This is a genomic window from Acetobacter farinalis (assembly GCF_011516935.1).
Lineage (GTDB): Bacteria > Pseudomonadota > Alphaproteobacteria > Acetobacterales > Acetobacteraceae > Acetobacter > Acetobacter farinalis.
The window spans coordinates 1-49,448 of sequence record NZ_WOTF01000018.1; the positions used below are offsets into that span (position 1 = coordinate 1).

Annotated in this window: 40 protein-coding genes and 1 pseudogene; 21 read left to right on the plus strand and 20 right to left on the minus strand. The window is 60.0% G+C overall.

Features of this window, described 5'->3' with window-relative positions:
• The 4 genes from GOB82_RS10870 to GOB82_RS10885 all read left to right on the plus strand — a co-directional run.
• Positions 1 to 494, plus strand: a 494-nt coding sequence (locus tag GOB82_RS10870) for a GIY-YIG nuclease family protein (protein ID WP_206752400.1), incomplete at its 5' end; no start/stop codon positions are given.
• A gap of 355 nt (positions 495 to 849) precedes the next feature.
• On the plus strand, positions 850 to 1,815 hold the full coding sequence (locus GOB82_RS10875) for a thiamine pyrophosphate-dependent dehydrogenase E1 component subunit alpha (protein ID WP_166122977.1): 966 nt from the start codon (positions 850 to 852) through the stop codon (positions 1,813 to 1,815).
• A 194-nt stretch (positions 1,816 to 2,009) separates the two neighbouring features.
• Positions 2,010 to 3,038 carry an alpha-ketoacid dehydrogenase subunit beta gene (locus GOB82_RS10880; protein WP_166122979.1) on the plus strand — a complete coding sequence of 343 codons (1,029 nt, stop codon included), beginning with the start codon at positions 2,010 to 2,012 and terminating at the stop codon, positions 3,036 to 3,038.
• 3 nt (positions 3,039 to 3,041) lie between these two features.
• On the plus strand, positions 3,042 to 4,172 hold the full coding sequence (locus tag GOB82_RS10885; RefSeq protein WP_166122981.1) for an acetoin dehydrogenase dihydrolipoyllysine-residue acetyltransferase subunit: 1,131 nt from the start codon (positions 3,042 to 3,044) through the stop codon (positions 4,170 to 4,172).
• A gap of 152 nt (positions 4,173 to 4,324) precedes the next feature.
• On the opposite strand, the gene GOB82_RS10890 is transcribed toward GOB82_RS10885, so the two are convergent.
• Together GOB82_RS10890 and zigA are read right to left on the minus strand one after the other, a co-directional pair.
• Positions 4,325 to 4,672: a DUF6525 family protein gene (locus GOB82_RS10890; RefSeq protein WP_242007361.1), complete on the minus strand. Its 348-nt coding sequence runs from the start codon at positions 4,670 to 4,672 to the stop codon at positions 4,325 to 4,327.
• A complete protein-coding gene (gene zigA / locus GOB82_RS10895; protein WP_166122983.1) occupies positions 4,659 to 5,900 on the minus strand; it encodes a zinc metallochaperone GTPase ZigA in 1,242 nt (413 codons plus the stop codon). Before zigA ends, GOB82_RS10890 begins: the two co-directional genes overlap by 14 nt.
• 83 nt (positions 5,901 to 5,983) lie before the next feature.
• On the opposite strand from zigA, the gene GOB82_RS10900 reads away from it, so the two are divergent.
• Positions 5,984 to 6,610, plus strand: a complete 627-nt coding sequence (locus GOB82_RS10900; RefSeq protein ID WP_242007362.1) for a DUF1826 domain-containing protein — start codon at positions 5,984 to 5,986, stop codon at positions 6,608 to 6,610.
• A gap of 43 nt (positions 6,611 to 6,653) precedes the next feature.
• Here the strand turns inward: GOB82_RS10900 and GOB82_RS10905 are convergent, their stop codons facing one another.
• Entirely contained in the window at positions 6,654 to 7,571 is a 918-nt protein-coding gene (locus GOB82_RS10905) for a hypothetical protein (protein ID WP_166122987.1), read from the minus strand.
• Between the two features lie 128 nt (positions 7,572 to 7,699).
• Between GOB82_RS10905 and GOB82_RS10910 the strand changes: the two genes are divergently transcribed.
• Positions 7,700 to 7,900 carry a hypothetical protein gene (locus tag GOB82_RS10910; RefSeq protein ID WP_198911972.1) on the plus strand — a complete coding sequence of 67 codons (201 nt, stop codon included), beginning with the start codon at positions 7,700 to 7,702 and terminating at the stop codon, positions 7,898 to 7,900.
• A gap of 41 nt (positions 7,901 to 7,941) precedes the next feature.
• Here the strand turns inward: GOB82_RS10910 and GOB82_RS10915 are convergent, their stop codons facing one another.
• A complete protein-coding gene (locus GOB82_RS10915) occupies positions 7,942 to 8,721 on the minus strand; it encodes a MerR family transcriptional regulator (protein WP_166122991.1) in 780 nt (259 codons plus the stop codon).
• A gap of 203 nt (positions 8,722 to 8,924) precedes the next feature.
• On the opposite strand from GOB82_RS10915, the gene GOB82_RS10920 reads away from it, so the two are divergent.
• On the plus strand, positions 8,925 to 9,131 hold the full coding sequence (locus tag GOB82_RS10920; RefSeq protein WP_166122993.1) for a hypothetical protein: 207 nt from the start codon (positions 8,925 to 8,927) through the stop codon (positions 9,129 to 9,131).
• 265 nt (positions 9,132 to 9,396) lie between these two features.
• Here the strand turns inward: GOB82_RS10920 and GOB82_RS10925 are convergent, their stop codons facing one another.
• From GOB82_RS10925 to GOB82_RS10935, 3 genes are all read right to left on the minus strand, one after another.
• The gene (locus GOB82_RS10925) at positions 9,397 to 10,683 is read right to left on the minus strand and encodes an NAD(P)/FAD-dependent oxidoreductase (protein WP_166122995.1); all 1,287 of its coding nucleotides are present in this window, start codon (positions 10,681 to 10,683) and stop codon (positions 9,397 to 9,399) included.
• Positions 10,684 to 10,794: 111 nt separating this feature from the next.
• Complete coding sequence (locus GOB82_RS10930; RefSeq protein WP_166122997.1) at positions 10,795 to 11,847, minus strand: WD40 repeat domain-containing protein; 1,053 nt, start codon at positions 11,845 to 11,847, stop codon at positions 10,795 to 10,797.
• The gene (locus GOB82_RS10935; protein ID WP_166122999.1) at positions 11,844 to 12,836 is read right to left on the minus strand and encodes a CobW family GTP-binding protein; all 993 of its coding nucleotides are present in this window, start codon (positions 12,834 to 12,836) and stop codon (positions 11,844 to 11,846) included. The genes GOB82_RS10930 and GOB82_RS10935 overlap by 4 nt, the downstream gene beginning before the upstream one ends.
• Positions 12,837 to 13,409: 573 nt before the next feature.
• Between GOB82_RS10935 and GOB82_RS10940 the strand changes: the two genes are divergently transcribed.
• Both GOB82_RS10940 and GOB82_RS10945 read left to right on the plus strand, forming a co-directional pair.
• Positions 13,410 to 15,326 (plus strand): Hint domain-containing protein, encoded by a 1,917-nt coding sequence (locus GOB82_RS10940; RefSeq protein WP_166123001.1) that lies wholly within the window; start codon positions 13,410 to 13,412, stop codon positions 15,324 to 15,326.
• Positions 15,327 to 15,491: 165 nt separating this feature from the next.
• The gene (locus GOB82_RS10945) at positions 15,492 to 17,354 is read left to right on the plus strand and encodes a Hint domain-containing protein (RefSeq protein ID WP_166123003.1); all 1,863 of its coding nucleotides are present in this window, start codon (positions 15,492 to 15,494) and stop codon (positions 17,352 to 17,354) included.
• A gap of 57 nt (positions 17,355 to 17,411) precedes the next feature.
• On the opposite strand, the gene GOB82_RS10950 is transcribed toward GOB82_RS10945, so the two are convergent.
• The 3 genes from GOB82_RS10950 to GOB82_RS10960 form a co-directional block, all read right to left on the minus strand.
• Entirely contained in the window at positions 17,412 to 18,791 is a 1,380-nt protein-coding gene (locus GOB82_RS10950) for a chloride channel protein (RefSeq protein WP_166123004.1), read from the minus strand.
• Between the two features lie 140 nt (positions 18,792 to 18,931).
• Complete coding sequence (locus GOB82_RS10955) at positions 18,932 to 19,924, minus strand: cation diffusion facilitator family transporter (RefSeq protein ID WP_166123006.1); 993 nt, start codon at positions 19,922 to 19,924, stop codon at positions 18,932 to 18,934.
• 122 nt (positions 19,925 to 20,046) lie between these two features.
• A complete protein-coding gene (locus tag GOB82_RS10960) occupies positions 20,047 to 21,189 on the minus strand; it encodes a cation diffusion facilitator family transporter (protein WP_166123008.1) in 1,143 nt (380 codons plus the stop codon).
• Between the two features lie 103 nt (positions 21,190 to 21,292).
• Between GOB82_RS10960 and GOB82_RS10965 the strand changes: the two genes are divergently transcribed.
• The 4 genes from GOB82_RS10965 (at position 21,293) to GOB82_RS10980 (ending at position 27,185) form a co-directional block, all read left to right on the plus strand.
• Positions 21,293 to 22,951, plus strand: a complete 1,659-nt coding sequence (locus tag GOB82_RS10965) for an NAD(P)/FAD-dependent oxidoreductase (RefSeq protein WP_166123010.1) — start codon at positions 21,293 to 21,295, stop codon at positions 22,949 to 22,951.
• 175 nt (positions 22,952 to 23,126) lie between these two features.
• Positions 23,127 to 25,316: a TonB-dependent siderophore receptor gene (locus tag GOB82_RS10970; RefSeq protein ID WP_166123012.1), complete on the plus strand. Its 2,190-nt coding sequence runs from the start codon at positions 23,127 to 23,129 to the stop codon at positions 25,314 to 25,316.
• A complete protein-coding gene (locus GOB82_RS10975; RefSeq protein ID WP_265794582.1) occupies positions 25,310 to 26,929 on the plus strand; it encodes a PepSY-associated TM helix domain-containing protein in 1,620 nt (539 codons plus the stop codon). The genes GOB82_RS10970 and GOB82_RS10975 overlap by 7 nt, the downstream gene beginning before the upstream one ends.
• The gene (locus GOB82_RS10980) at positions 26,916 to 27,185 is read left to right on the plus strand and encodes a hypothetical protein (protein WP_166123014.1); all 270 of its coding nucleotides are present in this window, start codon (positions 26,916 to 26,918) and stop codon (positions 27,183 to 27,185) included. Before GOB82_RS10975 ends, GOB82_RS10980 begins: the two co-directional genes overlap by 14 nt.
• Before the next feature lie 35 nt (positions 27,186 to 27,220).
• Here GOB82_RS10980 and GOB82_RS10985 read toward each other — a convergent pair whose 3' ends face one another.
• Entirely contained in the window at positions 27,221 to 28,006 is a 786-nt protein-coding gene (locus GOB82_RS10985; RefSeq protein WP_166123048.1) for an alpha/beta fold hydrolase, read from the minus strand.
• A 259-nt stretch (positions 28,007 to 28,265) separates the two neighbouring features.
• Between GOB82_RS10985 and GOB82_RS10990 the strand changes: the two genes are divergently transcribed.
• Together GOB82_RS10990 and GOB82_RS10995 are read left to right on the plus strand one after the other, a co-directional pair.
• Entirely contained in the window at positions 28,266 to 29,081 is an 816-nt protein-coding gene (locus GOB82_RS10990) for a universal stress protein (RefSeq protein ID WP_166123016.1), read from the plus strand.
• 90 nt (positions 29,082 to 29,171) lie between these two features.
• A complete protein-coding gene (locus GOB82_RS10995) occupies positions 29,172 to 31,520 on the plus strand; it encodes a YfhO family protein (protein ID WP_166123018.1) in 2,349 nt (782 codons plus the stop codon).
• A 71-nt stretch (positions 31,521 to 31,591) separates the two neighbouring features.
• On the opposite strand, the gene GOB82_RS11000 is transcribed toward GOB82_RS10995, so the two are convergent.
• The 6 genes from GOB82_RS11000 to GOB82_RS11025 all read right to left on the minus strand — a co-directional run bounded on the left by GOB82_RS11000 (position 31,592) and on the right by GOB82_RS11025 (position 40,933).
• Positions 31,592 to 33,529 carry a glycosyltransferase family 39 protein gene (locus tag GOB82_RS11000; RefSeq protein WP_166123020.1) on the minus strand — a complete coding sequence of 646 codons (1,938 nt, stop codon included), beginning with the start codon at positions 33,527 to 33,529 and terminating at the stop codon, positions 31,592 to 31,594.
• 2 nt (positions 33,530 to 33,531) lie between these two features.
• Positions 33,532 to 34,530, minus strand: a complete 999-nt coding sequence (locus GOB82_RS11005) for a glycosyltransferase (protein ID WP_166123022.1) — start codon at positions 34,528 to 34,530, stop codon at positions 33,532 to 33,534.
• A 113-nt stretch (positions 34,531 to 34,643) separates the two neighbouring features.
• Complete coding sequence (locus GOB82_RS11010; RefSeq protein ID WP_166123024.1) at positions 34,644 to 35,666, minus strand: glycosyltransferase family 2 protein; 1,023 nt, start codon at positions 35,664 to 35,666, stop codon at positions 34,644 to 34,646.
• A gap of 140 nt (positions 35,667 to 35,806) precedes the next feature.
• The gene (locus GOB82_RS11015; RefSeq protein WP_166123026.1) at positions 35,807 to 37,807 is read right to left on the minus strand and encodes an OPT family oligopeptide transporter; all 2,001 of its coding nucleotides are present in this window, start codon (positions 37,805 to 37,807) and stop codon (positions 35,807 to 35,809) included.
• A 158-nt stretch (positions 37,808 to 37,965) separates the two neighbouring features.
• Positions 37,966 to 39,825 (minus strand): alginate export family protein, encoded by a 1,860-nt coding sequence (locus GOB82_RS11020; protein WP_166123028.1) that lies wholly within the window; start codon positions 39,823 to 39,825, stop codon positions 37,966 to 37,968.
• A gap of 346 nt (positions 39,826 to 40,171) precedes the next feature.
• Entirely contained in the window at positions 40,172 to 40,933 is a 762-nt protein-coding gene (locus tag GOB82_RS11025; RefSeq protein WP_166123030.1) for a hypothetical protein, read from the minus strand.
• A 241-nt stretch (positions 40,934 to 41,174) separates the two neighbouring features.
• On the opposite strand from GOB82_RS11025, the gene GOB82_RS11030 reads away from it, so the two are divergent.
• On the plus strand, positions 41,175 to 41,408 hold the full coding sequence (locus GOB82_RS11030) for a DUF3126 family protein (RefSeq protein ID WP_166123032.1): 234 nt from the start codon (positions 41,175 to 41,177) through the stop codon (positions 41,406 to 41,408).
• A 153-nt stretch (positions 41,409 to 41,561) separates the two neighbouring features.
• Here GOB82_RS11030 and GOB82_RS11035 read toward each other — a convergent pair whose 3' ends face one another.
• Positions 41,562 to 42,173, minus strand: a complete 612-nt coding sequence (locus GOB82_RS11035) for a DUF2939 domain-containing protein (protein ID WP_166123034.1) — start codon at positions 42,171 to 42,173, stop codon at positions 41,562 to 41,564.
• Between the two features lie 269 nt (positions 42,174 to 42,442).
• Here GOB82_RS11035 and GOB82_RS11040 point away from each other — a divergent pair, with 269 nt between their 5' ends.
• The 5 genes from GOB82_RS11040 to GOB82_RS11060 all read left to right on the plus strand — a co-directional run bounded on the left by GOB82_RS11040 (position 42,443) and on the right by GOB82_RS11060 (position 47,634).
• Positions 42,443 to 43,225 carry a HesA/MoeB/ThiF family protein gene (locus tag GOB82_RS11040; protein ID WP_166123035.1) on the plus strand — a complete coding sequence of 261 codons (783 nt, stop codon included), beginning with the start codon at positions 42,443 to 42,445 and terminating at the stop codon, positions 43,223 to 43,225.
• Complete coding sequence (locus tag GOB82_RS11045) at positions 43,218 to 43,754, plus strand: DsrE family protein (protein WP_166123037.1); 537 nt, start codon at positions 43,218 to 43,220, stop codon at positions 43,752 to 43,754. Before GOB82_RS11040 ends, GOB82_RS11045 begins: the two co-directional genes overlap by 8 nt.
• 43 nt (positions 43,755 to 43,797) lie before the next feature.
• The gene (locus GOB82_RS11050) at positions 43,798 to 44,784 is read left to right on the plus strand and encodes an SH3 domain-containing protein (RefSeq protein WP_166123039.1); all 987 of its coding nucleotides are present in this window, start codon (positions 43,798 to 43,800) and stop codon (positions 44,782 to 44,784) included.
• Between the two features lie 35 nt (positions 44,785 to 44,819).
• Positions 44,820 to 46,256, plus strand: a complete 1,437-nt coding sequence (gene pyk, locus GOB82_RS11055; RefSeq protein ID WP_166123041.1) for a pyruvate kinase — start codon at positions 44,820 to 44,822, stop codon at positions 46,254 to 46,256.
• Between the two features lie 145 nt (positions 46,257 to 46,401).
• Positions 46,402 to 47,634: an SMP-30/gluconolactonase/LRE family protein gene (locus GOB82_RS11060; RefSeq protein WP_166123050.1), complete on the plus strand. Its 1,233-nt coding sequence runs from the start codon at positions 46,402 to 46,404 to the stop codon at positions 47,632 to 47,634.
• Positions 47,635 to 47,641: 7 nt separating this feature from the next.
• Here the strand turns inward: GOB82_RS11060 and GOB82_RS11065 are convergent, their stop codons facing one another.
• Together GOB82_RS11065 and GOB82_RS11070 are read right to left on the minus strand one after the other, a co-directional pair.
• A complete protein-coding gene (locus GOB82_RS11065; RefSeq protein ID WP_242007364.1) occupies positions 47,642 to 48,805 on the minus strand; it encodes an MFS transporter in 1,164 nt (387 codons plus the stop codon).
• Positions 48,806 to 49,350: 545 nt separating this feature from the next.
• Positions 49,351 to 49,448, minus strand: a pseudogene (locus GOB82_RS11070) (IS5/IS1182 family transposase); the annotation flags it as partial.

A 49,448-nucleotide genomic window follows, 5' to 3' on the forward strand; every position in this document is an offset into this window, starting at 1 on the left:
CTTCAACATCAAAGAAACCAGTCTGCTTCATGATCCATGCCCCCAATCAACTCAAGGGAAATGGAATCACAGAGCAGCTCTCAAAACCAGGGGGTTTTTCGAACCCTCCAGGTGGTTTTCTGCGCATCGGGGGATGGGAAGCCGGTCAGAATGGCGCGATTATTTTTCAGGGGTGCGGTGTTGTTCCACGCGAAGCGGGTGTGTACGCCTATGCCGTTGGGCATGAGGTTCTTTATATCGGCTCGGCGCAGCGTGGGGTGCGCAGAAGGCTTCGGCATTATGAAAGCGCGAAAGGTCTGCGAACAGCCAGCCGTATCCGCCAGGCTCTTCTGCAAAAGCTCAATCACGTTCCATGTGTTGATATTTATGTGATCGTGCCGGAGGAAACCCTCACACTGAAGGGTGTGTTGCCCATAGATCCTGTCTCCGGTCTGGAAGACGGTCTGATCCGTGCTCTCCAGCCGACGTGGAACCGCTGTGGCAGGGGACGATAAAATATTGGGTAAGACACGGCGCTGTTTCTGAAGGGTCACCCCGCCGTGTTGTGAAGACTGGGAAGCGTGTTCTGTCATGCTTCTTTTGGGAGCCTGTTCGGCTGGTGGCGTGGGTGACAGCGTTCGGGTGGAACCATCATCCATGGGTCATCTCCGTGAGAGGTAGTGCCTGTATCGCTGGGCATTCAGCCTCGTACGCTTCGTTACAGTCCGGACAGATATAGGGATACGGAAATTCACATATTCGTGCTCTGCATAATTTTACGGGTGCCTGCTGCAACGTGGTGGTATGTGAAGGTGTTTCGTTCCGGCTTTCCGTGGGAAGCCAGAACCAGAATGAATAAGGACGTGGCCAATGCAGATTTCCAGAGAAACCCTGCTTCATTCTTACCGCGCAATGCGCACCATCCGGGCGTTTGAAGAGCGCCTGCATCGCGAATTTGCCACCGGAGAAATTCCGGGGTTTGTGCATCTTTACTGCGGCGAGGAAGCTTCCGCCGTGGGCGTGTGCGCCAATCTTACAGAGCAGGATACTATTGCCAGCACACATCGCGGCCACGGGCACTGTATTGCCAAAGGTGTGGATGTTGGCGGCATGATGGCGGAAATTTATGGCCGCAAGGCCGGGGTGTGCCGGGGCAAGGGCGGCTCCATGCACATTGCTGATCTTTCCAAGGGTATGCTCGGTGCCAACGGGATTGTGGGGGGCGGGCCGCCGCTGATCTGCGGGGCGGCACTTTCCCATAAGGTTTTGAAAGATAACGGTGTAGCCGTGGCTTTTTATGGTGATGGCGCCTCAAATGAGGGAACTACGCTGGAAAGCCTCAATCTGGCATCTGTCTGGAATCTGCCTGCCGTATTTGTGCTGGAAGACAATGGCTATGGTGAGGCCACGGCGGCATCCTACGCCTGCGCGGGCACCCAGAAGGACCGCGCGGCCGGGTTCGGCATGCCGTATATCGCGTGTGACGGGTCAGATTTCTTTGCCGTGCACGATGCCGCGCGGGATGCCATAGAGCACGCGCGTTCAGGCAAAGGGCCAGTGATGCTGCATGTGCATCTGGCCCGCTGGTATGGGCATTTTGAAGGCGACTCCATGAGCTATCGCGCTCCGGATGAAGTCTCTGAAGCGCGTAAAAATCATGATTGCCTTGAGAACTTCCGCAAACGTGCGGAGCAGGAAAAATTCCTGGAAGGCTCTGCGCTGGATGAGATTGATGCCGCTGTGGCGGATGAAATTGAAAGTGCCGTGCAGGCCGCCAAGCAGGCCCCATGGCCGGAGGACGCCGACCTGATGGCAGATGTATACGTAAAATTCTGACGGGATTTACCAAAGTGCCTTTGCAGTCCTCCTTCTGTACAGACGATACGCAGTGTGGTCGACGCGGAGAGATGCGGGGCGGGTACTGGGCAGAACACGATATTCTGGAACAATGGGGCAGAGGGCGCATGAACATGTGCCGATGGGAGATGCTCTGCCGCCTCTCCCTGAACAGGCCCGGAAGGTAGAAGAAGATGAGCAAAAAAAGCTTTCGTCAGGCCATTAATGAAGCCCTGCGGCAGGAAATGCGGCGTGACCCCACAGTTGTGCTGATGGGCGAGGATGTTGCCGGTGGGCAGGGTGGCTCCTCCGGTGTGAAAGATGCCTGGGGCGGTGTGCTGGGTGTTACCAAAGGGCTTCTGACTGAATTTGGTGAAAGCCGGGTTCTGGATACGCCTATTTCAGAAGCCTCCTATATCGGGGCGGCTGCCGGGGCTGCGGCGACGGGCCTGCGCCCGGTTGCGGAACTGATGTTTGTTGATTTTGTGGGCTGTTGTCTGGATCAGATCATGAATCAGGCCGCCAAGTTCCGCTATATGTTTGGGGGGAAGGCCCGTACACCGCTGGTGATCCGCGCCATGTATGGGGCGGGGTTTAATGCGGCGGCGCAGCACAGTCAGGCGCTGTATCCACTCTTTACCCACATTCCGGGCCTGAAGGTGGTGGTGCCGTCCTCCCCCTATGAAGCCAAAGGGCTGCTGATTGAGGCCATCCGGGATGATGACCCGGTGATCTTCCTTGAAAACAAGGTGATGTATGATGATGAGGAAGATGTGCCGGATGAAGCCTATACCATCCCGTTTGGCGAGGCGAACCTGACGCGTGAGGGCAGTGATGTGACTATTGTGGCCATTGGCCGCATGGTGGGCATGGCGAATGAGGCGGCGGACCGTCTGGCCAAACAGGGTATTTCCTGCACGGTGCTGGACCCGCGCACGACGTCTCCGCTGGATGAGCAGACTATTCTGGAATGTGTGGAAGACACGGGGCGTCTGGTGGTGGTGGATGAATCCAGCCCGCGCTGCAACATGGCCTGCGATATTTCCGCTCTGGTGGCCGAACATGCGTTTGGTGCGCTGAAAGCTCCCATCCGCCGTGTAGTGCCGCCGCACACGCCTGTGCCGTTTTCCACGCCGCTGGAAAAACTTTACATGCCCAGCGCTGAAAAAATTGAAGCGGCGGTAAAATCCGTCATGACGCAGAAAACGCCTGAGGTCGCCTGAACCATGACATATGTAATGACAGCCCTGACAATGCCCAAATTCGGTCTGGCTATGACGGAAGGCAAGCTTTCTTCCTGGACCATTGCCCCCGGCGGTGCAGTGCGGGAAGGGGATGAAGTCGCGGATATTGAGACCAGTAAAATCACCAGCGGGTATGAAAGCCCGGCTTCGGGCGTTCTGCGCAGGCAGGTTGCACTGGCGGGTGAAACGTTGCCGGTGGGTGCTCTTCTAGGTGTGGTGGCCGATGCGGATGTGCCGGAGGCCGAGATTGACGCCTTTATTGCCAGTTTCCGGGCTGAGAGCACGGAAGAGGGGGAAGAGACTGCCGAGGCCACCAGTTCCGAACCGAAAATGGTTGAGGTGGGGGCACACCGCCTGAATGTGCGTGATGTCGGGCGCGGAGAGGGCCCGCCCCTGCTGCTGATCCACGGGTTTGGCGGTGATCTGAGTAACTGGATGCTGAATCAGGACGTGCTCGCCCGCCACCAGCGGGTGATTGCATTTGATCTGCCGGGGCATGGGGCTTCCTCCAAGGATGTGGGAGATGGGTCCCTCACATTTTTGGCTGAAGCTGCCGCGGGTTTGCTTCAGGCGCTCGATATCCCGAAAGCCCACGTTCTGGGGCACTCTCTGGGTGGGGCGGTGGCTCTCTGCCTGCTGCGTGACGCTCCGGATTCTGTCGTGACGCTGACACTCGTAGCTCCTGCCGGGCTGGAGCGGGCGGTGAATGTGGAAAGCCTGAAGGCGATGGTGGAGTCAGACCGCACACGGGATATGCAGCAGGCGCTTCAGGCGCTGGTGCATGACAAGTCTCTGGTGGGCCGCAAAATGGCGGACAACGTGCTGAAAGTGCGGCGGTTGGATGGAGCGCGGGAGGCTTTGCGGACGATTGCCGCGACATGTTTTGCAAACGGCCAGCAGACGGATGATCTGCGCCCGGTGCTGGACGCTGCCTCTGTTCCGGTCAGACTGTTCTGGGGGGAGGAAGATGAAATCCTGCCTGTGGCCGGTGCGAAAAATGCGCCGGATACTGTGGTGAAATATATCCTGCCAGAGATTGGGCATATGCCGCAGCTTGAGAAAACGGTTGAGTTTAACAGGATTGTTGAAGGGTTTCTGGAAGAGAACGCCTGATTCTGACACAAGCCTGCCCCTGAGGGGGCGCGGCAGGAGAACTGAACAGCAGGCATGGCGTTTCAGCGCCATGCCTGTTTTGTTTTTGTCGCGCGAGCGATGTGTTCAGGACAATGCGGAATGATATTTCCGAACTCTGCTCACAGAAAAATTCAGGCACTCCGCAGGATGCTGGCGCTGGCGGCATCATGCGGGAGGGCGGTGCCGTAGTGGCTGGTATAGTCAGCGGCAAAAGCCTGCCGCTCCAGCCGTTCGCAATAGTCCAGATAACGGATAAGCGCACGCTGCCCCCGAAGCGTATTGCCATAAACGCGCCTGTAGTGGTTCCAGAGCATCAGCACATTGACGGACCACGCATCATAGGCGTGTTCGGCCACGCGCTGGCGCACCAGCGGCGGGAGTTTGTCGAAAGCCTGCCAGTCATCCCCGGTGTAACGGCGCCATATTTCATGACGGAGGGTACGCTCGTTTGTGGGAATGGCGTGTTCAGGCATAGGCATTTTCCTCTTCCTCCGCTTCCGGCTGCCGGTGGCGCCATGCGGGGAAGGGGTCTGGCAGGTGGGCGTAAAGCTCCGGCTGGAAGGGGGCGCTGCCTTCGTTTGGAACAAGGCAGGCATCCAGTGTGGCGCGCAGGGCGTGTTCGTCCATATCCTGTGTACCGATAAAAACAATTTCCTGTCTGCGGTCTCCGTAAACACGGTCCCATTTGCTTACCAGCATGGCTTTCCAGTCCTCATCTTCCGGCCAGTGCTGCGGGGGGATGGCAGTCCACCACAGCCCCATGGCCTGCGTGCGCACCAGAGCGCCCGCCTGCCCGAGTTCCCCCACCCATTCGGGGCGGGTGGCCAGCCAGAAATGCCCTTTTGCCCGCACGACACCCGGCCAGATGGTATCAATAAAAGCCTTGAATTTTTCAGGAATGAACGGGCGGCGGGCCCGGTAGACAAAGCTGCTGATGCCATATTCCTCTGTTTCGGGCACATGCTCTGCAGAGCCATAGAGCTCCTTGTACCAAAGTGGGTGCTGCTCGGCTTTCTGGTGGTCAAACCGGTGGGTATCCAGCAGGCGGCTGAGGGGCACCGTGCCCATGTCTGTTTCAATCAGATCCGCCTCCGGGTTGAGTGCGCGGATAATCTGCCGCGCACTGGCCCGCTGCTCCGGCGTGGCGGTGGAAACCTTGTTGAGGATCACGACATCCGCAAACTCAATTTGTTCAACCAGAAGGTCCACCAGAGCGCGGTCATCTTCCGTGCCAGCGGTTTCGCCCCGGTCTTTCAGGAAGTCTGTTGAGGCATAGTCTTTCAGCAGATTCACTGCGTCCACCACTGTAACCATCGTGTCCAGCCGTGCCACATCCAGCAGGCTTGCGCCTTCTTCATCCCGGAAGGCAAAGGTGGCGGCTACAGGAAGAGGTTCCGCAATGCCAGTTGATTCAATCAGCAGATAATCAAACCGCCCTTCATCTGCCAGACGACGCACTTCCTGAAGCAGGTCATCCCGCAGGGTGCAGCAGATGCAGCCATTGCTCATTTCGACCAGTTTTTCATTTGTGCGGGAGAGATCACTGCCTTCACGCACCAGATCGGCATCAATATTCACATCGCTCATGTCATTGACAATCACGGCTACCCTGCGGCCTTCGCGGTTGTTCAGAATATGGTTGAGCACCGTGGTTTTTCCGGCGCCCAGAAAACCGGACAGGACAGTAACAGGAAGTTTTTCAGACATGGCGCGCTCCGGATTGCAGGTCAAAATCATAATGTGTTACGTTATATCATAACATTCATGCAAAGCGAAAGACCATGCAAATCTTGGCGCAAAACCCGGCCGTGTCAGTTTCGTACCCCACGCCTGAAGCCGCCTTTCTGGGCATCAGGCAGGCGGACCGGCATCTTGCAGTTGCTGCCCGCGCTCTGGGGCGGGATCTGGAAAAAGCGGCGCGGGCCTGCCTTGCGCGAGGGCCGTCCCTGATTTTGTCAGCAGGCACGCCGGACGAGCTGGCGCGCGAGCTTATGCCGGTTTTTCCTCCGGCACAGCGCGCGGTGCTGGAGGATGCGCTGGAGCTGGCGGACAGCTATTGCGCCGCCACGGGAATGGAAGCCGTGCGGTTCCGGCTGGATCGGATTACGGATGATAGTTGCTGCCGCTTCCATGTGGACCATGTGGTGCTGCGTCTGCTGTGCACCTATGTGGGGCCTGCGGTGCAGTGGCGGATGGCGGCAGAAGGAGAGGTAGCACCTGTTCAGCAGGTGGCGACAGGTGCGGTGGCGCTGCTCAAGGGGCGCTGTTACCCCGGCTGGCAGCCGGAGGGAGCGGTGGAGCATCGCTCTCCCCCGCTTTCAACCCTGCCGGTGCCGACCCAGCGGCTCGTTCTGACGCTTGATGCCCCGCAGGCCTGCGGAATGACGGAGGGGCAGCGCAGGATTGTGCGAGCTTAGGGCTGATCCCGTTCAGGTGGAGCGGTGTGAACGGCCGGAGAGTCTAGCGCGGTGCTCCGGTGGTCGGGCAAATAGTGCTATTCACAGTGCTGGCCCCTGAAGCGTCGAACCAGACAGCGCCGTTTGCTATCATGGCTTTTTCGTCATGCACGAACATCTCATGCGGGATGGCCTGCTCAAGGCTTCTGCGCATGCAGGGGGTGAAAATGCGTGACCATGCGGCAGCCAGTGCGGCAGGTGTTGTGATGACGAGATGGCGCGAAGTATAAACATTAAGAGGCCAGGACACCAGTTTTGCCGTTTCGGTCTTGTTGTTACTGAGCGCGCTGCGGATAAAACGCTGCACCATGGCCTCGAACACGGGAGGCGGCGCGTTTGTAACCGCTGCATAAAGCGCGTTGGGGGCAAGGGTATCCGAAGAGACGATCTGGAGTGTCACGGGGTAGGTTTTTGCGCCGTTGCGCCATGTTCCGGTCAGCGCGGTAGCTGTGTACAGGGTGAGCGGATGCGGGGCTTTGGGGTCATTGGTTTCAAAATGCAGGGTGAAGCGGCCTCCATCGGCTTCACTGAGCACAATTTGCTCCCCGGATCTCTGCACGGAGAGCGGGATATCAACCAGATGCGTCACATAGAAATAATGGGCTTCGACTGGTGTTGCATCAGGAAGGACAGAGAGCGTAGCCCCGATGGCGTAAGGCCCAAGAGTTCCGGAAAGGCGATAATTCTCCAGTGCGGGGTGTGGTGTCTGTGCGGCGGGAGGAGGGGTGGCCGGCGCATGGCTTGCCGGTTCGCTCTCTGTATGTGGCGGCACAAGGAGAGGCGAAGAGGGGAGGGGTGTTGTCTCCGGCGCGGCGGCATGAAGGGCTGGAGCGGGGGCAACAAAGGCCAGCGCGGCCAGAGCTGGTGTGGCAAGAGAGGCAGTCAGGCAGAAGGCTAGAAGCTTCAAGGTTTTCAGTGTCATGATCTGCTTCCTTTGCGCGCGCCGTGCGGGCCTCTCTTGAATAGAGCGGAAAAAGAACGGCAGCGCACGGAGGGATGCGGTATGGTAGCCTGTAAAAACAGGAATGCCACGCAGGAATGAGGATGAGCATGGACTGTGCGCAGTGCGGAGCAGCGTTTTCCTGCACGGCAGATGCCGCGTGCTGGTGCATGCAAAAGCCGCATGATATCCCTTTGCCAGAGCGTGCAGTGGCGCAGTGCCTCTGCCCGACCTGCCTTGAAAAGCTGATCCGGGAAACACGGACCCTGCAGGAGCGGAGCCGCCTGCTGCCTTCCGCAGGGGCAGGCTGAGATGCTGGAGCCTCAGGCGTGACGCAGGTGGCATTGTGCCTTCAGGGTTCAGGATTTTTCAGAGCCTTGGCGGCCCGGGAGATGAAGATGTAAACCTCCTTGCTGAAGGGTGCGGTGCGCTCCTCGGTTTTCCATTGGTCCATTTCAGAATACATTTTTGCTGCGCGACCCCAGTGTTCCGGCCTGAGGGCCTCGGCCAGCGGAGCCTGCAAGGCCAGCCACTCCTGCGCCAGCGCTTTTGCCGCCGGGGCTGTGGCATCAAGACCGGTTTCCATCGCGGTTTCAATGCGGGTGATCAGGGTGCTCCACTGCTGCTGATACAGTGTCTGTTTGTCTGGCGGGAAAAGGGTTTGCGCGAGTTCCTCCCAACGCTGTTTGTCGGCTTTGATGAAATACTGATCCAGTACGGGATGCATGGCTTTTTGCATCATGAGGCGTTCTCCTTCACGGATGAGGGTGCAAAGCCCCGTAGCATCCAGATGCTTTTGTGCCTGTAGCAGGGCGCGTGCTTCTTTCAGACTGGAAAGCGCGCGTGTGATGGCGGCCTTCTGCCGGGTGAGGCAGGTGATCTGGACGTCGAGCAGGGCTTTTGGGTCCAGCGTCTGGTTCTGGATAATCCGGGCGATGTCACCCAGCCGGTACCCGGCGCGTTTCAGGAGCAGAATTCTGGAAAGCTGATGCACATGCTCTTCACTGTAAACACGCCGCCCGGCTTCTGTCCGAACCGGCTGGATAAGCCCGTGTGTTTCCAGATGGCGCAGGCTGCGGATGGACATTCCGCAGGCCTGTGCAATGTTCCCGATTGATAGAAACTGCCCCATCTCTGCTCCTTTGAGACCCTGCCTCCCATATGCCATGCTGACACAGTGTCAGGAGCAAGCGGAAAAAAGAGGTTTGCGGAAATTTTCGCATGTGGTCAGCGCATTGCCGCCAAGCAGTGGCAGGGATGGACTCTTGACCGAGATCAAGGGCGAGACCGGGAACCTGCAAGACACTCTTCCTGACAGAACCGGGCTGACATCAGATGTCAGCCGTTGCGCTGAAAGGGATTGCCATGACCGCTACACCGGAGAGGACCGTTGAGATTGCCGGCACCCGTTACGTGATGCTGGGCACCATGAATGATGGGGACTGCAAGGTGCGCCTGAAAACTACGGCAGGAGACGTTGTCGAACTCACATGTGAGTCCTTCATTGACAGTCTGAATAACGGGAGTGCGCGGTATCTGTAAAACCTGCGTGTTTAAAAGGATTTTTCTCTGATAAGCTTTTCTGTCTGGCCGGGTCTTGTTTACGGCAGCGTAGGGAAGGACAGGGCGGCAGGATGCCGGGTGCTGCACATGGCAGGCCCGGAGTGATGTCGGCCCATGAAAGTGGCCCGGAGCGGGCACTGAGATAAGGTTCTTTGGTGAAGCCGCCCTGGAGGGGCTTGCACCAGAGAGGCCTGTGAAAAGCAGAAACGCCCCCCGTGCAGGCTGCGGGGGGCGTTCTTACGCTTTAGTCCATCCGGACAGCGGGGCGGACAAAGCGGTCCAGCCAGTCGGTCAGGCAGGCAATAGCACCGCCCACAACACCGTAGAGTTCAAACTGATGCTGGCGATAGAGAGCCGTATGGCCAAGCCGGGCGCTCAGGCCGCGCAGGGTGCCACCGCCGAAGGTCTTGCCATCAGGAAAGGCACCCCAGCCATTATAGTTGCCGAGGGCAACAATCGCGCCCTTGTTATTGAACGTGAAGGGTGGAACAGGAGTCTGGTTCAGAATCCACTGTGGCAGATACCGTGCCAGATGGTGGGCTTCCTGCCGGGCAACCTGAGCTGTGGGGGGCAGAGGGTGCTCCGTAATAAAGGAGCAGTCACCCACAGCAAAAATCCGGTCATCCAGTGTGGTCTGCAAATTGGGTTTGACCACAAGCTGTCCGCCACGGGCGCATTCCAGACCATCCATCTCACGGGTGACATCCGGGGCTTTCACCCCTGCGGCCCAGACGCGGAACTGTGCATCCACGCGGGAACCATCCTTCAGGATAAAGCCTTTTTCATCCACACCGCTGACCATGGCCCCGATGCGCACGGAAATATTCAGGGCTTCAAGCTGCTTGTGGGCTTCTTCTGAGACGTTTTCCGGGAAGGAAGGCAGGATACGTGGTCCGGCTTCCAGCAGGGTTACGCGCATTTCCGGTGTTTTGGGTGTGAAGTTGTAAAGAGAGCCGATATCCAGCGCCTTGTGCAGTTCCGCCGCAAGCTGCACGCCGGTGGCGCCACCGCCCACAATGGCAATGTCCATCGGTGTTCCGCGTCCGTAGGCTTGCAGGACGGCATGGCGGAAGCGTTCATTGAAGTTGTTGGCCTCCACAACATTATCAAGAAAAATGCAGTGGTCTTTGACACCCGGTGTGCCGAAATCATTCGCACGGCTGCCGATGGCAAAAATCAAGGCATCATACTCAAGGTGCCGTTCTTCCAAAATAACCTCGTCTTCATCCTGCTCGCGCAGCGGGGCGAGGGTCAGCCTGCGGGCTGCGCGGTCCAGATGCGAGATTTCCCCATAGCAGAAGCGAAAACCATGGCCCGCTGCGTGGGAGATGAAGGTAATGCGGTCATTCTCGTTTCGTGCGGTTCCGGCGGCAAAGCAATGGAGCATGGGCTTCCAGACATGGCTGAACCCTTTATCCACCAAAGTGATATCCAGCTTGCCTGCGCGGCCCATGCTGTTTCCCAATCGTGTGGCGAGTGCCAGGCCTGCAATGCCGCCCCCCACGATAACCAACCGAAACTGATCACTCATAATGTCACTATCCTTCATCGTATTCCGCAAGTCTCAGCAGCGGAACAGAATTGCGCGGCACACTGCCTGGTGAGGCCGCGCATTTGTCTTCTCGCAGGCTGGCCGGCCTGCTCAGCCTGCGGAAAGATCCACAAGGCCCATCAGCCCGTCCTCTGTTCCAAACCCCAGCAGGCAGCCATCCGGGCTGTAAGCCAGCGCGCTGATGGCTCCACCGGCACCAAGGCAGACAGGCAGAACCCGTTTTGTTTCAGGCTCGATCATGATGACGGACCCATCCGCAAACCCGGCGGCCAGAATATCCTGCTCCGGGTTATGCGCCACGCGGGTGCAGAGCGCTCCGCCCATGCCCGGCAGTTCCAGCGGGGGCTTGCCCATGGGGCCACCGCCAAAGAAGGGCCACATCACCACAACATCCGCCCCGCTGGTGGCCAGCCATTTTCCCGTGCGGGAGAACGACATGGATCTGACCTTGGTGGGGTACCCGCTCATGCGGATGTTGTGCCCGTCAGACAGGCGCCAGCCGTGCAGGTCATTATCCTGCATGGTGGTGATCAGCGCTTCTCCTGCCGGATGGATGGCAATGCCGGTGTGGCTGCCCTTCCATTCCAGTGTGCGCACGCTTTCACTTTTAGGCTGGGTGAACCACACGGAAGCACCGTTATAGTGCGATGCCGCAAGGCGCTTGCCTTTGGTGTCAAACACGATGCCGGTCACGGAAGAGGGATGTTCCAGCGTTTTCAGCAGTGTCTCACCCCGGCCGTCACGCAGTTCCACCACCTTGCCTGACGCGCTGGCAATATAAGCGGTCTTGGCATCCACGTGGGAGGCCACATGGTCCACCCAGCGGCGGCTTTTGCCGAGTTCGTCAATTTCGCCATGCATGTTCAGGCGGCACAGACGGCCGTCATCCCCGCCTGTCAGAAATCCGGAAGGGTCCGTGTCCGGGGCCAGGGCAAGGGCTGCGCCATCATGCACGGCATAGGTGGCCCAGCTTGCCGGGTCCGCCAGATCCGCCCGGTGGGCAACAATCACATCCCCTTCCGCCGTGGTGAAGGCGAAGCGCAGATTATCGTGGGAGGCCGCGCAGGCGGTGATATGGCCTTCCACGGTGCGTGTTGCACCGCGTTTTTCAATCAGCCCGCGGAGTGTGGAAGAACTGCTCATGCGACGGCACAGCTTTCAAACCCGCGCCGAAGCTGGGGCCGGTTGAGGTTGCGGCCGATAAAGACAAGACGCGAGATGCGCTCCTCTCCTTCCTTCCAGGGGCCGATGGCGTTGCCATCCGCCATCATGTGCACGGCCTGAAAGGCAAAACGGTCTGGCTGGCCCTCAAAATTCAGAATGCCCTTGGAGCGGAGGATGTCCGCCCCCTTTTCCTGAAGAAGTGCGCCAATCCACATCTGGAACTTGCCGGCATCCAGCGGGGTCTTGAGCGTGAGGGAAACGCTGGTGAGGTCTTCCTCATGATGATGGTGCGTGTTTTCCAGAAAATCCGGCGTGCTGGCCAGAATGCGCTGGAGGTCAAACCCGCCGACATCCATCACATCCGTCAGCTTCACATTGCCTTTCTGGGCCTTGTGGATAGGGGCCAGGGCATTGATGCCGCGCAGGGTGTCTTCCACAGATTTCAGGCGGGCTTCATCCACCAGATCGGTCTTGTTGAGGATAATGACATCCGCAAAGGCAATCTGCTGGCGTGCTTCCGGGCTTTCCTTCAGCGTTTGTTCGATATTGTAGGCATCCACCACCGTCACCACGGCATCCAGCCGGGTTTTGGCGCGTACGTCTTCATCCGCGAAGAAGGTCTGCGCCACGGGAGCCGGGTCTGCCAGACCGGTGGTTTCAATAATAATGCCGTCAAACTTGTTCCGGCGCTTCATCAGGCTGCCGAGAATGCGGATAAGGTCTCCGCGCACGGTGCAGCAGATGCAGCCATTGTTCATTTCGAACACTTCTTCATCGGCATCGACAACAAGGTCGTTATCCACGCCCAGTTCACCGAATTCGTTAATGACCACGGCGTATTTGCGGCCGTGTTCTGCCGTGAGAATGTGGTTGAGCAGGGTGGTTTTCCCTGCGCCCAGAAAGCCCGTGAGGACCGTGACCGGCACCAGCGCGTTCGCAGGCTCGGAAGAAAGGGGCGTATCGGACATGAAGACAAGGCCTCCGTTAGCGTGTTCGTGCCTTTTATATAGGGTGCCAGGGCCCTGAGGGCCAGAGAGGGCAGGAGAGGGGCCGCGCCCTGGCCCTCGGCGCCCTGGCACCCTCCTGAAGAGGGGGGGCGGGCGAGGCAGGGGGTAAAACAAGTAATGTTTATAAATTTATACTTTTGTTTGTGCGCGATAAAAACAATATGGAATGCGTTTTTATGTCGGGCTTTTGGTGGGCGGGAAAATGGCTTTTTTGGGCCGAGTCTTGGTTTGTGGGTGTTGTCTGTTCGATTCCGAAAGAAAGAAGAGCGGAAATTTCTCTTATATATAAATAACATAGATGTGCGCTGTGCGTGAAAGCTTTGATTTTGCAGGGGAAAATAAAATTTCACGAAATAGGGAATAAAGTTAATAAAATTTCATTGGATATGAACAATGTAAATCTGTTTTTAACGAAGTCGGGTTGGCAAAGAACCTGATTTTTTCAGGGTTTTTATTCGGGAAAAGAATATGTCTATCAAATATAGAATAAAAACCCTCTTTGTTGTTCTGACATAAAATATAAGGAAGTCGGACATGACTAATTATAGCGGGACAACTGCGTCTGGACTCGTTTACGCGGCAACATCCACAGATATTGGCGTGCCCCCCCTTCTGGGCACAACGGTCTATAACGTCACGATTACCGGGAGTGACGGAACAGTTCTGCAAACGCTGAACGGTCTGACCACGGGGATCCAAATTCTTGGTCTTTCTGTCGCACCAACCGGAAATGTCGTGACAGGCAGCACCAGCATTACCACCCTGCTGAACGTGGTAGGGGCAACATATGTCACGATGCCCGGCAGCACCGGCGGGATCAGTATTGTTGCCAATGCAGTAAGTGGTAACACGTATTATATTGGTGGCAACACGGATATCAATATTCTTGTCAACGCGCTAGCAGGAAATACCGTCAATATTTACGGTGGAACGGCAAGCTTCTCCGGGAATCTGGTGGCAGGATTGCTGGCTGGTTCAACCATCAATATTGGTTATGGCGGCACCTATGCAGGATCTGCCGGGTTGATTAATATTCTTGGCGGTTCAACTGTCAATTTTCAGACAGGGGGTGGCACGCTGATCCTGAATGCGGATAATCAGGTGCTCAGCCTTTTGGCCAGCAATGGCGTTCAGGGCGTGACGTTCAATAATTATGATCCGTCACGGGATGCCATCGAGCTTCAGAACACGGTTCAGACCATTACCGGCTATACGATCAGCACCAGCGGCTCACAAAAACTCATTATACTTTATAACGGTTCACCGACCAATATTGTCGCACAATATGCGGTGAACCCGGCTGCGGGTGTTTCTTTGCCCGATGGAGCATATGATGCGGTCAACTCCCCGAACATGGTCAGCAACCCGCTTCAGATCACCTATGCGAACGGGAATACCTATGTCGGTGCCTGCTTCCTTGCAGGGGCCATGGTCCACACGCCGGATGGCGTGAAGGCGGTGGAAGAATTGGCGGTGGGGGATAGCGTGCTGGTATTTGAAGGGGGTGAAGCCGTATCCCGCGCTGTTGTGTGGACGGGAAAAGCGGTGGCCCATGTGCGGGACAGCGTACCGGATGATGAGGCGGGGTATCCCGTACGTGTTCTGAAAGACGCCATCAGCCCTGGCGTGCCGGACCGTGATCTGCTGGTAACACCAGAGCACTGCCTGTATTTTGAAGGGCAGTTCATACCGGCCCGTATGCTGGTGAATGGCCGCTCCATTGTGTTCGACCGGAGCGTGACGACGTACGAATACTACCATATTGAAACGGGCCGGCATTCCGTGATCATGGCCAGTAACATGCTGACAGAAAGCTATCTGGACACCGGTAACCGTGACAGCTTCCGGCAGCAGGGCACAGTGGCCCGTATTGGTGCGGGCACTGTACTGAACTGGGCGGAGCACGCGGCGGCACCGCTCATGGTGGCGCGGCATGGGGTGGAACCTATTTTCCGCCAGATTGCAGCGCGCGCCGAAGGCCTTGGCTTTCCCGCCACGGATGCCGCCCCTGTGCTGACAGAGGACGCCGACCTGCATCTGCTGACAGAGGGCGGCCAGCGGGTGCGCATGGTGCGGAAGGAAAGCGGACAGGCTTTTTTTATGCTGCCTGCGCGGGTGAAGGCTGTGCGGATCATCTCTCGCACCAGCCGCCCATGTGATGTCACGGGTCCGTTTGTGAATGACCGGCGGCATCTGGGCGTGTGCGTGGGGCAGATCACGCTGCTGAGTGCCGGGAAGAGCCAGCCTGTTACCCTGCATCAGGAGGAAGCTGCTCTGGAAGGCTGGGCCGGGCAGGAGGATACGTTCGGGCGCTGGACCACGGGAGAGGCGCTGCTGCCTTTGCCTGAGCGGGCACCGGAAAGCCTGGGGATGCTCCGCATTCAGATTCTCGGTGGTGGTCCGTATCTGGTGCGTGGCGAGGCGGAGAGCGAGGAAACCCTGCGCGCATAACAGGATTTGGCGTGTTGCGCGCAGAGCGCAGGAAAGGCCCGGCACATGTGCCGGGCTTTTTTTTAGGACTGCTCTTTTTTTCCAAACAATTTACCGGGAATTAAGTGATCTTATTTAAAGAAGTGAATGGGCTTTTGGCGCATTTCTTTAAAGAAAGATTGAATTATGACAGATTTTGTCAATGATTCCGGGGTTGTATACTCAATTGTTCCTCATACTTTCTTGGGGCTGGTAGTTTCTTATGATGTCACAATTACGGACCCGGACGGGACCGTTACAAATCTGGGGAATATCGGTGCAGGGCAGGTTCTGACAAAAGATGGCGGCGCGCTCTCCATTATTTCCATTCTGGGCCTGGGAGGGAGCACATATGTCGTGCCGCCGGGTGTTACCGGTTCGGTCAACACGCTGCTGTCTGCCCTGACGGGTGTTACGGTTTACGTGGGGGGAACCGCGACAATCAACACGGATGTCTCCGCGCTGAGCGGCGTGACCGTCAATGTGGATGGTGGCAAGGCAACACTGGGCAGCAATGTGGTTCTGGGGGCGCTCTCCGGCTCGGTCATCAATCTGACCAATGGCGGGACGTTCAGTAATGGCGGTGGTCTGATCGGGTTGCTGACAGGGTCAACCATCAACTTTGGTGCAGGTGGTGGGACATTTGTGGCGAATGCCGGGGGGGCTTTGCTGGATCTCTCATCCACTACCATCAACGGGTTCAACAGCGCCAAGGACTATATCTCTTTTGAGAATCTGGCCGCCGCGCCTGTTGAGTATTCCATTCAGAATGTATCCGGCGCGCAGATTATCGAGGTTTTTGATGTCACGGGTAAGCAGATTGCAGATGTGAAGGTTGCCGGACAGACCTTTGCCACGGGCGTATATTCTGCAAATGGCGTTGGCCCGCTGACAGTTTCCAGTGATGGTTCTTCTCTGAGTATCGAAGCTGTGGGGTCTGTCTGCTTCCTGGCGGGCACGCTTCTGCGCACGGACAAGGGCGATGTGGCGATTGAAGATATTCAGGTAGGGGATAGCCTTCTGACATTTGAAACCGGCCAGCCCGTGGCGCAGCCTGTGGTGTGGGTCGGGTTCCAGCGTGCTGAGGTCCGCCCCGGCCTGCCGCAGGATGAAGCCGGATGGCCGGTGCGGGTGCGGCAGAACGCCATTGCGGAGGGCGTGCCCAGCAAGGATCTGCTGGTGACCCCGGAACACTGCCTGTATTTTGAAGGGCAGTTCGTACCCGCGCGCATGCTGGTGAATGGCGAGAGCATTTTTTATGACACAACCATGCGCACCTATACCTACTACCATGTGGAAACCGAACAGCATGCGGTGATCATGGCGGATGGCACGCTGACGGAAAGCTATCTGGATACGGGTAACCGCCGGGCCTTCCATCAGGCTGGAACCGTGGTGCGGCTGCCGGGTCTGGCCCGCTGCTGGGCAGAGAACGCCGCCGCACCGCTGGTGACGGCGCGTGAGGTGGTGGAACCGCTGCACCGGCGTCTGGCGGAGCGTGCGGAAAAGCTGGCGGACGCTGCGGGACGCGCATCCGGGGCAGCACACCCGGTGGCACAGCCTGCCTTTGATGCGGATGCAGGCCTGCATCTGGTGACAGAAGATGGAGCGGTGCTGAGAAAAACGCGCATGCAGAACGGCCGCGTGGTGTTCATGGTGCCCCCGGGTGTGCAGGCGGTGCGCCTTGTCTCCCGTGCCAGCCGTCCGGTGGATGTGCTTGGCCCGTTTGTGGATGACCGGCGTATGCTGGGGGTTCTGGTCGGGCAGATGATCTTTCAGGATGGGGTGGCCCCCGCCAGTGCGGTGGCTCCTGCTGTGGGCACAGTGACTGGCTCGGGCTGGCACGCGGCGGAAGCCGGGCAGACAGCGCGCTGGACCAATGGCGACGCGGCACTCTCACTGGGTGTGCGTCAGCCCGATGCGCTGGGGCTTCTGTCCATCGAGGTGCTGGCGGGTGGGCCGTATCGCGTTCGCACGGCAGCGTCTGTCACATCGTCCGCGGTGCTCTGAGAGAGCCTGAAAGTGTGTGGTCCGGCTGCCTGCGCGCCGGGCCACAGCCTATGTTTTTTACGCCCGCCCTATGGTGTCTGTTGCCGGGGTGGGAGGCGTTGAGGAATTGGGGCGCGGATCTGCCGAGCGCAGGAAGCGCACCGCCAGCGCACCATACAGGGCGTGGCTGCACAGGGCGCGGGACACACCGAACGCCAGAAACGCGCTGGCCAGCAGGGCAAGAGTAATCTGCTGGTTATCGCACATTTCCATGACAATCACGGTGGCGGTCAGCGGGGCCTGTGTTACGGCGGCAAAATAGGCCACCGTGCCCAGCAGCACCACGGCGCCCGGTGTGGTGTGGGGCAGATACTGCGCCACCCAGCCGCCCATGCCAGCTCCTACGGACAGGGATGGCGCGAAAAGCCCACCCGGAATGCCGGAGCAGAAGGACACGATGGTGGCCAGAAATTTCAGCACGAAAAAGGATGCCGGATAGTCACCTGACCCCATGATGATATCCCGCGCCTGCACATATCCGGTCCCATAGGTCATGCCGCCGGAAAGCAGCCCGATCACGGCTAGAACCAGCCCGCACAGGGTGGAAAACAGAACCGGGCGCTTCCCCGCGAACGTGCCCAGGGTGCCCGGCAGCCCGCGTGAAATCCGGATAAGCAGCGCGGAGAAGGAGCCACCGCTCAGCCCGCCCAGCACCCCGCAGGCCAGCACGGCCAGCCAGCTTGCCCCTACCGGCACCACGGAACTGGTATGGCCAAAGTAGGTATAGTTCCCTTCCATGGCGATGGCGGTCACCCCCGCGATCACCACGCAGGTCAGCATGGTGCCGCTGGTACGCTGTTCGTAGGAATGGGCCAGTTCTTCAATACCGAACACGATGCCGGCCAGCGGGGTATTGAAGGCGGCAGCCACCCCGGCGGCTCCTCCGGCCTTGATCAGGGCGCGCTGCTTGACGGGATCATGCACGCCCATGAAGCGCCCGACCGTGTGCATGATGGACGCGCCCACCTGCACGGTCGGGCCTTCACGCCCGATGGAGGCACCCGAGAGCAGGCCAAGGCTGGTCAGAAAGATTTTGGCGAACGCGATTTTCAGCGCGAGAACCTTATCGACAATACGGCAATCATTCAGATGCATGCAGGCAATGGCCTGCGGAATGCCGCTGCCTTGTGCGCCGCGGAACCATTTGCGCGTCAGCCAGGTGGAGAGGGCCAGTCCGCTTGGGGTGATCACCAGCATCAGCCAAGGGCTGGCGGTAATAATCTGGCTGCGCAGGCCAGCTGCGCGGTCTGCCAGAAAGGCAAAGGCCACCGCCACCACGCCAACCATGACGGCCCCTGACCAGTAGATCAGCTTCCGGCGCCAGTTTGCTGTTCCAGCTTTGGCCTGCTGGTGGAAATGACGAAGCTGGGTGGGCGTGACGGGCATGCTGGCAGGCATGAAACTCTCCTGACCGGCCTGACAAATTGGCCTGATGAGAACGAGTGCCTTCTAGCACGTCAGCCCGGCGAGGAAAGCATTGTATGACCGCATAAGCGCATTATCTCAATAAAATGCGTCCTGAAGAGGAAGACTATACATTATTCGGGGCATCCCCCCGGAGTTTCGGGCGCTATAGAGGCGTGTAAAACCTGCGGGGCGGGCGTTGCGGTTTCTGGGGTTTCTGGCCGTGGCCAGAAGACAATGCCTTCATGCTTGGCCATGTTGTCCGGCTCCACATGGATATGCACCAGTGTGTCTCCCATCCGGGTGCGCAGGCCCGCTTCAATCCGGTCACAGATGGTGTGGGCTTCTTCCACCGTCATGCTGCCCGGCACGACCAGATGGAATTCCAGAAAGGTAATCGCGCCGACCACGCGGGTGCGGATGTCATGAGCCTCAATCGCGCCGCGCCCGTTGGTGGCGATGATATCGCGGATATCATCCAGCGTTTCAGAGGAGGGGGCTTCGTCCATCAGTCCGGCGATGGAGTCGCGCATCATCTCCCAGCCCACACGCAGCACGTTGAGGGCAATCAGTCCCGCGAGGGCGGCGTCCAGCCAGATCCAGCCGGTGAGGGGAATAAGCAGCATGCCCACCACAAGCCCGGCTCCTGTCCAGACGTCGGACAGCACATGCTGGCCGCCGGCCTGAAGGGCGGGGGACCTGCGGCGGCGGCCCGCCTGCACCAGTGTCAGCCCCCATGCCAGATTGACCAGCGTGGCTGCGGCGTTGAGCAGGATGCCCAGATACGGCGCGGTGGTCGGGTGCGGGTGTAAAAGGCCTTCTACCGCTTCCCGCCCGATGACAAGCGCTGTCACCAGTACCAGCGTGCCTTCCGCCACGGCGGAGAGATATTCCGCCTTGTAATGCCCGTATGTGTGGTTGTGGTCTGCCGGACGTTCCGCAACACTCAGCGCCCAGAGCCCGGCAAGAGCGGATACCACATTGATGATGGTTTCCACCGCATCGGAATAGAGCGCCACACTGCCGCTGACAGCCCATGCGGCATATTTCAGCGCCAGCGCCACCACACTGACGGCCAGACTGAACAGGGCAATGCTCTTGTTGCTTGCGGGGAGAGGAACTTGCATGGGCCGACTGATAGCAGAGCAGGGATGAAAACGCAGCACCGTTGTGCGCGCCTTGGCCCTCTGGTGGTCTGGCCCTCAGGCGCTGCGGGCCGTTTGCGCCGGAGGAGGGGACGCGGCGCGGGTCAGACCGTGTGCGGGTCTTTCAGATGGCAGGGCGGGTGGTAGTCCGCGCTTTCGATCTGCACGGTGGGGTGCACAATGCCAAAGCGGGTGCGCAGGGTTTCCACCGTGCGTTGCAGCAGCAGGGTTTCCGTCTGCCCGGAGGGAAGGCTGGCCGTGCGCACCAGATGCACGGTGAGAGCTGTCTCCGTGGTGCTTATTGGCCAGATGTGCAGGTCATGCAGGTCCGCAACACCGGGCTGGGTGCGCAGGAAGGTTTCCACGCCTTCGCGGTCCACGGAGCGGGGCACGCCATCCAGCGCCATATCCAGAGAATCCCGCAACAGAGACCACGTGGCCATCACCACCAGCACGGAAATGCCAAGGCTTATGGCGGGGTCTATCCATGTCAGACCTGTCAGCAATACCAGCGCGCCTGCAACCACCACGGCAAGCGAGGTCACGGCATCGGACGCCATATGCAGGAAGGCCCCGCGAATATTGATGTCGTTCTTATGGCCGGAGGCAAACAGCAGCGCCGTGCCTCCATTCACCAGAATACCGATACCGGCCACGATCATCATGGTCTTGCCCGCCACCGGTCCGGGGTGGAACAGGGACTGGATAGCCTCCCACGCAACACCCCCGGTTACGAGCATGAGAATGATGGCATTGGCCAGCGCCGCCAGAATGGAGGAGCGCCGCAGCCCGTAGGTAAAGCGGGCGGAGGGAGATTTTGCGGAAAGATGCTGGGCCATCCAGGCGGCCGCCAGCGCCAGAACATCGGACAGGTTGTGCCCCGCATCCGCCAGCAGCGCCAGCGAGTGGGAGAGCACACCCCATAAGGCTTCCGCCCCCAGATAGACGGTGTTGAGCACGATCCCTATGGCAAATGCCGCCCCGAACGATGTTGGGGTATGGGCATGATGGTGGCCAAATCCGTGATGGTCGTGCCCGTCATGATTGTGACCGTGGTGATCATGTCCGTTGTGATCGTGCGCATCGTGACCATGCCCATCGTGACCATGACTGTGGTCGTGGTCGTGCGTATGGGTGTCGTGCGCATCGCCCCCGGTGGCCTGCGTGATGTGGTCCGCATGGTCGTGCGCCGTGCAGGCGGTATGGTCCGGGTGAGGGGGGAGAGAGGCGGACGGCGGCTGAGACATGTCTTGTCCTTGCGGGGTGGCGGGAATGTGCCCGTTGCGTCAGAGCGCTGTCCGGCATAGGGAAACTCCTTCTCTGTCTATCACATGTGATAAAGGTCGCGCCATGCTCAGACTGACCGAACTGCGGCTTCCGCTGGACCATCCCCCTGAAGCACTGGAAGAGGCCGTGCGGGCACGCCTCGATGTGGCGCCGGATGCGCTGGAGCATTTCAGTGTGTTCCGTCGGGGGCATGATGCCCGGCGGCGCAGCGCGATCATGCTGGTCTATACGGTGGATTGCGCTGTGCGGGATGAAGCCGCCGTGCTGGCCCGCTATCAGGCCGCGCACCCGAAAGACCCGCATGTCACCCTCGCGCCCGATATGGTGTGGCGCTCTCCCGTGGCGGAGGGGGCGGCTCTGGCCAGCAGGCCGGGCTATGTGCGCCCTGTGGTGATCGGGGCCGGGCCGTGCGGGTTTATGGCAGCTCTCATGCTGGCGCGCATGGGCCTGCGCCCGCTTGTGCTCGAACGCGGCAAGGTGGTGCGGGAACGCACGGTGGATACGTTCGCCCTGTGGCGGCGCGGCGTGCTGACACCGGAAAGCAACGTGCAGTTTGGTGAAGGCGGGGCCGGAACATTTTCGGACGGCAAGCTGTACAGTCAGGTGCGGGACCCGCGCTTTCTGGGCCGCAAGGTGCTGGAAGAATTTGTGAAGGCCGGTGCGCCGGAGGAAATCCTGTATCTGGCGCACCCGCACATCGGCACCTTCCGGCTGGTGTCCATGGTGGAGCATATTCGCGCGGAAATTGAGGCTGCGGGCGGGGAGTATCGCTTCGGCACGCGGGTGGACGGGCTGGTGCAGGAGCCGGGCACCGGGCGTGTGAAGGGGGTAAGGACAGCCTCTGGTGAAGTGATTGCATCGGACCATGTGGTGATGGCCGTGGGCCACAGTGCGCGGGATACGTTTGCCATGCTGCAACAGGCGGGTGTGCAGATGCAGGCCAAACCGTTTTCCATCGGTGTGCGGATTGAACATCCGCAGTCCGTGATTGATACGGCGCAGTTTGGCCCCAGTGCGGGCAATGCGCTGCTGGGGGCGGCGGAATATCGGCTCGTGCACCATGCCAGCAACGGGCGGGGGGTTTATTCCTTCTGCATGTGCCCCGGCGGCACTGTTGTGGCTGCGGCCTCGGAAGAGGGGCAGGTGGTGACAAACGGCATGAGCCAGTATTCCCGTGCGGAACGCAACGCCAATTCCGGCATGGTGGTGGACCTGCGCCCGGGTGAGGATTACCCGGATGACCCGCTGGCAGGCATGGCCTTCCAGCGCCACTGGGAGCGCAAGGCTTTTGAAGCGGGCGGCGGGAACTACAAGGCACCGGCCCAGCGCGTGGGAGATTTTCTGGCAGGCCGCCCCTCCACCACGCTGGGGGCTGTGGTGCCATCCTATAAGCCGGGCGTGACCCCAGCGGACCTTTCAACCTGCCTGCCGGAGTTTGCGGTGGCGGCCCTGCGGGAGGCCCTGCCGCTGTTTGATCGCAAACTGAAAGGCTTTGCCATGGACGATGCGGTGATGACCGGCGTGGAAACCCGCACGTCCTCCCCCCTGCGTATTCCGCGCGGGGCAGATGGCCAGTCTCTCAGCACACCCGGCCTGTATCCGGCGGGTGAGGGGGCGGGATACGCTGGCGGCATCCTCTCCGCCGGGATTGACGGCATCCGCATTGCTGAAGCCGTGGCGATGGACATTGCCGGGAAGCCGGTGGAGGGGTTGGGGCTTTAAGCGGGAGCAGACGCAGGTTTTGGCAGCCCCTCCCGCACCGTGCAGGGAGGAGGGGCTTGCGGCGAATGGCACGGGTTTTGGGAGGGGAATTTTTCAGGAGTATTGCCTAATATTTTATTGCAAATGATTCTCATAATCATATAAACGACATCGTCTTCGTGGGAGAAACAATGTCGTGTCTCGTAATGCCTGCCTTTTCGTTGTGCTTGGGATCGCGTTTGCCACCCCCCCACTTCTTGCGGCGGAGCCTGGTAAAAAGGATGCCCCTGAAAAATCCTTCCCACTCAGCAGGCATCAGGGGAAGGCCGCTACCCGCTCAGGGGCTGCGGAGGCGATCAATGTGCTGGGGCGGCGGATTTCCACGTCCGCGTCTTCTGCGACCAAAAGCAACACGCCCCTGATTGACACAGCTCAGTCTGTCTCCGTGATTACCCGGAATGAGATGAATGTGCGGGGTGTGCTCAGCCTCAATCAGGCTGTGCGCTATACGGCCGGTATCACCCCGGATCTCCGTGGCGGGATAGGCACGCGTTATGACCAGTTTCTTCTTCGTGGCTTCAGTGTTCCGACTTTTCTCGACGGGTTGAAAGTGCAGGACAGCCCGACGGGCTATGCCGTTGGCCAGACCGATACGTTCCGTCTGGAGCGGGTCGAACTGCTGAAAGGTCCTGCTTCCGCCCTGTATGGCCAGTCCAGCCCCGGTGGCCTTGCAGCTCTTTCCAGCAAACTGCCTACCGCCAATAGGCTTTATGGCGGTGTGACCGCCACGGGTGGCATGTTTGACCTCTACCGTGTGGATGCGGATGCCGGTGGGTTTGCAACACAGAACGGCTCCGTGCGCTACCGCCTGTATGGAACAGTGAATGGCCAGCACACCCAATTGTCCAAAACGGGCAGTCGCCGCTTTTCCATAAGCCCGTCTGTCAGCTTTGGGGGGGATGGCCCGACCACACTCACGCTTCTTGGTAATTACCAATATGACCCTGAAAGCGGCACTTATGGGGGTGTCCCGCTTGAGGGGTCACTCAAACCTGCGTCTTTTGGCTATCTGCCCGAAAACTTCTATGACGGTGACGTAGGCGTTGAGAAATTCAACCGTAAGCACGGTGCATTTACCTATATCTTTACCCACCGTTTCAATAACGACTGGAGCTTTCATTCGCGCGGCCGCTACGATGATATCAAGGTCGATCAAAGAAGCACCTATGATGCAGGCTATTACAGCAGCCCGGATACAGTGCCGCGCTATGCATATGGAACGAACGAGCATGTGCATAATCTGGCGTTTGACAGCCAGTTCAAAGGGCATGTGAACACGGGCCCCCTGCGGCATACAATGCTGTTCGGTTACGATTACATGTGGCAGCAGGCGGGAGAACTCTACAGTCAGGGAGATGCGCCGGACCTGAACGTGCTTAACCCTGATTCCCACATGGTTTTTCCGGATCAGGTGGTCGCGGCGCGGTATCGGGCGGCTTCGCACCAGATCGGGGCTTATGGTCAGGATGAAATTCAGTGGGGTGGGCTCATTCTCAACGGAAGCTTGCGGAACGACTGGTACCGCTCCCGTCAGATCGAGCGTTTAAGTGCTTCGGATACGCGCCAGCGTTCCAGCCAGATCACATGGCGTGCTTCGGGGTTGTATCACTTCAAGTTCGGTCTTTCTCCTTATATCAGCTACTCCACCTCGTTCCAGCCGCAGTCTGGTCTTGTTTCGGATGATGGCGGGAAAACAATGCGTCAGGCTGCCCCCTCCATCGGGAAACAGCTTGAAGGTGGGCTGAAATATCAGATTCCGCGAACACCTGTCCTCCTGACGGCCGCAGGCTTCCATATTGAACAGACCAACGTTCTTGTTTCTGTTGGCAATCTGCCATACGGCACACAGAGTGGTAAGGTGCATTCCGACGGGTTTGAGTTTGAGGCCCATGCGGATGTCTACAAGGGACTTCTTCTTACAGCGTCTGTCAGCATTCAGAAAGTGCATGATGATTCAACGGGAAAACCGTTGATTCAATCTGGAAAGGGGAATGCTTCGCTGTTTGCCTTCTACACCGTGCCATCAGGTTCCCTGAAAGGGTTCGGCTTTGGCGGCGGTATGCGGTACACAGCAAAGGCTTATGGTGGCGAGGCTGCTTTTGGCAGTGTGTGGGTGCCGCATTATGCGCTTTTTGATGGCTCCATCCGGTATGATCTGTCCAACCTCTCCCCTTCGCTTCATGGATGGACGGCGGCGGCCAGTGTCCGGAACCTGTTTGATAGGCATTATGTGTCCAACTGCATGGCTTATGCCTCGTATGGTCAGGCATTCTGCTATTTTGGTGAACGGCGCAACGCGCAGGCAAGTATCGGGTTTTCGTGGTGAAATCTGCCGGAATTATCTTTCTCGCTTATCTCGGTGCGGCGCTTCTGAGTTTTCTTGCCGCGTACCTTCTGCCTGTCTCGCCAGCCAATGCCGCGGTGGCTGGAATACTGGTGGGGCTGGCCGTCTGGCCGGTTCTTGCCATGTTCGGCTTTGCCCATATACGCACCGGCTTTCGCGCCGCCATGACACAGGTGCATGATATGGCTGGTATTTTCACCGGCTGGCTTATCTACGTAATGACGCTCTCCGGCACACTGAGTGTGTTTCGCTCCGAGATCAGCTTATGGTCCCGCCCGGAGCTGAAGGAGGGGGCGGTGGACCCGGTCAGGGCTACCACGGCAGCACTCTCATGGCTCGGCGGCCATGCCCCGCATGCCTTGGCCTGGTATATTGCGCCTGCAACGGCACGCGCTCCGTTCACATGGGTCTCGTGGGAGGAAGGGGGCTTGTTTCACCAGCGCGCCCTCGATCCTGTGACAGGTTCATCCGAAACTCTGCGGGACACAGTGGGGGGAGATTTTTTTTACCGTTTCCATTTTGAGCTTCAACTGCCCTATCCTTGGGGGCGCTTGCTGGCCGGGATTGGAGCGGTGGCGCTGGTGTTCGTACTTTTGACCGGCCTTGTGGCGCACAGACGAATTTTTCAGGATTTTTTTACCTTCAGGCCTAAAAAAGGGCAGCGTAGCTGGCTGGATGTCCATAATCTGGCGGGTGTGGCGGCCTTGCCGTTTCATCTCACTATCGCCTTTACCGGTGCAGTGACCTTGGCCACGCTTCTTATGCCCTGGGCCGGGTTGGCTCGTTATCCCGATACGGCGGCCTTCCAGAACGCACTGGTGCCGTCTCTTTCCCCAAGTGCACCCACAGGCACGGCAGGTGTACTGGCGCCTGTTGCGCCTGTTCTGGAGGAAGCGTCCCGGCGTTTGAAATCAGAAGGAATAAATCAGGTTTATGTCTACAACCCGTCCGACAGTGCGGCGACTATTGTGATACTTGGTGGGAACAAGGACCGCATTGCATTCGATACGCATGTGCTGCGTTTTGATGGAAAAACGGGAAAACTTCTGGCGGATACACAGGAGACACGGCCCGCTGTTGCGGCGTTTGCCGTATTGTACGGGCTCCATATTGCGCATTTTGCACCGTCTGCCACACGATGGCTGTATTTTGGCTCAGGCGTCCTACTGCTGCTTGTGACGGGCAGCGGGCTGAGATTATGGATCAGGCGCCGCCTGAGGCGGGGGGAGTCACGCCATCTTGTCCTGCTTGAGCGCGCGAATGTCGGGGTGGTGGCGGGCACTCCCATTGCGTTCATAGCGTTCTTTCTGGCCAATCGCCTGCTGCCCGTTGCGCTGCACGATCGGGCAGCGCGGGAGGTTCAGATCGTTTTTGCCGTGTGGGGGCTGCTGGTGTTGGCTGCGCTGGTTTTGCCTGCCCGGAAAGCCTGGAGGATTTTTTCCATTCTGGCTGCGCTGGCTCTTGGCGGTGTGGCCCTGCTCAGTGCTCCGTGGGCGCGGAGTGTGGAGTGCGGTGTTTCTCTTGTTTCACTGTTTCTGGCGGGCTGTTGTGTCATGGCATTCCGTTCCTTGGGGGCGGCTGATGGCAGGGTATGATGCGTTTTGCCTGACCCTCGAATGCTCTGCTGTTTTCCTTATATCCGTGCGGCATCGTGGCGCAGGGTGGGCAGGCGTTGCCTTGTTGGCCGCCAGTCTGGGGCTTGCGGTGATGAAAACAGGAAACGCGGCGTTCAGCGTTATTTTCTGGGTTCTTGCCGCAGGTTTCGCGGTGCTTATGAGCGCTCTTGTGCGCACGGCGCGCCTGCTGCTTCGCTCAGGCAGCCCTGAAGTCAGCGCTCCGTTCCGGGGATGATGCCTGTGGCGGAGGTAGGCTGAACGCCCAACCCGCTACCGCTCGGCAAACTGCTCCACTAGTTCCGTAAAGCGTTTTGGGGCATCGATATGCACCCAGTGGCCTGCGCCGCTGATGGTCTCCAGCGTGTAATGCGGGAACAGGCGACGCATGGCGGGATAGTTGTGCGGCTGGATGTAGGGGGAAATTTCACCCCGGATAAACAGGGTCGGGCCGGAGTAGTGCGTGCCCGGCGGCAGTTCCGGCCAGCCTGTGATGGTGGGCAGGGCAGACATGATTTCTGAAAGCCCGATACTCCATCCGGGGTTTTCACCCAGACGCATGTTCTGCACCATCATCTGTCGGACAGCCTCACCGGGAATCAGCGGGCGGAGCAGGGCATCCGCTCCCGCGCGGTCCAGTGTCGGCGGGAAATCGAGCGTCTCCAGTTCCGCGGGCACATCCATCCGGGTGAAGCCACCCTCACCGGGGGCGATATCCGCCACCAGCAGGCTGTGCACCAGCTCCGGGTGGCGCAGGGCGAGCATCATGGCGGTCTTGCCGCCCATGGAGTGGCCCAGCAGCATGGCGGGCAGGGCGTTATGGTGTTCGAGTGTTTCGCGCACATCATCCGCCATAAGCTCGAAGCTCATGGGGCCGTGGGGGCTGTCCCCATGGTTGCGCAGGTCCAGCGCCAGCGTGCGGCGCGTGGCAGCTAGCCTGCGCTGCACAAAGCCCAGATTACGCGCCCGGCCAAACAGCCCGTGCAGCAGAACAACCGGGGGAAGGGTCTTTGCCTCGGAGGACGCTTCGGGGCCCCGTTCAATCACGTTCAGCAGCACAGTGCGTTTTATCCTTTCAAAAACAAAGGTCTGGGGGACAGGTCTGGCGGAACTTTCGCCCATCTTCCCGCCAAAGGCGAGGGGGTGGGGGCGCTTTCTCCATCACCTTCCTGAGAGATGAGGCGTATTGTGCGCCGCAGCGCTTCCGCGCCGGGAACTTTTGCGTGGGTCAAGATTTGAAACCACATCGTCTCTCTGTGGCAGCCTTTTCTGCCCTTCTGTAACAGTGGGGACGGAAGAAGAATGAAGGACGGTTTTTATGCAGCGCTGCCTTGTTATTCTCAACCAGCCCGATCAGGCGGAGGTCCTGCTCTCTCTGGCGGCTTCTCTCGTCAAGCGGACGGGTGGAGACCGGATTGATGTACTGGCAGCGCGTGAACCGCCGGAAAACGCGGCTGGCTCCGTGGGGCTGACAGATGAGAGCATTTTTGTCATGCGTCAGGACCAGCGGGACTGGGCCGCCAGCCTGCATGCCACGTTTCATACCTGGCTGGAGAAGGAATATGGCTCCCCCGCCGAGCGTCTTTCGGCCGTGGAAGTGAACTGGCTGGATCCGGAAATTGCCGTGGAACGGATTATCAACGGATATGGTCGGGATGCCGGGTTGATCATCATGGGCTTTCCTGACCCGCGGGATAGTGACCAGAAGCAGCGTGCTCTCCGTTCTGCCATTTTTGAGACAGGCCGCCCCGTCCTGCTGGTTCCTCCCTTCTGGGACCGCCCCTGCGGGCAGCGTGTGCTGATGGCATGGCGCAATGCCCCCTGCGCCCGCCGGGCCTTTGCCTCTGCACGTATTTTTCTGCCGCAGGCGGAGAAGGTAACGGTGCTGACTGCGGAGGGCGATGTTTTTCCGGCGGATCTTCTGCCGGGAGTAACGTTTGACACACAGTCTCTCCCCTACCGGCACGGGGCCGATGCCGTGGCGCAGCAGGTGCTGGATACTGTGCGGGAAGAGCAGGCGGACCTGCTGGTCATGGGCGGGTACCAGCATGGCATGCTGTATAACCGCATCATGGGCAGCGTGACGGATTATGTGCTCAAGCGTCCCGATATTCCGGTCCTGTTGCAGCATTAGAGGCCGTTTGAAACAGTTTGTTAACAAACCTCGCGGAAAAGCGCGCGGTGCCGTGTAGGAGAGAGCGCTCCTTTTTGCTAAAGCGGGCCGATGGATATGCCCTTTTCCCGCCCGGCCCTGCGCCACTGGCCACGCTGGCACGTTGCGCTGCTGGTGCTGCTGCCGGTTCTTGTTCATCTGCCGGAACTGGTGGGCCCTGCCTTGTTCGGGCAGATGACGTCCGACCCGCTTTCCGTGCTCTCCGTGGCCACCACCACCCGGCGGGACTGGCTGGAAGGCGGCCTGCTGCCCGGCCTGCCCGGATGGATAGATGGCTGTGCCGGGGTGATTGTTCAGGCTCTGGGGCATCTTGTGGCCTCAGACTGGCGGCAGGGTGTGCTGCCATGGTGGAACCCCTATAGCGGCGTGGGCATGCCGCTGGCGGGTGAGTATCAGCCCGCTGCATTTTTCCTGCCGTTTGTTCTGTTGCTTGGCTTTCCCGGTGGGGTGCTGCTGCTGAAAATTGCGTTGCAGACCGTGGCGGGGTTGGCCATGTACGCCTTCCTGCGGGCGCTGCATCTGGACAGGCGGGCCGTGCTGGTGGGCGCGCTGCTGTATGCCTTTAATGGCACCTATGCCTGGGCTTCTGATGGCCCCAGCCAACCACTGGCGTTTTTGCCACTGGTGCTGTTCGGGATCGAGCGCGCCAGAACCCATACTGGCGCAGGCGGGTGGGGCTGGCTGACGGTGGGGCTGGCCTACCTCCTGCTTTCGGGTTTCCCGGAAACAGCATTTTTGGTGGGCACGCTCGCGCTGTGCTGGGCCGTTTTGCGGCTGGTGCAGCAGCCTGTTCCGGCGCGTGTGCCGTATGCGCTGCGCATCATGGCGGGTGGATGTGCGGCCCTGCTTCTGGCCGCGCCGCAGCTTGTGGCCTTTGCGGATTTTCTGCGGGAAGCATGGGTCGGCCCGCATGCGGGTGTGCTGGATGCCGCACTCCCTCGGGCAAGCTGGGTCATGGCGCTTTTCCCTTATATCAACGGGCTGTTTTTTTATGGCGGTGCCGGACAGTTCGGAGCGTGGTGGGCCATGGGGGGCTATGTCGGGCTGGTGGTGCCCTGGCTGGCGCTTGTGGCGCTGGCAGGCAAGCGCGAACGGGCCGCACGGTTTATGCTCGCGGGCTATGTTCTGGTGTGCATGGGCAAGCAGGCCAACTTGCCGGTAATAACCGGACTGGTGGACCTGCTGCCCGGTGTGGGTCGCACCATTTTCTACCGGCTGTGTTTTCCGGCCGAACAGGCGGCTCTTCTCCTGCTGGCGGTGTTCGCGCTGGATGACCTGTTCAGTCTGCCTGCGTCATTCTCTTCCATGCAGAGACGAATGGTTTTCAGGCAGCCGGTCCTGTGCGCCAGTGTTGCGCTGGGTGTGGTGGCGTTTGGCGCGTGGCGCCTGAATGCGCCCACGCGGGCTGCCCTTGCGGGGTATGCGCATGGTCCTGTTCCAACATGGGGGTATGAAGCCGCGTCTCTCCTGCTGGGGTGCGGAGCTGTGGCGCTGTGTGCGGCAGGGATGCTCGGCGTGGGCCGCTGGCAGTCCGCGCGAGCACGCGTGGCGCTGGTGTGCAGTGGCGTACTGGGGGAGGCGCTTGTCTTGTTCTGTGTGCCGCTGCTGTGCGTACGTGCGCCACTGCCACGCAATACCGCCTTGCTGGAAACAGTGCAGCGAGAACTGGGTTTGCAGCGTTTTGTTACCATGGGGGTGATCGCGCCCAACTATGGCGCGTATTTTCGTCTGCCGTCCCTGAATCATAATGGTGTGCCCATGCCGAGCGCGTGGATTGAGCGCATGCGCCGTGATTTCGGGCCGGAGGTGGACCCGGTGACATTTGATGGCATTACGCCAAACCGCCCGGATGGCCAGTTTTTTCTGGCGGAAACCTTGACGAAAAAACCACAGATTTTTGAAAAACTGGGTGTTGCTCTGGCGCTGGTGCCGCATGGGTTTTCTATGACCGGGAGCGAGGCGCTTCCTCCTGAACAGAAGCTGAAACTGCTCTATTCCGACCAGACCGCCGATGTATACCGCCTGCCGCATGCGGCCCCGTATTTTGAGGCGGGCCCCGGCTGCACCGTGCGGGCGGAGAGCCAGACGGTGGCGCATACAGTGTGCGCTGCACCGTCTTTCCTGATCCGGCGTGAACTGATGATGTCCGGCTGGACCGCGCGTGTGGAGGCCGTGCAGACACAGACCGTGGTGCCTGCGTTTGATGAAGCCCTGTTTGAGCGCATTCCCCTGCCAGCGGGACCGGCGGATATCCGTTTCAGTTTCACGCCGCCGTTCATGGCCTGGGGATGGGCCGGATTTCTGCTTGGATTGCTGATGCTGGGTGCGGGCTTTGTGGGCGGCAGGCCGATGCGGGGTGGGGTGGTGGCCCTAAGGAGATCTGGGGGCGCTTCAGAATAAAGGAGATGCTGTGCTGCGTGTCCAAAGAGTATGGGCCGGAGGGTGTGATACGCATCCGGCCCGGATTTTGTTTAGGCCGCGTGTCTGGACGCCCTGTGGGTGAGCATCCGCCCGGCAAATAGAATTCCGGGAAGAACCAGAAAATAGATTGCCAGAATCAGACCGAAGAACAGGGAAACCCATTTCAAGGTAAAGTTCGTGCCGAGAGGTGGTGTGTGACCGGGGAGAATAAGGGTCTGTTCACCCGGTGTGGCGCTGTGTGCATCCACAGTCTGGCAGACCTCTCCTTCGCAGACACGGAACGTGCCGTAGTCAGGGCCGGTTGAATAGCCAAGTGCCGCGTCCTGATAGGGCAGGGAGAGTGTCATGGTGAAGGGGGCGTCGGTCCCGCGGGAGAGGTATCCGTTGTCCTTGGCCTCCCAGCCCGGAGCCTGAACATGGCCTTCAAAGGCATCTGTCCAGCTTTTATCAATATCCTCTCTCAGATACTGGATACCGGTCTGGCTTCCGGCCTGGGGAATAATGCGAAATGTGCGCACATCCTGCGGGTAGGAAAACAGGCGCGTAGTGAAAACGAGCGCCAGTGCCACAGACACCAGCCCGCGAATAAAGGGCGGGACAGCATTTTTACGGAAGTTGAGGAAGGCTGCCCCCCGCAGGAAGCTCACAACAGAACTGGCGACCACGTAAACAGCCCCGAGTTCGGCGGCCAGCAGGCCCCACAGGTAATAGCGGTATTCCGTTGCCACATTCATCGGCAGGAAGGTGAGCAGATAGATTATGCCTGAAACCATAAGGGCGCAGAACACGCGGTCATACGGGTCCAGCCGGGGGCGGGTGGCAAAACAGGCCACCAGCCCGACGCAGGAGAGGAGAAGGCCTACGTAAGGCTTGCCCAGAGCGAGATTGAACCACGATTCAATATAGCTTTTATGCAGGGCATGCAGGGTGCTGTGCCACGGTTCCTGATCTTGCCAGGGGATTTTGAGACCCGGCATATCCCAGTTGAACAGCATGGTCGGGCGAGTGGGGTCAAACAGTGCGACCCTGTATGTGGCCAGAGATGAGACGAAAAATCCGAACGGGTGTGATACAACGGTTTTCAGCCAGGCATGCCCAAGAGCCTGGCGGGTTGCATCATTCTGGTTTGCCGCACGGGCTATGAAGCCGCAGTGCCCCCAGAAGGAATCATTGTCCCATGCACGGGCCTTGTCACAGCTATGAATGATCTGGTGTGTTTGTTCGGGGCTCCATGAGCCCGGAAAAACATTGCTCTGTGTATAATATGATAACTGTTGCAGATGTTTGATCTGGAGCGAGATGATGGGATGGCTGTGGTAGGGCCTGAAAAACAGGTTAAGGACCGGGCCGGCCAGCACAATGCCACACAGCGCGCAGCCAAAAACCAGAAGACGCCCACGGCCTGACACAGCATAACGCCCGAACAGACCGGCATTGACTACCAAAAGAGGCAGAATGGCGAAAATGGCGTTGCTGCGCACAAGCACCGTGGCTGTCAGACACAGGAAGGATGCAAGCACATAACGGAGCCTGAAGCGTTCCTTTTCAGCCTGTGCGGCCAGCAGGGAAAAAACAAACGCGGCCAGAAAGAAGACATTCATGGTTGTGTCAATAACAACCGTGCCCGTCATGTTCATCTGGCCGGGCATCAGGGGTACCAGCAGGAACAGCCCGGCGGCCCATCCGAGTTTCCGGCGCATCAGAAGGGCTATGGCCAGACAGCCCGCCCACAGCCCGCCAATATTGAAAATGGTGAGGCATTCGGGGCCGGGGAGGATTTTTGTGAAAATGCCCCATAACCACCTGTAAAAAGGTGAATGCCAGTCACTGTAGGTATGGTTCTGGATTTCTTCCAGAATAAGCTTGGAATCTGAATACAGATAACCGGGGAAGCTTGTATTGATATTCAGTATGGCCCCCACAAAGGCCAGACAGGAAAAGATGATACCTGCTCTGGCATCAGCTGTTTGTGAGAGGCGGCGTTCCATTTTCAGTGTCCGGAGACCGGGGCTGGCTGGGTGGCACGGGCTTCCTCCGGCATGCAGGGCGGTGCAGGCAGGGCGAGATAGGCAAGGCGTTTGGCTTCCCGCCGGCCCAGAGCGACACTGTCCAGAATCAGGCCACAGGCTATGGACAGGGCGGCAAGTATCACCAGCCCGGAGGAGAGGACAGCGGTGGGCAGGCGCGGCACCAGCCCGGTCCGCAGGAAGTCCAGCACGACAGGGATGCCCAAGCCGATCCCGCACAGGAGAGTAACCGCCCCGATGATGCTGAAGAACATCAGGGGCCGTTCCTGCTTGACCAGATTGATGATCATCCGCAGGATCCGGAAGCCGTCACTATAGGTTTTCAGCTTTGAGGTGGAGCCGGGCGGCCTTTCCACATAGCGGGTTGGCAGTTCACCAATGGGCATGGCCTGTTCCAGCGCATGCACGGTGAATTCCGTTTCTGTTTCAAACCCGGAGGAGAGAGCCGGGAAGGATTTCACAAACCGCCGGGAAAAAACCCGGTAGCCCGAAAGCATGTCAGACAGTCTGCGGCCAAACACACTGGTGACGAGGCCTGTCAGAACCCGGTTGCCCAGAACATGGCCGCGGCGGTAGGCATCCACGCGGTCTGTCACCCGTGCGCCATTGACCATATCCAGCCGGTTTTCACGGGCCAGTTGCAGCATGGCAGGGGCTGCGGCGGCCTCGTAAGTCGCGTCACCATCAACAAGGATATAGAAATCGGCATCAATATCCGAGAACATGCGTCGGATGACGTAGCCTTTACCCTGAAGCGATTCAGAGCGCACAATCGCCCCGGCGGCGCGCGCACGCGCTACGGTCTGGTCTGTCGAATTATTGTCATACACATAAATGGGTGTATCAGGCAGAGCTGCGCGAAAATCCTGCACAACGGAGGTAATGGCCACTTCCTCATTGTAGCAGGGGATCAGGACAACAACTTTGGGTTCGGTCTGGTCTGGTCTGGAGAAAGTGTTCACATTGGCTCCGTTTTGTCTTGCCTGTTAAAATACGTTTTTGACTGTTTCGGGTTGAACCGTTCTGCCCGGAATGTGCGGGTATGCTCACGCATCCGGTGCATAAAAAGGGAACATCATGAGAGGTGGGGGCGGCTTGAGATGGTATCCTGTGTCTGGAAGGTGGAGGGAGCGTTATGCCGGAGAAAGCTCTCCACATGAAAGCGTGGGCGCTTTTTGCTTTCCAGATAAATCTTGCCGATATATTCGCCGATGATACCCAGAGAGAGCATCTGTACACCGCCCATGAAAAAGATAGACAGAATAATGGAGGACCACCCTTCCACGGTGTTTCCGGTAAACGTCATCACCAGCACATAAACGGTGGCGGCCAGTGAGAGACCGCAGATGCACAGCCCCAGTGCGGCAATCAGCCGCAGGGGGGTGATGGTCATGGAGGTAATGCCTTCCATGGCCAGGGCCAGCATTTTACGAAGCGGGTATTTGGACTCTCCGGCCATGCGCACGCCCCGGGCGTATCGTACTTCCGTAGACGGGAAACCAACCAGCGGCACAAGGCCGCGGATATAGGCATTACGTTCCGTATATGTGAGCAGGGCCGCCAGCGCGCGGCGGCTGAGCAGGCGGAAGTCTGCATGGTTGATCACCTGCCGGACCCCCATGCAGGCCATCAGGCTGTAAAACCCTTCAGCGGAGGTGCGTTTGAACCATGTATCTGTCTGGCGGCATTCACGTACGCCATACACAACATCGTAACCAGCCCGGTAGGCCTCCACCATGCGTCGGATGGCGGTGGTGTCGTCCTGAAGGTCCGCATCAATACTGACAATGGCATCGGCCTGCCCATCCGCCGCGGCCAGACCAGCCAGCAGGGCGGATTGATGGCCTTCATTGCGGGAGAGCTTGAGCCCCTGCACACAGGCATGTTCAGAGCAGGCGGCGCTGATCTGCTCCCATGTGGTGTCCCGGCTGCCATCATCAACAAACAGGAGGAAACTGTCCGCGCGGATCATCTGCTCCTGCGCCATGCTGTCCAGCAGGCTCAGCAGTTCCCGAAGGCAATAAGAAAAGACGTCTTCCTCATTGTAACACGGCACCACAATGGCAAGCCGGGGAATGGGGAGAGGGAACGCTGGCATCAGAATGGCTTTCAGAACACATTTGTAAAAAATTGCTCATGTTGCTCCGATACCATTTCCATTCGGCCAGCGCGACTCTTGCAGAAGCGTATTATAAGGGAGGGCGCTCATTCGTTTTTTTGAGATGCGCGATACGCTCTTCAGCTTTTCAGGACTTTCCGCGCAAACCACACACAGGCTGCGCTGAACGCGATAAGCCCCAGAATTGGGGAGGCTCCGGCCGGTAGCCACGGGGCAAGAGAGAGGCTGTCATCCCGCCCCAGCGCACCGGAGAGCACGGCCAGAGCAACACCTGTCAGGCTTTCTCCCACAATGAAGCCGGAGGCGAGCATGGTGCCTGTGCTGGCATCGTGCTCAGTCACGGCTTCCGGCAGGCGGTCAGGGTCGCCAAACCCGCCGGTTGTGCTGTTTCTGCTGCGCAATTTCCGGTTGAGAGCCCAGCCCAGAACAGCCCCTACCGCCAGTGTCACGCTGACAGAGGCGGGCAGGTAAATGCCGATGGCAACGCCCAGAGGGGGTAAGGCGAGCTGGCGGCGGCGGAGCAGCAGGTCCACCCCGATCAGCGCGGCCCCGAGCCCCAGCCCGAAGGAGAGCATGGTCCAGTCCAGCGACTGTGTGAAAATCCCCTTGGCGATCAGGGAGATCAGCGCGGGTTGCGGCGCGGCCAGAGCATGCGTGGGGTCCATGCCGGGGCGCGGCATGGGGGAGCCGGCAAAGCCGTAAGCCTGATACAGCAGGTTGAGCACCGGCGGAATAACGGCCGCGCCCACCACACATCCGGCAATCAGCGCGATCTCCTGCTTCCAGGGAGAAGCCCCCACAAGCTGTCCCGTTTTCAGATCCTGAAGGTTGTCATTGGCAATGGCGACGGTGGCGGTAATGGCTGAAAGCAGCAGGATGGTGAAGGCGGTGGCCAGTGTCTGCCCGTCCGCCATCATTTCCGCTGGCATCAGGCCTAGCGTCTCCAGGCCCAGAATCATCAGCGCGCAGAGGACTGCGGCAATAATGATAATGCCGGAAATGGGGGAGGAGGAGGAACCGACAATGCCCGCCATGTAGCCGCAGGCGGCGGCCATGACAAAGCCGAACACCAGACAGAAGAGCACTGCCGCACACACGGCAGGCCAGATCCCATGCGCCATCGGGGCCAGAAAGGCCGCAAACAGGCCGCCCAGCAGCACTACGGTCACGCCCAGCAGCGCGATCATGGCGCGGGGTGAGAGATCACGCTCGTGGTCTGGCGGCAGCGTGCCGCGGTGGGCGCGGAAGGCACTGTTCAGGCCGCGCAACACCGGGCCCATCAGCTCAACCAGGGTCCAGAGGGAAGAAATGGCAATGGCCCCGGCTCCGATAAACCGCACCTTGTGCAGCCAGATGGCCGTGGCGAAGGCCCCGGCATCCAGATGCTCCGGGTTGGGCATGAGGGCTGTCAGCCACGGCACGCCTACACCCCACGCCAGCACGCAGCCCACCAGCATGGCCAGCCCGCCGCTCAGCCCGACCAGATAACCCGCGCCAAGAAGAGCCAGGGAAAGCCCGCCGGAAAACCGGAAAACCGCAGCACCAGCGGCACCGGTCACGCTGACGGTATCGGCCAGAAGTTGCAGGCCACTGCTGGCAAAGGAGAACAGGGCCGCCACAAGGCTGCCGCCCACAAGCGCGGAGAGGCTCTTGCTGGTGCCGTGCTCACCTCCGGCCCGGAGGATTTCCGCCGCGGCGACGCCTTCCGGGTAGGGCAGGGCGCTTTCTGTCACCAGAGCGCGGCGCAGCGGGATGGTGAACAGCACGCCCGCAATCCCCCCGGCCAGAGAGATGCCCGCTGTCTGCCAGAACGGAAAGCTGTGCCAGAAGCCGGTCATGACCAGGCCGGGGAAGGTGGCAAACACGCAGGAGAGCGTGCCTGCTGCCGAGGCCTGACTTTGCACCATATTGTTTTCAAGCAGGCTGCTGCGGCCCAGCGCCCGTAGAACGGCCATGGAAATGACCGCCGCCGGAATGGAGGAGGCGAAGGTCAGCCCGATCCGCAGCCCCAGATACACATTGGACGCTGTAAAGACGACGGTAATCAAGGCTCCCAGAATCAGCCCGCGAACCGTGAGTTCACGTACGGAGGGGGTTTGCAGGGGGGAGGAAGCAGTCATAGCCGGAGCCTCGCAGCAGTATCAGACATCATGGACATTTCGATACGCTGCCTGATGCGGCTTGTCTCCCCTGAAATGAAACGCGGGAGGAACGAAGCCGGATCCGGTGTGGGGATCCCTGATGGTCCGGCAGTCTGCTGAACCATCAGGGGAGGGGGTCAGAACGTCAGTTCCAGATTGCTCTGCACGTACGCACCCGAGGATGCGCCGGATTTGATCATGGCGCGGGAGGCGAAAATATATTCGCCATCAATGCTCAGGGTCACATGCCGGGTGGCGCGCCAGGTGAAGCTGGCCTGCGGCATGGTGGCCGTATAGCCCCCATGGGGGCGGAAGCTGTAGGCCGCCGTGGGGTTGGCATAAATGGCGTCATGCGTGCTGTTGCGCCAGATGACCGGCACCTTCAGCAGGAGGCTGGTGTTGTGGGTGGTGGCAATGGTGGCCAGAGGGCCGACGTCAATCAGGTTCGAGTTTCCGATATAGGTGCTCATATCCAGATAGTAGGCGCTGGGCACGAAGGGGGAGAGAAAGTTGCCCCAGCTGCTGGTCTGGCTTTTCCGGGTATCCCCGCCGGAAATGGCATCCGCCTGAAGCCCGATGGCCGGGTGCCCCCACCATTTGGCAAAACGCCAGGAAACAGTCGCATTGAAGGAATAGGCCGAAACCGGGCGTGTCGGGCCGTTTTTGGCTGCCCGGAATTCACCACCCTGCCACATGCCGCCCAGTGAGAATTCAATTGGCCCGGCATTGCCCCACACGCGCATGCCCGGCGTATCACGGTGCGTGGACCCTGCGATGGTGCCGGTGCTGGAAGCAATGGGATTACTGGCCAGAATGTAGCCCAGATAAAATGTGTCTACAAAAATCTGGCTGTTTTTTTCCAGAAACTTGAAGTTTGGCACGGCGTAGGAGGTATAGGCGCCAAACAGGCGTGTTCTCCAGCCCACCTGATCATGAAAGGCGGTGGTGGGGGCATTGTTGGTCAGGGAGAGATCAAACAGGTCCACACGGAAGCGCTTCCAGAAGGCGTAACCGCGAACGCCGTTCCAGGAATAGGGAACGTTCGGGTAAACACTGCCGGCGGTCACATAGGGCGGGGCGTCCAGAAAGGACATGCGGCCGACCATGGCCCCCATGGTGGCCCCCAGCAGATGGCCTTTTACTTCCAGAAACGCCTGCTGGGCGTCCAGCTTGCTACGCCAGCGGCCCCCGGCATAGCCATAGTAATTCATACCTCCAGCCTGGGCGCTCATCAGTTCACCATACAGACGCACATGCTCGCCCAGATGCAGGTCGGCCCCGGCATTCCAGCGCAGGCCGGAGCGGTAGGAGGGGTCTTTTTTGATGGTGCCGAAGCCTGCCCGCTGGTCATAAAACCCGTGATGGCGGAAGTTGCCGCTCAGCGTCAGGTAAACTGAGCCGCTGTCATTGAAGGGGATGTATTTCAGCGGGTCTGCCCAGTCGATCCGGTTGCTCTTGTTGCGCAGGTTCGACCAGTCTTCCGCCCAGCGGGAGACGGCATAATACCCCACTGTGCCAAAACCTGCCGCCGCCCCGGTATTGGCGTTGAACACGCCCCACGGCCCCTGATGCATGAGGGAGGGAGGCAGGGGCTTCAGTTCCAGCGACTGCGGCTGACCGTAGGCTTCCGGTCGGCTGGTCAGCGGGGGCAGCAGCATATTGTCCCAGAAACCACCGCGAGCCGGGGGCTGCGTGGGTGTGTTTGCCGGTGTGGTCTGTGCGGTGGGGGCCACACGGGCGGGGGGCGTGCCAGCCGCTGCGGCATCCGTGTTGGTGCGCACGACAGACTGCACCACCTGCGCTGTCCTGTCCTGCGCGCGGGCCGTGTGGGAGGCGAGAAGCACAAAAGCCAGCGGGGCTGTGCCCAGAAACAGGGTGAGCCACACGGGCCGGATGCCGCTGCCGTAGCTCAGGCCAGTGGAGATATGCAGCAGGGAGCGGGATGACTCCGGGCGTGCGCGGGCTACGCCTGCGCTGCGGGCAAACAGTGTGTTCATGACGGGAGACTCTGCAAAAGGAGTGGTCCGGTTGGCGGCCATCAGGGCGCCCGATGCCTACATGTGTGGCGCGACAGACTTGCGGCGCCGTAGCCTTGGCGTGGGCCTTCGGGCTGTATCAGAACCGATGCAGGGGACTGCGGGCAGACGGAAGATGGTAGCCGCGCGTGGGCAGCAGAGCATCAGCATGGTGGCACGACCTTGTTTGCGTCATGGCTGGGCCCGGAGATGTATTCCGGAAGCCCGCCATGCTTTTTTTGTTTTTCTGACGTGCACTATGGGTATGGCTTAATGGACAATGTGTCATCTCGCGTTTGCGTGTAACACGAAATGTTCAAGTGCAGGCTCAGCCTGCTTCTGGCAAACCACCCAGCCGCGTAAGACAGGCGCGTGCGCGGATGATGAGATGAATCTCATGCACATGGGCCACAGCCTTGCGGGCCTTGCTCTGCCAGATGCGCGGCATGCCCCGGGGGGAGCAGACGGCGCGGGCACCAAACAGCGGGCCATCGCTCTGGTCCATGGCGGAAAGAACGGCTGCGGGATGCGTGGGCAGCGCCCGGCGCATGGCCGCACGCAAGGAAAGGGCTGTGGCCGTATCAGCCTCGGGCATCAGGGCGGGCAGAACGGTGGCGGCTTCCGGCTGCCCGGTTGCCAGAACCTGCCGGACATCTGACCACCTGCGGCTTTTGGTCAGGGTCAGGGCGGTCTGTTCCGGGCCATCACTTTCCAGCATGCGCAGCAGATGTGTGGAGGACTGGCGGCTGGAGAGCTGGCTGGCCGCTGTCTGGATACCCGCCTGTTCCGGTTTTTCGGCGGATGCTGCCGTCGGGCTTTGCGCGGGGGGCGCCGCCTGCGGGAGGGTAAGGGCCTGAGCGAAGGCGCCGCTGCTCAGCATCGGGCGGATGGCGGACTGTCCCGGCGTGGTGTCTTGCGTGGGTGTGTGGGCGTCCACCGTTTGCACGCTCGGGGTTGAGGGGGGAGCCCCGGCCTTCAGCACGGTGCCAGACGCTGCTCTCAGGGACGGGGGTGGTGTGTCGGAAAAGGTGGACAGGCTGAGGCTGCCTGCCACCAGAGCGGAAAGGATTACAAAGCGGGGGATACGCATCGGGGCTGTCTCCTTTCCATTCAAATGTGATGACTGGATTTAACGTGACGGTTTGAAAAATAATGAGTGGGCCGGGCGCGCGGAACGCGGAGGGAAAAGGCGTTGGACCGGGGCGCTTCTGAAGGCATGAGGCAGGCAGAAAATGGCGCGGTGAAGGCACGGGCACGGAAAGGTTGCGGCGAGGCCGGGCTGTGTCCTATAGCGGGCTTCTTATTTCTACCCCTTGAGGATATTTCCCCCCATGAGCGGCACTTCTCCTTCTCCCTCTGAAATTACCCGTTTGCAGACGGCCCTGCGCCGTATTCTTGGTGCAAAGGGACTGTCCGTAAATCCGCCGCCGCGTGCCGGGATGTCAGTTGAACTTGCTGTGGATGGTGAAGTGATTGGCACGATTCATCGTGATGATGATGAAGGTGAAGTCTCCTACTCCATCAACATCATTCTTCTGGAAGAAGACCTGCCCGCGGAAAAATAAGCCGCAGGCAAACAGCTAAAAGCCCGGCGCGGGCGGCTGGGCCACGTGTCGGGCTGGTGGCCGGTCAGGCAGGCCACGGGCCGGACAGGTATGGCCCGCCAGCCCGTGGCCTTGCGCCGGGGCGCGCTATTCAGATGTTCGCTCTGTGGCGCGTCAGGCGTTGGAGGGGGAGGCAGAGGCCTGCATGACAGGCGCACGCCGGGTGGGAAATTCCACTCTGGTGACTTTCCAGCGCCAGTTCTGAATCCGCATTTCAATTTTCAGCGGCGTATCCTGCTCGTGGCCGGGCAGGGGAATATCCGCTTCAAACTGGTCAATCCGGGTAAACCGGACGGACGCCTTTTCCGCCAGCTTGGCAAAAGAGGGCGTGGCCTGATTGGCCGGAAGGGTGGACGGAAGAGCCTGATCAACCAGCGTGCCGAGATTGGCCTGCGTGACCCTGAAATCCACCGCGTTGGAAACAGCCGTGGTGGCGAAAGATGAGCCGAAATCAGGCAGATCATCCGAAACCTGATTCAGGTGCAGGCTGGAGAGCGTCTGGTGCTTGATGGAGGAATCCAGTTCGGACCAGTTAATGAGGTGCCCCAGCGCCGCCATATCGTGCGACCGAAGAGAGGAGCCGATGGTCCAGAGCGTGACAAAAGGAGATGCCAGATAGAGGCCGAGTGCCGCTGCTGAGGCCCCGACACACACTCTGCGCGCGGTCTGCTGTCTGCTCAGACTGGCACCCCGGGCCGATTGCCCGGTTGATGTGAGGGACGTCATAGGATCACTCCTCGTATGCTAAATTTACGGTTTACGTATAGCAGACGCATGGCACCCATGCATAGTTTCATGAACATCATTTCATCTTATTGCAAAAACGTTAGGTCCTCTGCCCGGCTCTCAATGCTGAAAAAGCAGAGCGCGCGGAAACCGCCGGTGTGGCATGAAGGGGCCGGTTCAGGGGGCCGGTGAGGCCGCCCGCTTCAGGGACTCGTAACCCGCAGAGGCTCTCTGGAAGGCCCTCTGCCCGCAGCAACAAGGGCGCTTAGATGGCGTTTGATTTTACGGAAGCCGAAATTCAGCGCTATTCGCGCCATATTCTTCTGCCCGAGGTTGGCGGCACGGGGCAGGCTGCCCTGAAGGCGGCCTCCGTACTGGTGGTGGGGGCCGGAGGGCTGGGGTCACCCGCCGCGCTTTATCTGGCCGCAGCCGGTGTCGGACGCATCGGGCTGGTGGATGATGACACGGTGGAACTCTCCAACCTGCAACGCCAGATCCTGCACACCACGCAGGCCGTGGGCAGCCCGAAGGTGGAGTCGGCCCGTGCCCGGCTGGAAGCCCTGAACCCGGAGGTCACGCTGGAAACATGGCCGCTGCGCCTGAGCGCGGACACGGTGGATGATCTGGTCCGGCGGTATGATGTGGTGTGTGATGGCTGCGATAATTTCGAAACCCGGTATCTGGTGTCCGCCGCCTGCGTGCGGGCGGGGCGGCCACTGGTGTCCGCCGCTGTGCAGCGGTTTGAAGGGCAGCTTTCCACTTTTCACCCGGCGCGCGGCGGCCCGTGTTATCACTGCCTGTATCCGCCGACCGATGGCGTGGCACAGGGGCTGAGTTGCGGGGAGGCCGGGGTGTTTGGGGCTGTCACGGGTGTCATGGGCACGCTTCAGGCAACAGAGGCGCTCAAGGAGATTCTGGGGCTCGGGACATCGCTGGCCGGTCGGCTGCTGATGTGGGATGCTCTGGCCACACGCTTTACAACCATCACCCTGCAACGGGACCCCGCCTGTCCCGTCTGTGGGGATCTGGAACGGGAGAGTTCTCATGGCTGAGTTTTCTGCGGCCCCGGCTGGTCTGCCCGCGGGTCTTTCTTCCGGTGTTGCGTCAGGGGATGGCGTGTTTGCGGGGAGTTCCGCTGTAGCCGGGGCTTCCACGCCGTCCGGGCGGAGCGGGCTTTCAGCCGGGCTGGGGGCTTCTGCCTTTCCGCAGTGTGATCTGGCGCTGGTGCTGGTGGAAGCCCGGTATGAGCGTATTCATGCCGCTTTCATGTTGGCCGCCACGGCCTGCGCACTGGGCCAGTCCGTGCTGCTGTTTGGCATGGGGGCCGGGGTAGCGGCCTTCTGCACGCAGTGGGATGGGCTGGAAGACAAGCAGCGGGAAGACTGGCGCACGGCGGCTGGTGTGGCGGGGCTGGAGGAGCTGCGCATGGCGCTGGTGGAGATGGATGCCACGCTGATGGTGTGCGACTCCGGTCTGAAGACCATGGGGGTCTCTGCCGATGCGCTGGAACGGAGTGTTGCGGTTGTGGGCCTTCCTGCGTTTCTGGACAAGGCAGGTGCAGCCCGTGTGGCTGTTTTCTAAAAAGCGCTTGCCCCGGCGTTTCTCTCTTGGCAGGGATGCAGGCATGATGTTCACATTGCCCCTGACTTTCCGGTTCCGACTGCTGTCCTGCCTGGCAGGATGCGCGGTCGCTCTGTCTGGCGCGGCTGCAGCAGAAAAGAAGCCTGCCGCGCACAAGCACCATGCACACCATGCCAAGGCTGAGCACGCCGCCAGCAAGAAAAAGGCAGCGGAAAAAGCCGCTGCCAAAGCTGCTGCCAGGAAGGCTGCTCTGGCCGAGGGCAAGGGGGCGCATCACAGCCATCAGGAGAGCGCCGCCAAGGCGCGCCATACGGCGCACGCCTCTGGAAAACATAAGGCTGCAACGGCTGCTGCCGGAGTGGCTGCGGGTGCCGCCGCAGGCGCTGCCGGTGCCGCTGGTGCCACCGTGCCGGACCAGACAGCCCAGCCGCCAGCCCCTGCCACACCGCCCGAGCCCCCCAAAGGCACGGTAACAGGCCTGCCGCTGCCGCGTTATGCCGCCTTGCGGTCTGATGAAGTGAACATGCGCGCCGGACCGGGCCGCCGCTTCCCCATTCTGTGGGTGTACCACCGCCGTGGCATGCCGATGCGGATTGAACGCGAATTTGATGTCTGGCGTCTGGTGGAAGATCAGACAGGCCAGAAAGGCTGGATCCAGCAGGCGACACTGGCTGGCGGGCGTGACTTCCTCGTGCCGGGCGAACCGCCGGGGGATGAAACGCCGCTGGAGGTCAAAACCGATAAAAACGGCAATAAAATCCAGCCCACCGGCCATATGGACACCCGCGTGGTGGAGACTGTGCCAACCGTGGAGGATGCGAAGAGCGTGCCCGGTGCGGTTGTCATGCGTGCATCCGCCAGCAATGATGCCCCTGCTGTTGCCATTTTGAAACCCGGCGCGGTTGGATCGGTTAAGGAATGTGCTGCCGGGTCTGACTGGTGCAAGGTTTCAGTCAAGAATTACACTGGCTGGGTCTCTCGCCGTGCAATCTGGGGTGTGGACGCGGAGGAAGCGATCAACCCCTCCTGAACGCCCACGGCGCTCATTATGGAGAAGGATGGTCAATGCCTACTACCACACACGCACTTATCTGCCGGACCAAGATTGTCGCAACGCTTGGCCCGGCTTCAAGCGATTATGAAACAATCCGCGATCTGGCTCTGGCGGGAGCGGATGTGTTTCGCTTCAACTTCTCCCACGGCACGCATGAGGACCACGCTGCCCGCCACGCCATAGTCCGGCGGGTAGAGGCTGAGCTGGGTAAGCCCATAGGCATTCTGGCCGACATGCAGGGGCCGAAACTGCGCGTGGGCGTTTTTGCGGACGGCAAGGTGACGCTGAAGCCCGGCGCGGAGTTCCGTTTTGACCTCTCCGAGGTACCGGGGGATGAAACCCGCGTCTGCCTGCCACACCCGGAAATTATTGCCGTGGCCAAACCCGGCAGCCGCCTGCTGATGGATGATGGCAAGCTGGCCGTGATCGTGCAGAAGGTGGGGCCGGACTGGCTGGAAACCCTTGTGGATGTGGGGGGCGTGCTCTCCAACCATAAGGGCGTGAACGTGCCGGATGTGGCGCTGCCCATTCCCGCCCTGACGGAAAAGGACCATCGGGATCTGGCATTCGCACTGAAGATGGGTGTGGATTATATCGCCCTCTCCTTCGTGCAGCGGCCCGAGGATGTGAGCGAGGCCCGCGCCCTGATTGGTGAACGCGCAAATCTCATGGTCAAGCTGGAAAAACCGCAGGCCATGGAGAATCTGGAAGCCATTCTGGAACTGACAGATGCGGTGATGGTCGCCCGTGGAGATCTGGGCGTGGAACTGCCGCCCGAAAACGTGCCGCTGGCGCAGAAGCGCATTATCCGCCTTGCCCGCCGCCTGGGGAAACCGGTGGTGGTGGCCACGCAGATGCTCGAAAGCATGATTTCTTCCCCCACGCCTACGCGGGCCGAAGCTTCGGATGTGGCAACGGCGGTGTTTGAGGGGACGGATGCTGTCATGCTCTCCGCCGAGTCTGCCGCCGGGCAGTACCCGCGTGAGGCCGTGCGGATCATGAACCGGATTATCTGGAGCATCGAGCAGGATGCCGAATGGCAGAGCACGATGGCGCGGATGCGTCTTGCCCCGGAAGACTACGTGGCGGATGCGATTGCCGGGGCCGCGCAGCAGGTGGCGGATACGCTGAAAGCCCCCGCCATTGTGGCCTATACCCACCGTGGGACCACGGCGTTCCGCATTGCGCGGGAACGGCCTTCCTGCCTTATTCTGGGCATTACCCCCACGCATGAGGCCGGGCGACGCATGGCGCTGGTCTGGGGGGTGTGGGCCTTTGTCAATGAGGACCAGCAGGTGATGAATGTGGAAGATATGGTGGTGTCTGCTCTGGAGGTGGTGCGCCGTGCCAGAATAGGCAGTTCCGGTAATTCCATTGTGATTGCCGCGGGCATTCCGTTCGGGGTGAGCGGTTCGACCAACACCCTGAGAGTTGCCCGTATTCCCTGAGGAGATTCCCTCTCTGCGGCCCGGTGTCTGGACATGGTGCCGGATGAATGACAGTGGAGAAGAATACGGCATGCGGCACCTGCAAACGGTGCCGCTGAGCAGTCAGGAGGCAGACACGATGGCTATGGAAAAACGCCACAGGAGTATGCAGCGCCGCACGGTTCTGCAGGGACTTGCCTCTGTGTCTGCCGGTGTGTCTGCCGGTGTTTCGGCCAGTATGTCCGCACTCGCAGTGTCTCCTGCAGCGCGGGCGGCGGACCACACCGCAGAGCCGCCACCCGAAACCGCTCGCCCTGCCGATGTCACCACCACGCCCCCGCGCCAGTGGGGGCCATCCGCCCCGCCAGCCTATGCGCCGGACCCTGATGTGATTGTGATTGATCGCACCTTTCGGGACCTGCTGTTCAGCGCGGCCACGCTCCACCGGGTGTGGGACAAGGGCACATGGCTGGAAGGACCGGCGTGGTCGGCTGAAGGCCGGTATCTGCTGCTGAGTGACACGGTGACCAGCCGCCAGTACCGCTATCTGTGGGAAACGGGTGAGGTTACGGTGTTTCGCCCGGAATCCTACCATTCCAATGGCAATACATTTGACTATCAGGGGCGCCAGATTTCCTGCGAGCACTTTCTCCGGCGGGTAATCCGCTGGGAGCATGATGGCTCCGTGCGTGTGATGGCGGATCGGTATGAAGGGCATGCCCTCAACTCCCCCAATGATGTGGTGGCCCACCCCGATGGGAGCGTCTGGTTTACCGACCCCGGCTATGGCGATGGCTTTACCGAAGGCCATGCGGACGAACCGGGCGGGGATGCCAACCCGGACGGGCGTATCCGCTGGCGGATCGGGGAAGAACTGATCGGGGAGATTGGTGGCCTCAAGCGGCAGCAGGACCATACGTTTCGGATTGATCCTTCCGGCCGGATTGAATGCGTGCTCACGCAGGAGAGGCTGCCCAACCCCAATGGCCTATGCTTTTCACCGGACCATTCCCGGCTCTATGTCATTTCCACCGGCAAGCAGGCAGGCGGGTATGGGCATGATGGGGATCAGGCCGTGCATGTGTTTGATGTGCAGAAGGATAACACGCTCTCCAACGCGCGCCTGTTGACCAATATGCATTTTGAGGGCGTGCAGATGGGGCCGGACGGTATGAAGGCCGATATTTTCGGCAATCTCTGGTGCGGCGTGAGTGGCCCGCTGGGGCTGTGCGGTGTGTTCGTGTTCAATCCTGAAGGGCAGCTTATCGGGCGCATCCGGCTGCCGCACGGGGTTTCAAACCTCACTTTTGGCGGCCCCAAGCGGAACTGGCTGTTCATGTGTGCTGGCGAATCACTCTACCGCCTTCAGGTGAACACACAGGGTGCCGGCCCGGCCTGACCGAATTTCAGGCCCTTTTCTTCAGGAAAACCGGGAGCAGGGTGAACAGCCCGCAGGCCAGCGCCACAAAGCAGGGTAGCCCACTGGCCGGGGAAAGCTCGAGCGCGGTGCCTGCCATGCCCGGCCCCACAAAGCTGCCAAGCCCCCACGCCACGGACGTTGCGGCGTAAACTGAGACAAGGTCTCCCCCCGAAAACCGGCTGCCCACCACGGACATGGCCACGGTATAAAGTGCTGCAAACAGGCCATCCCACACAAACAGCAGGGGATATGCCACGGCGGTGTTCCCGATGGCGGCAGGCCAGAGCAAGGCCCCAAGAGTGGAGGCCAAGCCAAGGCCGATAAGCATGGCGCGCGGGTTTTTCAGGCGGTCCGCCAGCCAGCCCAGCGGCGTTTGCAACACAATGGCCCCGAGCAGCATGACGGAGAGCAGCAGCATGGCCTGTCGTTCCGTCCACCCGCTGTGCAGGGCATAAAGTGGCAGAAAGGCAGAGCTGGTGGCCTCCAGCATGGCCATGAGCAGCGTAACGCTGATGGCCACGGGGGCGAGCGCGATATAGCGCAGCAGGCCTCTGTGAGCGGGCCGTTCGGCTTTTGGGGCGCGCATCCACGGCATACTGACCATGCCGAAAACCACCAGAACAAGCAGGGTGCTGATGGCGAACGGGGCCAGACCATGCCGCCCGACCAGCGTGAGCACCACAGGGCCAATGGCAAAGCCGGAGGAAAGCATGGCGCTGTAGAGCCCCATGGTGCGGGTCCGGTTGCTATCATCCGTGCTCTGGTTCAGCCAGCTTTCAGACATGATGAGCATGGTCTCCGTTGCCATGCCCAGAACAAGCCGCAGCGGAAACCAGACCCAGACCGAGGGCACCAGCGGAAAAAGCACCAGAATAACCGCCGTGCTGGCCAGTGCACACAACAGGAGTCTTTTCTGCCCCACCCATGCGGAAAGGCGGGGCAGGAAAGGCGCGATACCCAGCACGCCCACGCCGTGCATCATGGCCAGAGCCGCAATGACATGGGCACCGTATCCTTTGTCTGCCAGAGCAAAGGTCAGCAGCGGGGTGCTCAGCCCATAGGTCAAACCGAAAATCATCCCCACAGCCACCAGTGAGAGCACCGGCAGACGGAGGGAGCGGGGAGAGGCGGAAGAAGCAGTAAGGGGCAAGGTCTGGCCAGATGCTGTTGAACGGAACGGCGGCGCACCCCGCTGGGGAATGCGGGGGCAGCCTATCAGAGTTTTGGAAAATTTTCGTCTTTGCGTCTGTGCAGGCCAAAAGCAGTTCAGCGGGTTGTCCTGTGAGTGCTCCAGTGGGCGTGGCGGAGCATAATCAGACCCATCTGGCTTATAACCTGCGGCGGGCAAGTAAGCAGGGTCTTGTTGTAAGTAATCCATCAATCGGCCTGCAAACCGCATGCAGAAGAGTGGCGAGGGTTCGACGCGGTATTTGTCTGACTCATGTCTTAATAGTGTGACGAAGATATTTTCGGTCCGGTTAAAGTTGGGGCGGAGGGCTCGGAGCGTGCATCTTTCGGGCGTATGTGGTAGTATTACCAATGAAAACGAGACAGCTCAGGTTAAGGTCTGGTCGCTTGTTGGCCCGTGTCTGCTTGCGGGTATACGTCGTTTCTTTAGGATGGTCATGTTATGACAGTCACAGCTGCGGGAAGATCGTGTTCTGACTTTCTGCTTCATCGATCTACAGCGTGTCGTCAGTTAAGCAGTATGATGATTGAGGCGAACTGCACCGCAGCGAGGAAGGTTGATTTAAGCTTGTCGTAGCGGGTTGCGATCGCGCGGAACTGTTTGA

Bases quoted from the DNA above. Each gene is read 5' to 3' on its own strand.
- GOB82_RS11000 (WP_166123020.1), bottom strand. From the start codon at position 33,529: ATGGAACGCCGCCTCTCACAAACAGCTGATGCCAGAGCAGGTATCATC.
- GOB82_RS10925 (WP_166122995.1), bottom strand. From the start codon at position 10,683: ATGAGTGATCAGTTTCGGTTGGTTATCGTGGGGGGCGGCATTGCAGGC.
- GOB82_RS11030 (WP_166123032.1), top strand. From the start codon at position 41,175: ATGAGCGGCACTTCTCCTTCTCCCTCTGAAATTACCCGTTTGCAGACG.
- GOB82_RS11060 (WP_166123050.1), top strand. From the start codon at position 46,402: ATGCAGCGCCGCACGGTTCTGCAGGGACTTGCCTCTGTGTCTGCCGGT.
- GOB82_RS10960 (WP_166123008.1), bottom strand. From the start codon at position 21,189: ATGTCTCAGCCGCCGTCCGCCTCTCTCCCCCCTCACCCGGACCATACC.
- GOB82_RS11010 (WP_166123024.1), bottom strand. From the start codon at position 35,666: ATGCCAGCGTTCCCTCTCCCCATTCCCCGGCTTGCCATTGTGGTGCCG.
- GOB82_RS11025 (WP_166123030.1), bottom strand. From the start codon at position 40,933: ATGCGTATCCCCCGCTTTGTAATCCTTTCCGCTCTGGTGGCAGGCAGC.
- GOB82_RS10915 (WP_166122991.1), bottom strand. From the start codon at position 8,721: ATGGGGCAGTTTCTATCAATCGGGAACATTGCACAGGCCTGCGGAATG.
- GOB82_RS10875 (WP_166122977.1), top strand. From the start codon at position 850: ATGCAGATTTCCAGAGAAACCCTGCTTCATTCTTACCGCGCAATGCGC.
- GOB82_RS10980 (WP_166123014.1), top strand. From the start codon at position 26,916: ATGGCAGGGTATGATGCGTTTTGCCTGACCCTCGAATGCTCTGCTGTT.
- GOB82_RS10890 (WP_242007361.1), bottom strand. From the start codon at position 4,672: ATGCCTATGCCTGAACACGCCATTCCCACAAACGAGCGTACCCTCCGT.
- GOB82_RS10930 (WP_166122997.1), bottom strand. From the start codon at position 11,847: ATGAGCAGTTCTTCCACACTCCGCGGGCTGATTGAAAAACGCGGTGCA.
- GOB82_RS10945 (WP_166123003.1), top strand. From the start codon at position 15,492: ATGACAGATTTTGTCAATGATTCCGGGGTTGTATACTCAATTGTTCCT.
- GOB82_RS11045 (WP_166123037.1), top strand. From the start codon at position 43,218: ATGGCTGAGTTTTCTGCGGCCCCGGCTGGTCTGCCCGCGGGTCTTTCT.
- GOB82_RS10880 (WP_166122979.1), top strand. From the start codon at position 2,010: ATGAGCAAAAAAAGCTTTCGTCAGGCCATTAATGAAGCCCTGCGGCAG.
- GOB82_RS11040 (WP_166123035.1), top strand. From the start codon at position 42,443: ATGGCGTTTGATTTTACGGAAGCCGAAATTCAGCGCTATTCGCGCCAT.
- GOB82_RS10990 (WP_166123016.1), top strand. From the start codon at position 28,266: ATGCAGCGCTGCCTTGTTATTCTCAACCAGCCCGATCAGGCGGAGGTC.
- GOB82_RS10905 (WP_166122987.1), bottom strand. From the start codon at position 7,571: ATGACACTGAAAACCTTGAAGCTTCTAGCCTTCTGCCTGACTGCCTCT.
- GOB82_RS10955 (WP_166123006.1), bottom strand. From the start codon at position 19,924: ATGCAAGTTCCTCTCCCCGCAAGCAACAAGAGCATTGCCCTGTTCAGT.
- GOB82_RS10940 (WP_166123001.1), top strand. From the start codon at position 13,410: ATGACTAATTATAGCGGGACAACTGCGTCTGGACTCGTTTACGCGGCA.
- GOB82_RS10995 (WP_166123018.1), top strand. From the start codon at position 29,172: ATGGATATGCCCTTTTCCCGCCCGGCCCTGCGCCACTGGCCACGCTGG.
- GOB82_RS10910 (WP_198911972.1), top strand. From the start codon at position 7,700: ATGGACTGTGCGCAGTGCGGAGCAGCGTTTTCCTGCACGGCAGATGCC.
- GOB82_RS10885 (WP_166122981.1), top strand. From the start codon at position 3,042: ATGACATATGTAATGACAGCCCTGACAATGCCCAAATTCGGTCTGGCT.
- zigA (WP_166122983.1), bottom strand. From the start codon at position 5,900: ATGTCTGAAAAACTTCCTGTTACTGTCCTGTCCGGTTTTCTGGGCGCC.
- GOB82_RS10965 (WP_166123010.1), top strand. From the start codon at position 21,293: ATGCTCAGACTGACCGAACTGCGGCTTCCGCTGGACCATCCCCCTGAA.
- GOB82_RS10950 (WP_166123004.1), bottom strand. From the start codon at position 18,791: ATGCCTGCCAGCATGCCCGTCACGCCCACCCAGCTTCGTCATTTCCAC.
- GOB82_RS10920 (WP_166122993.1), top strand. From the start codon at position 8,925: ATGTCAGCCGTTGCGCTGAAAGGGATTGCCATGACCGCTACACCGGAG.
- GOB82_RS11020 (WP_166123028.1), bottom strand. From the start codon at position 39,825: ATGAACACACTGTTTGCCCGCAGCGCAGGCGTAGCCCGCGCACGCCCG.
- GOB82_RS11035 (WP_166123034.1), bottom strand. From the start codon at position 42,173: ATGACGTCCCTCACATCAACCGGGCAATCGGCCCGGGGTGCCAGTCTG.
- GOB82_RS10935 (WP_166122999.1), bottom strand. From the start codon at position 12,836: ATGTCCGATACGCCCCTTTCTTCCGAGCCTGCGAACGCGCTGGTGCCG.
- pyk (WP_166123041.1), top strand. From the start codon at position 44,820: ATGCCTACTACCACACACGCACTTATCTGCCGGACCAAGATTGTCGCA.
- GOB82_RS11015 (WP_166123026.1), bottom strand. From the start codon at position 37,807: ATGACTGCTTCCTCCCCCCTGCAAACCCCCTCCGTACGTGAACTCACG.
- GOB82_RS11050 (WP_166123039.1), top strand. From the start codon at position 43,798: ATGATGTTCACATTGCCCCTGACTTTCCGGTTCCGACTGCTGTCCTGC.